We start from the raw sequence: 57,671 nt of genomic DNA, 5'->3' as shown, positions 1-57,671 counted from the left end.
AGATCCAGACCGGTGTGCCGGGCCACCATGGGAGCCAGCACCTCACGGGCCGTCATGCCGGGCACGTCGCCGAACGCTCCCAGGACGCCGAGCAGGATGAACCACACCAGGTCGAGCCCCCACAGCAGGTCCACGAGCGGCAGCGCCGCGATCGCCACGGCGGAGATGACATCCGAGACCACCGAGGCCGTGCGTCGGTTGATCCGGTCGATGATCACGCCGCTGAGGAGGCCGACCACGACGGAGGGGACCGCGGTCGCGGTGGCCAGGGCGGACATGCCCAGCGGGCTGCCGGTGGTCTGCAGAACGATCAGCGGGAGCGCCACGGAGGCGATGCCGTTGCCGAGCAGGCTGAGGAAGTGGGAGGCGTAATAGGCAAGTGCGACGAGTGGCATGTGGTCAGGGAAGACCCTGACGTCACGTCGGGGTCAAGCGCGACGAGGACCACTGGTGAGCCACCTCCCACGACCGTGCGCGCCGCCCGGAGCAGCTCACTTGCGGTCTCGCACAGGCAGGCCCCGCGAGTGCACCCGGGAGATCACTCGTTCGTCGGGTGGTCGGAGTTCGGGTCGGCGGCACGGGCAATGCCCCGGCGTCGCGCCCACAGCCAGACCCCCGCGGCAGTCAGCAGCATCAGGAGGGTGCCCGGCAGCATCACCTCGCCGTGCCCGGAGCTGCGGTCGATGGTGATCTCGCTGGAGAAGAAGGAGGCGACCATGAGCAGGATGGTGTTGTTCACTGCGTGCAGCACGACGGCCACCTCGATCCCTCCGGTGCGCCAGGTGATCACCGCACAAGCCAGCCCGACCGAGAAGGTGTAGAGGACCATCAACGGGTCTGCCAGTCCGTGCACCACTGTGAACATCAGGGTCGGTGCGAGCAGGGCCAGCAGCAAGGAGACCGTGCGCTGCGTGGTGAAGGAGCCGAAGCTGCGTGCCAAGAGGCCGCGCGCCGCGTACTCCTCGCCGGCCCCCTGCAGGGGGCTGGTCAGAAGCGCAATCAGGAACAGGACAACGATGCTGACCAGTGTGGCCGGCGACCCGCTCACACCGGCCGCCTCGGGATTCATCAACGTCCAGATGATGCCGTACACGATCCACACCGGCACCAGAACGCCGGCCAGGGTCAGCGCCAGCTTCCACCGGAAGCGACCGTGCACCGAGTGCATCCAGCGTCCGGGCTGCCCGAACAGCAGCCGTTGCAGGCCGAGGGAGACGGGGATCAGCAATCCGATGGCGAGGTTGCTCGCGAGCAGCCGGGCCGGGCTCATGATCACCACTCCGTCGCCCGGCGTCTCCGGTGGCACCAGGCCGAGGTTGAACGATTCTGAGACGGCGGTCAGTCCCCACGTGAGCGTGAAGGTGCTGACGACATAGGCGACGGGGATCAGCACGATCGCCAGTACGGCCTTCCACCACCGGTATCCAGGGGTGCGCAGGAACTGGTGGTAGTCGGTCGGCCCCGATGGCAGGACAGGATCTCTAGAGATGTTCGCGGGACGGTCGTGCAACTGCATACATTTCTCCTCGACTCGGACAGCAATCACCGTCCGAGATGGTCGGTAACTTTCCGTGCAGATCATGGAAACTTCGGAAACACAGAACCGTGACCGGTTGCGGCAGGGTTCAGGCGTCGATCCCCTCGGTCTCGGCGTCCAACAACCGGTGATGGCGGAAGGTGAGTGCCCGTTCGATCCCCGCGAGGCCGGCGGTGAGGGTGAGCGCCGCGTTCACCCCTGCCGGCAGATCGATGGGAGAGGCGAACGGGGCGAAGCGATCAGCCCAGAGCGGCAGGTGGGTGACCAGGTCGAGCAGCTGCGGAGCGAGCAGGACCAGATTGATCGTCAGCACGATGACGGCACCGACGGCCAGCGCGCGACCGAGGCCGGGGTGCCGGCGGGAGAGCTGGGCGCGCCAGTGCTCAGGCGTCCCCGGCGCGGGATCGAGACGTCGCTGGCTGCCGTCCGCGCGGACCAGGTGGATCCGCTGCATGCCGTACCTGCTCGCAGCGACCTCGATGCGGTCCGATCCGAGCGGGAACCGGGCCGGCATGTCGGAGGTCTGCACGTGCCCGTCGTCCCCGTAGAGCGACGCCTTGCCCGACAGGTGATCGACATCGACCGTCGCCGTCGACGCATCGCGAAGGTCGATCGCAAAGCGTGTCCGCTGCAGCGAGAGGGAAGGGCGGAACGGTGGCAGCGGCGATCCCGGCTCCGGAACGGGCGTCGACCACCCTCCTCCATCGCCGTCGAGACCATCGAAGTCATCGAAGTCATCGAAGTCATCGAAGTCATCGAAGTCATCGACGTCATCGATCCGACCGTGGCCGTGAGGACCCTTCCGCGTCGCGCCGCCCCAGGGGTCGTGCCAGTCGTTCATGGTCCCTGCCACTCACGGTCGTGACGGGGCGGAGCATCGCCACAGGGATTCTTTAGCATCATCATGCTACAGAAACGTAGCATGATGATGCTAGAAGCGCTAGGGTGGGGGCATGGCCCAGAGAGTCGACCCGGATGCCCGCCGGGAGCAGATCGCCGACGCAGTGATCGAGGAGATCGCCGCGCACGGACTGCGCTCGGTCACCCTTGCCCGGATCGCCGCGCGCACCGGTCTTGCCATCGGGAGCATCCGGCACTACTTCGGCGACACCCTCCGCGAGGTCATGCGCTTCACCTTGGGCACCCTGATCCAGCGCGTCGTGCACCGTGACGTGGGGCTGTCCGATGACCCGGCGACTCGGATCACGGACGCCATCACCTTCGCCGCACCCACCAGCGAGCAGGAGCGCAAGGAGAACATCGCGCTCGTCGAATACCGCGTCATGGCGCGCACCGACCAGGAGTTCGCGGCCGACATCGCCGCAACCTCCCTCGCAGGCGCAACGATGATCCGCTCCCTGCTGCGTGATGCGCTGGCCGACCGCACGATCGACGACGACGCACTGCACCGCGAAGCGATCCTGCTGTTCGCAGTGATCGAGGGCTTCTCGTTCAGTTCGGCGCTGTCCTCCGCCCCGCTGCGCGAGGCGGACGTCCGCGCCGTCGTGACGGCCACCCTGCACCGCCTACGCGACTCCTACCCCCTCCGAGAGAGTCGTCCAGCACACGGCCGCGGAGATCAACGCTCCCGATGAGTCACTGCGCCCCAGCGGGCGCATGTCACCGACGCGGTGCTCGCTTCGCACGGTCACGACGACGAGAGGCGCGCGGTAGCGCTGTCGATCACCGATGGCACCGCGCGTTCATTCCTCGTCAGTGCTCGCGGGGTGCTGGTGGGCAAGGAGGTACGCCTGGCGAAGTGCTTCGACCTGCGCCGGATTGTAGAGCTCGGTGACCGCTCGGGCGAGGTCGCGGAGCGAGTCTCCGGTACGGGCACGGAGCGGAGGGGTCCTCAAATCCGGGTGGTCTGCGTAGATCGTCTTGAGCACGGGCACCAGGCGCGCGGCGACACCGCGGATCTCGTCCGGACCCGCGTTGCCAGGGAGCTCGTCGAACTCATCATCCGCATCCTGGTGGGCGGCAACGATCGCCTTCATGTCCTGCACGCCTCGAGCGTGGAAGAACTGCGAGTTGATCATGACCATCGCCCGATCGGCGGGGGTGAGCGTGCCCGCGACCTCCGTGAATCCAGCGGGCGCATCCGGTGCGGTGCGGTGCCGGATGAGCTCGGCGATCTCGGCGCGCACCTGCTGCTGATGGGAGATCGACTCGGCGAGCTGGGCGTCGAGCTGGTGCAGCGTCTCGGTGAATGCCTCATCGGAGACCTCCAGCTCGGCGATCTGGGCGAGCCCCATCCCGAGGTCACGCAACCGAGCGATCTGCAGGACGCGCACGAGATGAGCTGTGCCGTACTGCTTGTAACCGTTCCCGGCGCGTTCCGGCTCGTCGAGCAGCCCGATCTCGTGGTAGTGGCGGATGGTCTTGACCGTGGTCCCCCCGAGCTGGGCGAGGCGCCGGGTGCTCCAGGCCATCAGTGCTCGGGGACATCGGTCGAGGTGCATCTGCGCATGACACCCATCTTCGAGCGTCGGACTCGGGAAGGGAAGCCGCACCAGAGGAGGGCGTGATCCCGAGCGGCATTGACCGTGCCCCCGGGGCAGTGTGTCGACTGGCAGTCACACACCGCTTCTCCCGGAAGGAACTGCGATGACCACCCTGGACCGTTCCGTCGATGCCTCCCGCCCGTTCGGTGCCCACCTCGCCATGCGCTGGTGGGCCCCGATTCTGCTGACCCTCCTCGTGGTGGGCGCGACGTACATTCTGCAATTCCTGTTCCTCGCGGCCGCCGCGATCGTCGAGGTCGGACTGTGGGGGAAAGATCCGAACGATCCCACCCTCACACCCCTCACCTATCTCGCCACCAACGTCGCGATCATCCTCATCGCGCCACTGTCGCTGCTCGCATTACGGGTGACCAGCAAGGCTCCGTGGCGCAGTGCCATGGCGCTGGGCCGGAGATTCTCCTGGCGCCGCCTCGGCAGCTACATGGCTCTGTTCGCCGGGCTGATGGTCGTCCTGAACCTGCTCATCCACCTGGTCGAGCCCTCACCGACCTCCGCCTTCGCCATCACCGGAACGACGGTCGCCCTTCTGGTCATCGTGCTCCTGACAACTCCTCTCCAGGCTGCCGCCGAGGAGATCGCCTTCCGCGGAGTGCTCACCGCGTCCTACGCCGCGTGGATCCGCGCGGCGCGCCCCGCGCTCGTCGTCGGGATCGGCCTGTCCACCGTGCTCTTCGCCCTGCTGCACACCAGCTCTGACCCGTGGATGCTCCTGAACTACCTCGGCCTCGGCGCGAGCACAGCACTCATCGCCCTGATCGGCCGCGGGCTCGAAGCCTCCATCGCCTTCCACGCCATGAACAACGTGTTCGCCATGGTGATCGGATCGCTCTTCGCCTACGGCGGAGGCATCAGCCAGGACCGGTCAGCGGGCGCGGCCGGGCCGTACATGCTGCTGTCGCTCCTCGCCCAAGCAGTCGCCGTCCTCCTGGTGTGGAGGATCGAGAAGCGGCGAGCAACGGCAGCGATGGAGGACAAGGGCTTTGCCGCGGGACGCGATTCCAGCACGTGAGAGGGAGGAGATGAGCTGCTGTCGGCGAAGCGCAGCTCTCTGCCGAACGCCTCAACCAGAGGGTTGGACGGCCCAGTCGGGCATCGGGGGGAAGGGGGCGAGCCGATAGCTCGGGGGTTCCGTGGCGTGCAGGTGCCGTACGAGGTAGTCCCAGGTGCGCCGCATGACGTAGTGGAATCTGCCCTGGAAGGTGTGCTCGACGCCCGGGACGACGAGCATGTCGACGTCGACATCAGCCTCGATGAGTGCGTCGACCAGGCGCATGCCCTGATGGGGCAGCACGTTGTCGTCGAGCTCGCCATCGATCAGCAGGAGCTTGCCGCGCAGCTTGCCGGCGTGCGGCGTGTTGAGCAGCGCGCTACGGCCCTCTTCGGTGATCTCTCCGTGGTAGTGCTCGACCCAGAATGGCAAGTACATCGAGAAGTCGTGAGGGCCGGCCTGGGAGACCCCCACCGAGAAGAAGTCGGGGCGGGTCAGGAGGGCCCGGGCGGTGAAGAACCCGCCACCGGAGTGGCCGGTGATGCCCACCCGGTCGGTGTCGAGCCACGAGTGGCGGCGTCCGAGCTCGCGGAGGGCGGCGACGTGGTCGTCCAGCGCTGCGGCCATGCCGAGATCGCCATAAGAGTGGTCGAGGAACGCCTTGCTGCGCACGGGGGTCCCGCGCCCGTCGAGCGCGACGACCGCGAACCCGAGTGCGGCCAGCGCCTCGGGTTCCCCGGTGAACAGATCGCCGAATCCCGGCGAGGCGCGGTGGATGTTGGGCCCGGGGTAGGTGTGGTCGACGACGGGGTAGCGCTGTGCCGGGTCGAAGCCGTGCGGGCGCCACAGCAGCCCGTAGATCGGGGTGTGCCCGTCCGCAGCCGTCGTGTGGAACCGCTCGGGTGGGCTCCAGCCGGCCGCCTCCAGCGAGGTGGTGTCCGGAGCCTCGAGTGCGACCAGCAGGTGGCCGTCGTCGCCGAGCACCCGCGCACGGGGCGGGCGGGCGAGGGTCGAGGCGCGGTCGAGGATGTAGTCGCCGCGGGGCGGACCCACCGCGTCGTGGTCGAGGTCGTCGTCCGTGATCCGCACGAACCCCCCGCCGTCGAGGTCCACCCGGCAGATCTGACGGATGTAGGGGTCCTCATGCAACCCGTTGGCCAGGAACCACACCTGGGCGCGTTCCTCGTCGACCCGCAGGACCCGGCGGACCAGCCACTGCCCCTCGGTGATCCGTCCGAGCAGTTCACCGCCGGAGGAGTAGCGGTACAGGTGGCCCCAGCCGTCGCGCTGGGACCACCACAGGATCTCCCCCGAACCCAGGATGCGCAGCACGGGCGGGGCATGGAGATACGGCGAGGGATCCACTCTCGTGCAGCCGGTCTCGGTGATCAGCGTCGTCATCGCGCCGGTGACCGGGTCGAGGCGACGCAGCTCGAGCGTGCGGCCATCCCGGGACTGGTGCAGGACGTGGACGGCATCCCCCTGCGCTCCCGACCACCACCGCCGATCCAGAGCGTAGGGGGAGGTCAAAACCTCCGGTTCACCGGACGCGGCCAGGTTCTGTCCGGTACGGATATCGAGGACGTGCCATGTCATGGTCGCCTGGGCCTCGTCGCCGGGCATCGGGTAGCGGATGCGGTGTGCCACCGGCGGCCCGCCGGCGGGCGGGGCGGCCTCGACCAGGACCTGCTCGGGCAGCCCGCGCTGATCGATCCGATGGGTGATCAGCCGGGTGGAGTCCGGCGACCAGGCCGCCACCAGAACGGAATCCAGCCCCAGCAGGGGCAGCTTCACCGTCGTGGCCGCGTCCAGCAGCCCGCCATAGTCCCAGTGCGGCTCGGCGTCGTCGGTGAGCGCGAATTCCTGCTGCCCGTCCCTGGAGCGCACCCACACGTTGCCGTCCCGCCGGAAAGCCACCCACGCCCGGTCAGGTGATTCGACCTCTCCGGGTCCTGCTGGAGGGCCGTCCTCCATCTGAGTGCAGGTCGCGGTGCGATCCGACCACTCCCACCGCGCGTCGAAGGCCGAGAAGCGGATCACCTCGGGATCCCGGTCGGGGATCTCGTACTCCACAGAGGTGAGCGGAAGGTCGTCGGCCTCCACCGCATGCCCGGACGCCTGCGACAGCGCGGCGGCGAGCCGCTCATGGTCGAAGGCATCGCGCCTGGTGCCCGCGGCCGGGTCGACCTGGACGTGCCGCGTCCCGGACCGGTACCGGAACGTGGCCCCCTCGTCGGACCACTGCGGGACCACCGCGGCCTGCGGGACCAATCGGTCCCGGTACGGCGCGAGCATCTGCTCCGCGCGTGCATAGTCGGAATCTGTGAGGTGAATGCGGTCGACGGGGTCGATCATGTCGGAGCCCTTCTCTAGATCGGATCAGACCGACCACGCGACACCATGACGCCGCGTCGTGGTCCATAGAAATGTGAAGCAGTTCACTTCTCCCGTTCCGAGGGTGGTTCATGGCCACGCTGCCTGCTCAGGCTGCGGGGCTGCGTTCTGGAGATCCGAGAGCCTGCGGCACGGGATGTGTGCCGCAGCAGTCCCGCACGCAGCTGGGCATCGTGGAGCGCGTCCAGCTGCGAAGCGCCTGGGCGCAGTGGCCGGCACGCGAGGTCGGCCTCGTGGGTCAGGATGCCGGGGCGCGATGCCCCTCCCGGGAGAGCGGGTCGTGAATCCGGTCCCGCTCGAGCTCCTCAGCGGGTCGCGGAATCCACGGGGGCAGAGGACTCGCGCTCGGCCGGCTCGGAGACCGTGCCGCGCAGCGTCCACGTGCGCTTGCCGAGGCTGCGGGTGACCAGCATGATCACGAAGTACGCCGCGGTCAGCGCCGCCATGATCCCCAGGGTCGGGAGCAGCCCGAGCTCCCCGGCGAAGGCGGCGGAGATGGAGAGCATCGCAGGGAGGTAGAGCAGTTCGGGCAGGTTCATCAGGCCCATCTCGGCCATGGTGGTGGTGCGCATGCGCGGGTCCAGGATCCGCACCAGCGCCAGGCCCGTCGGGGTGGTGCCGGACAGGGTGCCGTACATGCCCATGGTGCGCTCGAAGTCGTGGTCGCTGCCGTAGCGCTGACCGATCAGGAACACCAGGGTCACGGTGATCACGCTGACCACCACGACGGTGACCAGGATCGGCACCAGCCAGGCGGCGACCACCGCGGCCTGCACCGCCATGAAGGACGCGACCACCACGTAGTCGGTGGTGAAGCCGGTGAGCTTGGCCTGCATCGTGCGGTCCAGCAGGTGCTCGACCTTGACCCGGCGCAGCACCCACCGCAGGAAGTAGGCGGCGAACAGGCCGTTCATGAACATCATGCCGCTGATGGTCTCGCCCACGAAGCCGGGGATATGGCCGAAGATCCAGGCCAGGCCGTGGGCGAGCACGTAGGCCACACCGATCATCGCCATGTGGAAGGTGAGGGTGTCGATGTTGCCGGAGAAGGTGGTCTCCGAACCCAGCGGCTCGGTCTTCTCGTCCTTGCGGAAGTAGCCCTTGCCGACGGAATCGGAGATCCCCATCGAGTGGGTGGCCAGGCCCCGGTTCATGCCCCACTTGGCCAGCGGCACGCCCACCAGGAACGCGGCGGCGAATCCGGCGGAGGCGAAGGCGAGGCCGACGTCCACGGCGTCGGCCCAGCCCTGCTGCTCGAAGATCCGGGCGAAGGTGACGGCCTGCCCGGGGCCCTGGGCGAAGGCGAACGGCACCATGAACCCGTACATCGGATCCATGCCGCCGAAGCGGCCGGTGGCCGCGACCACCCCGACGCCCACGAGCGCCTGCACCGCGAACACCAGGGTCCACGTCAGGCCCATCGCCCAGGCGCCGCGCAGCAGGGTCCGCTGGGTCTTCCCGCCGTCGCCCGTGATCGCCGCAGGAGGCGGGGTGAGCCCGATGGAGATGAAGGACAGGGTGAACAGCTGCGCGGTGAGCATGGTGAACAGCTCGCTGTCGACGCCGTCGAGCACTCCGGACAGCCCCAGATTCATGGCGATCGCGCCGAGGAAACCGGCGATCACGAACGCCGGGACCAAGTTGCGACGGAAGGCGGGGATCCACCGTCGCACCGCCATCCCGAGCAGGCAGAAGGCGCCGATGAGGGACAGGCCGAACAGAGCGGACACAGGGAACTCCTCGCCGCGGCCCCGTCGGCACGCCGTGCGGTGCCGCACCGGGTAGCGCGTGCTGATCGTCGTAGGTGGGGAGGTTATCCGCTCCGCGGTGCTCGCCGGAGCCGGTGCCACGACCTGGAGGTGAACAGTCAGGTGACGATCAGGAACACGCCCAGGCCAGGCCGCACATCGGTGCCGGCTGTCGAGGAGATGACGAAGACTCATGCCTCCTGCCTGCATCGATGCGGTAGTGTCCTCCCAGCGAACCGGCGAGACGGGATGGAGCGGACGCGGCTCATGAGCGACGCAGCGAGTGCGACACCGACCGCCCCGGCGCCCTCCGGCACCGATCCGGACGGCGACAGCGCACATTCCCGGCGGGTGGCGAAGGCCGCCCGCCGAGGCAGGTCCCGCCGCCTGCGACGCAACCGCCTGCTGCAGGCCGGCGTGCTGGTGGTCATCCTCGCGCTGTGGTGGCTGATCACCGCGATCAAGCTCGTGGACCCGCTGTACCTGCCCAGCCCGCAGGCAGTGCTCGGCGCCTTCATCGATGCGAACCGCTGCTTGGTGGTGGACGAGTCGAGCGGGCGCTCGGTGTGCGGGGTCCAGAACTACTACCTGTGGGAGCACCTGCTGGCCTCCCTGCAGCGGATCGGCGTGGGTGTGTCCCTGGCCGCGATCGCCGGGGTCGGCCTCGGCGCTCTGATGAGCATGTGGGAACCGGCGAACACGGCGCTGGCGCCGTACCTGAATTTCCTGCGCGCCCTGCCCCCGCTGGGCTACATCGGCCTGATCATCGTGTGGGTGGGCATCGGTGACCTCTCGAAGTTCCTGCTGCTGTTCCTCGCGGCGTTCCCCCCGATCGTCATCGCCACCATCGACGGCGTGCGCGGGGTGCGGGAGGACTACGTCTCCGCCGCCCGCAGCATGGGCGCCGGGTCCCCGCAGATCGCCCGTTTCGTGGTGCTGCCGGCCGCGACCGCCTCGATCCTCTCCGGGGTGCGCCTGGCCATCGGCTTCGCCTGGACCACGGTGGTCGCCGCGGAGCTCAACAACGGCATCCCCGGCATCGGCGGCCTCGCCTACATCTCCGGCACGCAGCTCAAGACGCCTCTGACGATCGCGTGCATCATCGTGATCGGGCTCGTGGCGGTCGCCCTGGACGGCTGCATCCGGTGGGTGGGCAACCGCCTGGTGCCCTGGCACGGAAAGGTCTGAGCGCCATGACCCCCTCCCCGACCGGGCGCCGACGCACGCCGCTGCGGCTCGTCGCCGCGACGCTGGGCCTCGCGCTGGCGCTGAGCGGCTGCGTGCAATCCGGCCGCACCAACCACCCCGACAACTTCGAGGGCGAGACCGCCTGCCCCGTCGACCCGGACCCCAGCATCACCGCCTCCGCCCGTATCGGCTGGCAGGCGATCCCGAACGGGGATCTGGTGGTCAAGGACCTCGAGCTGCTCGAGGCCTGCATGCCGGAGGCGGACATCTCCTGGATCAAGATGAACTCCGGCGGCGACGCGATCCAGGCCTTCGGCTCCGAATCCTTGGACATCTCCCAGGTGGGCTCGAGCCCCGCGGTGAAGGCGGCCTCCCCGCCGCTGTCCAAGGACATCAAGGCGATCTGGATCAGCGACGTGATCGGCGATGCCGAGTCCCTCATCGTCAAGGACCCCGCCGTCGAGGAGCTCGCCGATCTGGCGGGCAAGACCATCGCCGTGCCCTTCGGCTCCACCGCGCACTACTCGCTGCTGACGGCGCTCAACGAGGGCGGGCTGTCCGGAGACGTCCGGGTCATCAACCTCGCCACCGACGCGATCCTCGCCGCCTGGCAGCGCGACGAGATCGACGCCGCCTGGGTGTGGGAGCCCACCCTGACCCAGCTGGTGGAATCCGGGCATCCGATCCTGTCCAGCGAGGACAGCGCGGGCCTGGGCGCCCCCACCTTCGACCTGATCGCCGGCACCAGCGATTTCATCGAGCAGAACCCTGAGTTCATGGCGATGTGGACCCTTGTGCAGGCCGAGGGCACCCGATTGCTGAACGAGGAGCCCGAGCTCGCCGCCGTCTCGATCAGCGTGCAGCTCGGCATCACCCCGGAAGAAGCGGAGAAGCTGCTGGTCGGCTACCTCTACCCGACCCTGGAGGAGCAGGCGGGCCCGGAGTACTTCGGCGGCGACGGCCTCGCGACGGCCTTCAGCGGCACCGCCGAGTTCCTGCTCGAACAGCGCGAGATCGAGGCGCTCGCCGAGGGGGACGTGTACCAGGAGATGCCCTACGCCGACGCGATCCAGGAGGCCGCGCAGTGACCGAGCGTGCCAACCACACCGACCGTCCTGACAGTGCTGACCCTGTTGACTCTGCTGACTCTGCTGAGACGGGGTCCGTGGTCACCCTCGAAGGCGTCTCCCAGCGCTACATCACCGACTCCGGCGACGTGGTCCACGCGCTCGCCGAGACCGACCTGGAGATCCCCGAAGGACAGTTCGTGTGCGTGGTGGGCCCCTCGGGCTGCGGGAAGACCACCCTGTTGAAGATCATCGCGGGCTTCCTCGATCCCACCGGCGGCGCCGCCCGTTACCGCGGCGCGACGATCAGCGGCCCGGGCGCGGAGCGCGGTGTGGTGTTCCAGCAGCCCAACCTCTACCCGTGGTTCACGGTGCGCGACAACGTGGCCCTGGGCATGCGGATGCGCAAGGTCGCGAAGAAGGAACGCACCCAGAAGGCGCAGGAGTACCTCGAGCTGGTGGGCCTGGCGGACTTCGGCGATGCCAAGCCCTACGAGCTCTCCGGCGGCATGCAGCAGCGCGCCCAGATCGCCCGCGTGCTCGCCAATGAGACCGACGTGATCCTCATGGACGAGCCCTTCGGCGCGCTGGACGCCATCACCCGGGCACGGCTGCAGGCCGACGTGCTGGCCCTGCAGCGCAAGCAGCACCGCACCGTCTTCTTCATCACCCACGACGTCGACGAGGCCGTGTTCCTCGGGGACCGGGTGCTGGTGATGAGCGCCCGCCCCGGCCGTGTGGTGCTCGACCAGGACGTCACCCTGTCGGCCCAGGCGGGCCGCTCCCTCGGCGAGGAGATGCGCCGCCTGCCGGAGTTCATCGAGCTGCGGGAGCGGATCGCGGGCGCGATCGAGCACTGAGACGCGAACCCGATAGCATCAGGCGAAATTTTCGATCATCTCCCGGCCTCTCGGGAGAAGTAGGGACGCAGCGCGGTGAACATCAACTTCTGTGTGGCAGCGATCTCGGAGAGGGGTCGTCAGCTCCTCCCGCGGATCTTCGACGCAGCACGTCGTCTCGGTGGCGAGGAGTACGACACGACCAACGCCGCGATCGAGCTGACCTCGAACAGGGCGCTGCTCAACGCCCGGGCCGTCGAGGGGACATGGAACGCACCGACCTGGATGGACGATTCCTACGGCCACCTGGCTCTGTCCCAGCCTCCGGTCTCGTACACGGAAGAGATCCAGCGCGCGGGCTGGGAGACCTGGGCGATGGGCAGCCTTCGGGAGGATTCCGGCCGACGGACGGTGCAGCCGGGATACTTCGGCATCTCGCTGTGGCGGGATGGCGGGCTCGAGGTCTGGAACGACGTCTTCGGCTTCGGGCGCGCCTATGTCGTGCAGAACGAGGATTTCGTCGCCGCCGGGAACCATATCGGGATGGTCTCCCTGTTCTCCTCGCGGCGCCTCGAGGTCGACACCTATGGGGCAGATCTGCTCGCGCAGGTCGGTTTCTGGCCGGAGGACCATTCATCGATCGTCGACGTCCGCCGGCTCGGGCCGGCCGAGGTCGTGTCCGTCGGGAGGCATGGGGAGGTTTCTCGTCGACGCTATGCGACCGATGAGGAGTTCTACTCCTTTCGGGAGAAAAGCCCGGACTTCGACGGCGTCGGGGCGTCGATGGCGATCCTCACCTCCAACATCGGCGAGATCGCCGTGCAGAGCCCGACGGTCCATCTCTCCGGCGGCCAGGACTCGAGGGTCACGGCAGCTGCCTGGCTGGCCGGCGGCAAGCCGGCGTCGATCCAGACGGTCGGGACCCTCCAGGGCGAGGTCGACGTGGCGAATGAGCTCATGGCGGCGCTCGGCACGACGGACGAGCTCGCGGAGCGCGGGCTGGCCCACCGGGTCACGTATCCCAACCCGGGGAGGACCTCGGCCTTCTCGATCGAGGATCGTCTGGCCAAGGCGCTGCGACTCTGGGACGGGGACTTCGCGCCGGCGAACCTGAAGTCCGCGGTCAATCGGCCGCCTGCACGCGCCCGCCTCACCATCGGCGGAGCCAATGGCGAGGTCATGCACGGTATCTATTACGCGACCCCGGCGATGCTCGAGATGGCACGGAAGCTCCAGCACCCGCTGGACCGGGTCGGCAAGGCGTTCGCCGGGAAGGTGAACACCGAGGAGTCCAGAGTCTCGACGCTGCAATTCATCGAGAACCAGAAGGCGTTCGCACGCTCCCTGGGCCACGAGGACGCCACGGCGCTCAACGTGTTCCAGATGCACTCGAAGTTCCGCCGGTGGATCAATGCGCAGCTGAGCTCAGCCTCGTTCGTCCTCCTGCTGAACCCCGTTTTCGTCCGTGCGGGCATCGATCTGACGCCCGAGCAGCGATTGGACAAGGTCATGCAGAAGGCGCTGTCCCGCGCGCTGATCCCGGCGTGGGAGGAAGTGCCCTACTTCAAGGCGACTCCCGCCGACTCGAAGGCGTCCGTCCGCGTGCAGGGGATGCGGACCTGGGAGACGTCGCCCGGTTCCATGGAACGGCTGATCCATGAGCGGACCGCATGGCAGAGGTGGTTCACCCCGGAGGCGATGGCGGACATCGAGAAGGCCGTGCATGCGGGGGAGGGGAACTCCATGCATGAGTCGAACCTGAACAAGGCGTACGTCCTAGACGCCCTGCCCGATCATGTCGCGCAGCTCGAGAGGACGCGCGACGAGCTCTGGCGATGACGTGGCTGAACTCTCCAGCGAGGAATCGGCTGGCCGCGGGGGGATTCCGACGCCCTGGCAACGAGAGGTGCGCGGGGCGGCTCTGGGTACCGTCCCCTGTACCCTCGACTCCGTGAATATCGGATCTCGGACGGACACGATCCCCGGCTCTGGGCGGCGCATCGTGCCGACAGGTGCTCGGAACGTCTCCGTCCTCGTGCAGGCGGCGTCTCAGCACCTCCTCGATGACCCTGCTCTGCTGGCGATCCAGGTGAGTCGGCGGCTGCCTTTCGGCGCACGGGTCCGCCTCGGCCGTCTCCTCGAGAAGGCCCGGCCGATATCGCCTGCTGCCAGTGCTCTGGGGTCGTTCATGGCCGGTCGAGATGCCGCTGCGGTGAGGACGCTCGAGTGCCTGAACACGGAGCCTCGTCGTCGTTCCTCCAGAGTGGCGGGGGAGGTGGCGATCCTGCTGGATCGCCTCGACCTGATCCCTGCCGATGCCTCGGCGACGACTCGTGCGCGAGCCTCGTGGTCCCGGGGGGATCTCGGTGAGGCGGTGCGCATCCTGGACGAGGCGGACGCCGGGAGGACGCGCTACTCACAACGCCTGCGCAGCGAGCTGCAGCTTCTGCAACCGGGATTCCGGCTGCCGACGAGCTCCCAGCGACAGCTGCACGGTCATGGATCCCGCTCGGCGGACGGCCCGGTGAGGGTGCTGCATCTGCTGACGAACTCGCTCCCGCACACCCAGTCCGGATACTCCCTGCGCAGTCATCGGATCCTCACGGCGCTCCGGGACCAGGGCGTCGAATCCGTGGCGCTGACCCGCACCGGTTATCCGGTCATGGTGGGCGTTCCGACGGCACGCGATGAGGACGTGGTGGACGGCATCCGTTATGTGCGGACGCTCCCGTCCCGATTGCCGCAGACCCAGCAGGAGCGGCTCCACGTGGAGGTCGAGCGTGCTCTGGAACTGGTCGAGGAGTTCCGACCGCAGGTCATCCACGCGACGACCAATTACCTCAATGCACTGGTCGCCCAGGCCGTCTCCGATGCGACCGGGATCCCCTGGGTGTTCGAGGTCCGGGGCCTCATGGAGAAGACCTGGGTCGCGTCGCACGCGAGCGACGAAGGGCGGGAAGCGGCCACCGCCTCGGAGAAGCACCGGCTCATCGTGGCCAAGGAGGGCGAGCAGGCCCGTGATGCGGGCGCCGTCGTCACGTTGTCGACGACGATGGCGGACGAGCTCGTCTCCCGAGGCGTGGATCGCGACATGATCACCTTGGTCCCCAACGGGGTCGATGAGTCCCTCTTCGAGGACCACGTCAGCACGTCCCGGGCGCGGGAGATGGTCGGGCTGGACGACGACACGGGCTGCGGGGCCGATGCCTTCCTCGTCGGCGCTGTCAGTGCGCTCGTGGACTACGAAGGGTTCGACGTGCTGCTCCGCGCTGTCGCGCACCTTCTGCAGGATCCGCGCACGCCCGACGGGCTGCGCCGGCGCCTCCACGTCGTCCTCGCCGGCGATGGTGTCTCGCGTCCCGTCCTCGCCGATCTCGCCGGTGAGCTGGGGATCGGCGACCGGGTGCATCTGCCGGGAAGGGTCCGGCGTGACCAGGCGCGCCGCTGGGTCGAGGCCTTGGACGTGGTGGTCGTTCCTCGCAAGGACGTGGCGGTGACCCGTTCCGTCACCCCGCAGAAGCCGATCGAGGCGCTGGCCCTGCGTCGACCGCTGATCGTGTCGGACCTCCCGGCACTGCGTGAGGTGATCCCAGAGACGGAGTCGGACGGTATCGCACAGTGCGTGCCTGCTGAGGATCCGCGTGCGCTGGCAGCAGCCATCGTGGCCTCGAGCGAGCGAGCGACGAGCACCGACCCCTGTGAGGTTTCGGCCTCATCCATGGTCCAGCGGCGCTCCTGGCCGGGACAAGTGGGACGATACGCCGTGGTGTACTCACGAGTGACGAGCGGAGCAGAGGAGGGCGATACCCATGGCATCTGACGTGAAGACTCCCCAGCAGATCGTCGGCGCCCTCGAATCCCGCGGTTATCAGGCGCAAGGGCTCACGCCAGTCGGTGTGCGGCCCCGCCTCGGTGAATACCTCGCCCAGCTCTGGGATCGCCGGCACTTCATCTGGATGGACGCCCGCCACCGCGTGGCGACACAGAACAGCCGCAACCGCCTGGGCAGCGCATGGCTGCTCCTGAAGCCGATGCTCGATGCGGCGATGTACTTCGTGATCTTCGCGCTCATCCTGAAGGTCACCCGCGGGATGGAGAACTTCCCGGGATTCATCATCATCGGCGTGCTGATGTTCCGGTCCACCATGCGGGCGATCAGCCAGGGGCCCAGTCAGCTGGTGTCCGGGAAGGCGATGATCCGGGCCTTCACCTTCCCCCGGGCCTCCCTGCCCATCTCCGCAGAGATCCGCGAGTCCCTGCAGATGGTGTACACCGTGGCGATCATGGTCGTGATGATCATGGTGGTGCCGAACCATGAGCAGCCCGAGGTGACGTGGCTCCTGGTGCCGGTGATCTTCGTCTTCCAGTTCTTCCTGAACCTCGGGATCTCCCTGGTCATGGCGCGGGTCGGGTTCATCTTCCCGGACATGACTCAGTTCATGTCCTTCGTCGGGCGGTTCCTGATGTACGGATCGGGCGTGATCTTCCCGATCGAACGCTTCCTCACGAACCCCATCGCCTCGGCACTGATCGCCGTGAACCCGATCTACCACATGCTGGTCCTGTATCGAGCAGTGCTCATGGACGGCACGGTTCCCGCCGCTGAGCACTGGCTGATCCTCGGCGCCTGGTCAGTAGGGCTGACGGTGTTCGGGTTCCTCTTCTTCTGGCGAGGTGAGGCCACGTATGGCAACGAGCAGTGACGTGACGCAGGGCGACGGGACCAACGGCGAGAGCCCGGCGGATGAACGCTGGCACGCGCCGGAGTCTTCTCCGGTGACGGTCGTCGCGCACAACGTCCGGATGCGGTACCGGGCTCTGCGGACCGACAGGACCCCACGGACCGGTCTGCTCGGGAAGTTCACGCGCAAGCAGATGGTGAACGTGGCAGCTCTCCGAGGCGTGTCCTTCACGGCCCGTTCCGGGGAGTTCGTGGGGATCATCGGGCGCAACGGGTCGGGGAAGTCCACCTTGCTGCGCGCGCTCGCCGGGCTCGAGGCGCCGAGCACCGGCACCGTGCTGACCTCCGATCGTCCGGTCCTGCTGGGAGTCAGCGCGGCACTCATCCCCGAGCTCACCGGCGCGCAGAACGTCAAGCTCGGTGCGCTGGCCATGGGGCTCACCCCGGCGCGAGCGGAGGAGATCTTCGAGCAGGTCGTGGAACTCTCCGCGCTGGGAGAGGCGATCGATCTCCCCATGAAGACCTATTCGTCCGGCATGGGATCGCGCCTGAAGTTCGCGATCTCCCTGGCGGCGGACCCGTCGATCCTGATGATCGACGAGGCGCTGGCCACCGGAGATGCGACGTTCGCCGAGCGGTCCAAGAACGCGATGGACAAGCTGCTGGAGAACGCGGGCACTGTCTTCCTGGTGAACCATGCAGCGCAGACCATCGAGAACATGTGCTCGCGCGCCATCTGGATGGAGCGAGGGCGGGTGGTGCTGGACGGTGACGCCGTGGAGGTGGCCCGCAAGTACCGCTGGTTCGCTCACAATCTGGCTCAGGGCGACGAGGACAAGGCGGCGGGCCTGCTCCGAGACGCCGTGCTGGAGGGGGAGTCGCAGCGACGTGCTGAGCAGCTGTTCCCCGTGGGTGATGCGGAGCCGGCAGGAGGGGACCGCACTCGCGACGTCGCCCCGGAGTTCGAGCCCGACCCCTTCACGAAGGCCTACGACCGGAACACTCCGTCTCTGAAGAAGCCCTTCCCCGCAACGATCTTCCCTCACGACGACAACTGATACATCCCGATCCCCGAATCATCCCGATCCCCAAGGAGAACATTGTGACTCTGCGCATCATGACTATCTACGGCACGCGTCCCGAGGCGATCAAGGTCGCCCCGATCATCAAGGCGATCGAGAAGGACGACGAGCTCGAGAACGTCCTTGTCGTCACCGGACAGCACCGCGAGATGCTGGACCAGGTGAACACGATGTTCGACATCGTTCCCGACCATGATCTGAACATCATGGCTGCCGGACAGAGCCTGAACGGGATCGTGGCCAAGGTGATCAGCGGGGTCGACGCGATCCTGGAGGAAGAGACGCCTGACGCCGTGATCGTGCAGGGCGACACCTCGACGGTCATGGGCGCCGCCGTCGCGTCGTTCAACCGTCAGATCCCGGTCCTCCATCTCGAGGCGGGCCTGCGCTCGGGAGACATCAACTCCCCGTTCCCCGAGGAAGCGAACCGCAAGCTCACCAGCCAGATCGCGGCGCTGCACCTCGCGCCGACCTCGACCAGCAAAGCGAACCTCACTCGTGAGGATGTCAGCGAGAACGACATCGTCGTCACGGGGAACAGCGTGATCGACACCCTGCTCCACGCCACCGCGACGCTCGAGGTGCGCTTCGATGACGAGCGCCTGGAAGAGCTGCAGAGGAGCCTGGGCAGCGACGGGCAGGAGCGCATCCTGCTGGTCACCGCTCACCGCCGCGAGAACCTGGGATCGGCCATGGAGGACATCGGCGGCGCGGTGGCAGACCTTGCGCGCACGTACCCGGACCTGACGATCGTGTTCCCGATCCACAAGAATCCGAAGGTTCGCGCTTCGATCCGACCGGCGGTCGAGGGCCTCGACAACGTGCTCCTGATCGAGCCGTTGCCGTACGCCCAGTTCACGCGTGCGCTGAGCCTCGCGAACATCGTCCTGACCGACTCCGGCGGTGTCCAGGAGGAGGCCCCGAGCCTCGGCAAGCCCGTGCTGGTGATGCGGGAGAACACGGAGCGACCGGAGGCTGTCGTCTCGGGAACGGTGAAGCTGATCGGCACGCACCGCCAGCGGCTCGTCGACGAGGTCTCTCACCTGATGGATTCCCCCGAGGCCTATGAGGCGATGGCGAATGCCGTGAACCCCTACGGTGATGGCCAGGCGGCGGCGCGTACCGTGGCCGCGATCAAGTGGAAGTTCCTGGGCAACGAGCGCCCGGTCGACTTCGGAACCCCTTCCGCCTGAGAGCACTGCAGCCTCAGCATCTGGTAGGACGAGCAGGAACGAGATGACGACTATGCGTGAGCGACTTCGAACAGCGATCCTGGCGGCTGGAGCGGGGTGGGCGATCTTCGTGATCGTCCTGGCCATCGCAGCGGCGATGGGATCCTGGGTCCTGGCGATCATCGCCGCGGTGCTCGGGCTCGTTCTCGTGCTGTCCTCGTGCTTCGTGGCGATGCGTCTCGCCGCGCGGTTGAGTGGAACCACCGACCGCCTGGCGACCCGGGCGAAGAACCTCGAGCAGCGTGCCGGCGTCGTCGAGCAGAATGCGGAAGCTCTCGAGCAGGGAGTGGACAGGGTCGGATCCCGCGTCGGCGACGTGGAGGCCTCGTCCGCCGATCATGGTCGCCGGATCGATCGCGCGGAGACGTCGTCCGCTGATCACGATCGTCGGATTCGTGGCGCGGAGGCGTCGTCGGCTGATCACGGTCGCCGGCTCGACGAGACGGTCTCCTCGGTCGCGGGGCTCGATGCGGGCCTGGCAACGACCACGCGATCGCTCAGTGAGCTCGACGAGCGCGGCGCCCGCCAGGACGCGACGCAGAAGGAGCTCGTGGAGAGCCTCGACGCCCGATTCGTCGCCGGTGACGAGGTGGCTGCGTCGCTGCGTCGCTCGGTGGTGAATGCGCGCAACGCGCAGAAGCGGTCCGCGGAGCGCCTCGAGACGGTCCGCAAGGACCTGCGAGTTCTGCGGAGCCGCGTGCCCAGCGGCTTCCTCGACCCGCTGGAAGGGGAGGTGTCCACCCTGCAGGAGAGGTCCAGGGAGCAGGCGCGCACGTCCTTCGAGACGGCGATACAACTGGGGCGCAGCCCTCGAGCCGTTCTCACGCCGGGCAGCGCGAGGAAGCTCTTCGAGGATTACACCTCCCGGGGCGATTACCTGCGCGTTCGTCCCCTGCTCGACAGCTTCGACCTGCTCGCGGAACTGAACCTCACCACCTCGCGGGCGGTCTACCGGTACTTCCGCGCCACGGGATACTGGGAACTCGCCGCGCAGGCTGTCGCACGCGTCCATGAGAAGTCCGGTCGAGAGAACGACGCGAAGGCCGTGGCGAAGATCGAGCACGAGATCTCGCTGTTCTCCCAGCCCTTGCTCGTGAACCCCGAGCTGCCGGACGGGGATGCCCACGACCCCTCCGGTCCGATCCTGCACATGGTCGGGCGGGTGCTGCCCGAGACACAGACCGGCTACACCCTGCGCACCCAGTACACGGCCCTCGCCCAGATCCGGAAGGGTCTGCCGGTCGCGATCGTCGGCCAGTCCGGGATCACGGAGCATGACATCGAGCAGACCGAGCACTATGTGCACGGCGGGGTCGACTACTACCTGCTGCCGGGCGCACCCCGGAACGAGCTGCTGCTGGACGAGTGGCTTGCCGAGAACATCCGCGGCTTGGCCCAGCTGGTGCTCGAGGTCCGCCCCAGCGTCCTGCACGCCCAGTCGGATTTCTTCAATGCGCTCATCGTCCACGCCGTGGGCACCAAGTACTCGATCCCGACCGTGTACGAGTCGCGGGGCTTCTGGGAGGAGTCGTGGCTCTCGCGCACCATCGACGCGAACGGTTGGGGAGACGGCGCAGACATCCTCTTCTCGATGTACGGGCTGCCTGATGCGTACACCCTGAGGAAGCGTGCTGAGGAGATCGCCCGGCAGCTCCCCGATCATGTTTTCACCCTCGCCGAGGTCATGCGGGACCACATCATCGAGTCCGCGCAGGGCCGGATCGCGGGGGACTCCGTCTCGATCGTCCCCAATGCCGTCGAGGCCACGAACTTCCCCGTGCAGGAGAGCGACCGCGACCTGGCCGAGGAGATCGGACTCCCAGCGGATTCCCTCGTGGTCGGCTACATCTCGTCGATCGTCGAGTACGAAGGCATCGACACTCTGATCGACGGATACCACCTCGCCGCCGCCACCTCCGATCGCCCGCTGTGCCTGCTGCTGGTCGGGGACGGGGCGTACCTGCCCACCCTGCGCGAGCGCGTCGCCTCCGCAGGGATCGAGAACGTCTTCTTCACCGGGCGCGTCCCCCACGAGGACGTGCTGCGGTACTACGGACTGATCGACCTGTTCGTGGTGCCCCGCAAGGCATCAGCCGTCGCGGATCTCGTGACGCCCCTGAAACCGTTCGAGGCGTTCTCGACGGGGCGCACCGTGATCCTGTCCGATGTCGGCGCCCTGCAGGAGATCGCCCGGCAGTCCGGTGCCGTCGAGACGTTCCGGGCCGGGGACAGCACCGATCTCTCCCGGAAGCTCCTCGAGCTCATCCAGGATCCGGAGCGCCGCCAGGAGCTCGGCCAGATCGCCTCCCGCTGGGTCCGCAACTACCGGACCTGGGACAACAACGTCAGCGAGTACTACCGGGTCTACAAGAAGCTGGGCTACACCGGTCCGTCCTCGCTGAATCTCGAGTCGGAGGTCCGGCTCCGCGAGCGCGGTGTGAACGCGGGCGACCTCCTGGATGCTTTCGAGCTGCTCCCCGAACCCCCGCTGACCGGATGGTTCTCCCTCAGCGAGATGAAGCAGGACGCGCACGACATCGTCTCGACCGGCTGGGCCTTCGAGGAGTTCGAACCCGTCCGCGTCACGGAGTGCCCGGATTGGGCTGCCGTCGGCGAAGCGAATCGCACCTGGGGATTCAATCTCCATACGTGGAAGTTCATGGAGCCGCTCCTGCGGGAGCACTCGCGGACCGGGGACCGTTACTGGCTCGAGACGAGCCTGGACATCGCCCTGGACTGGATCGGGACCTACGTCGCCCCCGATGCCCCTGAAGATCCGATGGCCTGGTACGACATGGCCCTCGCCCTGCGGGCTCCGATGCTGCTGAATCTGCTCATCCGCACGGCACGCCATGACGATCTGCACCCGCAGGCCACCGTTCTCATCGACGCGATCCTGCGGCATGTCGACGAGCTCCACGAGGATCGGGCGTTCAACCCGAACAACAACCACGGGTTCTACACCGCGGCCTCGCAGCTGCACCTGGCCAAGCACGGCTCGCCGCTGCCGGGCGTCGAAGCCCTGCACGACGACGGCGCGGCGCGACTGCGCACGATGGCCGACCGCCAGTTCGCTCCGGACGGCGCGCATCTCGAGCATTCGCCGGAATACCACCGGATGCTTCTCGGCTCGTTCGAGCGCGCAGTGCAGGACGGGCTCGTCGGCGACGAGGACATCCGCGAACGGATCCGGCGCGCCGCCGAGGTGCTCGGCTGGATGGTGCAGCCCGATGGATACCTGGTGCAGTTCGGAGATACCCCCGCGACCTACATGACGGTCGAGGACGCGCCCTCCCTGGATCCGCACACGCAGTTCATCCTGAGCGATGGACGTCGCGGAGAGGCACCGAGCAAGGAGCTCGCAGTGTTCCGGGACGGCGGGTACGCCTTCGTGCGCTCGCCTGCTCCGCAAGGCCCCGGGGAGCTCGCCGCGAGCGGCTATCTCGCCGTCAGCGCAGCGTTCCATTCCCGCGCGCACAAGCACGCCGATGATCTCAACATCGTCTGGTACGACCGGGGCACCGAGATCCTCGTGGACTCGGGCCGCTACGGCTACGGCGACCTGCTCCCTGCCGATTCGCCCCTGCGCAAGAAGGGGTTCTACTACGGGTCGCCGGAGCGCCAGTACGTGGAGGGCACCCGTGCTCACAACACGGTCGAGATGGACGGCGAGGACCAGGATCGTCGAGATCGTGCGCCCTACGGCAGCGGCATCGCCGAAGCCGTCCAGGCGGACGGAGTGTTCGATCTGTCCGCCCGCGTCCACCACGCCGACTACATCCATCGCCGACGCGTCGTGTACACGCCGGGGCGACAACTGCTCGTGAAGGATGCGATCTTCTCGCAGTCACCGGACAGTCGCAGCGCCGTGGTCTGGTACAACATCGATGGCGCATTCGAACTCGTCGAACGCGACGAGGCGCTGGTCTTCGAGCGTCTGGTCGACGGCGAACTGCTGCGGCTCGAGGTGACGGGGCCGGGTACCCTCGTCGATCCGGTGCGAGGAGGCCAGAACCCTCTGCGCGGGTGGCGCTCGCGGCGGGACCGATCCCTGGAACCGGTCTGGTCGGTCGGATTCAACGTGCCGGTTGAGACCCGGGCCGCGGTGGACACGCTCTTCCGGCTCTCGTGATCGCCCTCCCCGCAAGGTTCCCCGCATTTTAAGGACACCATGACAGAGAACGATGACCTGGCCGCAGACGGTGACCTCTTCACCTCCTCGGACCTGGCTCTGCGTCGACGCGACGTCGAGATCGAGCAACTGCTGACCGCTCTGGGTACGGCGCAGCTCCCGGATCTCACCGGATGGTTCTCGATACAGAAGATCAAGCAGAGTGCCTCCTCCGTCTTCGAGGACGGGTGGAAGTTCTCCCGCTTCGATCCGGTCCTGATCGCCGAACTCTCCGACTGGGCGCAGTACGGAGTCGCCCACCGCTCGTGGGGTTTCCACCTGCATGCCTGGGAGTTCATGGACCCGCTGCTCCGCGCTGCGGATGACGAGGACGGCGACCTCTGGTTGCGCCGGATCGTGCAGATCGCGGTGGGCTGGATCCGGATCCACCGTGGAGCCGACGACGAGGCCGACCCGATGGCCTGGTACGACATGTCCCAGTCGTTGCGCATGCCCCGGCTGATCGCGATCACCCTGCGCGCCGCCCGGCACGGAGGCATGCGGGAGCAGACGGTGATCCTCGCGGAGGCGCTCGCCTGGCACCTCGACGAGCTCCATCAGGACCGCGCGTTCAACCCGCGCAACAACCACGGCTTCTACACGGCGGTCTCGCAGGTCCACGCCGGCCGGCACCTTGCCATGTTGCCGGATGCACCTCGGACCGCGGAGGAGGGCGCTGAGCGCCTCGCGCTCATGGCACGTTCGCAGTTCGCCGCCGACGGCGTCCATCTGGAGCATTCCCCCGACTATCACCGCATGCTGTTGAACTCCTTCGAGCTCGCCGTGCGGGACGATCTCATCGCCGACGAGGAGATCCGGCAACGGATCCAGCGCGCTGCTCACGTTCTGGGGTGGATGATCCAGCCCGACGGGGCGATAGTGCAGATGGGGGACTCCCCGGAGACGAACGTCCTGGAGAAGGTCCCGGATTCGATCGATCCCCATACCCGGTTCCTCCTCACCGACGGCGCATCGGGCGAACCCATGTCGGAGGAGCTCGCAGCCTTCGCCGAGGGGGGATACGCCTTCGTGCGTTCGCCGCAGCCGACCGCACCGGGAGAGTTCGCGCGCAGCGGGTACCTCGCGTTCAGCGCGGCCTACCATTCGCGGGCACACAAGCACGCCGACGATCTGAACGTCGTCTGGTACGACCGCGGCCAGCAGATCCTCACGGATGCCGGGCGCTTCGGCTACGGCGAGCTGCTGGATCGGGAGTCACCGCTCCGGGCAGAGGGCTATTACTACGCCGCACCGGAGCGTCAGTACGTCGAGAGCACGATGGCGCACAACACGCTGATGGTCGATGGCCGCAACCAGCGCCGCCAGGGACGGAAGCCCTACGGGAGCGCGCTCACCGACTGCGTCCGCAAGGGCGATCGCTTCGACCTGTCCGCGCGGGTCCGGCACCCCGACTACGTCCACCGCCGCCGTGTCGTGTACACGCCCGGGAAGGAGCTGCGTCTGCTCGACGCCATCCATTCCCGCCTGCCGGAGCCCCGTGAGGCCGTGGTGTGGCTGAACATCGATGGCAGCTTCGAGCTGGAGTCCGTGGGGGAGGAGATCGTCCTGCGCGCAGAAACCGTGAACGGCCCGCTGCGCCTCGGCGTGAGCGGCCCCGGCCGTGCACTGGAACCGGTGCGCGGCCAGCACGAGCCGTTGCGGGGATGGCGGTCACGCACGGACGGTGCCCTCGACCCCACGTGGTCCCTCGGCTTCACCTTCCCCCTCGAGACCCGAGCATCCGTCGAGACGCGCCTGCACTTTCTCTGATCCCACCCCGATCCGCCCCGAACCCCACGACACGACCGGACGCTCTCCTCGTTCCCCTGGAAGCAGGTACACACCGTGAACATCAATTTCGTCTGCGTTGCGCGCACTCCCGCGGCCCGCGACGTCCTGCCGACGCTCCTGAACGGGGTCGTCGAGGATGCCCGCCGAATCTTCGGCGAGGCCGTGGACCACGTGCACCTCGATGACCGCACTGCACTGTTCAATGCCGACCGGATGGAGGGCGCTTGGCAGGTCCCCACCTGGTACGAGGACTCCGGCGAGATCATCGCGGTGTCCCAGCCCCCGATCCCGGTCGACCACGATGCGACCCCGTCGGACTACTGGACGGGCCTGGCATCCCTGGTCCGCTCGGGCGCGCTCGGGCGGCTGCTCCCCAACCACTTCGGCATCCACCGCCGGGCCGACGGCTCCGTGCGGATCTGGGCGGACACGCTGGGGATCGGCCGCTGCTACTACGTCGTGACCGACGACTTCGTGGCGGCCTCGAACCACATCGGTGTGCTCGCACACTTCGTCGATGGCCCTCTGGAAGCAGATACCGAAGCGATCGCCCGGTATGTGCACGCCGGCTGGTTCACGCAGGACGACTCGCCGATCCGTGGCATCCGTCGGCTGCGCGAGGCCGGAGTTCTCGACGTCTCGCCGACCGGCGAGGTCGCATTCGGGGAGCACACCGACCTCACCGACCTCGTCGGGGAGCGCGAGGCGCGCCCTGATTACGAAGGGGTCATCGCGCAGACTCGCACGATCGCCCGGAATCTCGATGCCCTGAGCGTGCGCAACTCGACCCTCTATCTCAGCGGCGGGCGCGATTCCCGGATGACGGCCTCGATCTGGTTGAGCGGCGGGGGCAGCGCCCGAGTCATCACATTGGGCACTCTGGAGGCCGAGGCCGACATCGCCAAGGAGCTCATGGCGGACTATGCCGGTCAGGAGCAGGAGGGCCAGGAGGTCCGCCATGACCTCACCTACCCGAGCCCGTCGACCATCACGATGCCTCTGAGCGAGCGCTTCGCCAACGCCTTCGACATGTGGGACGGGGACGCGGCACCGACCAATATTCGATCGAACGTGCGCATCCCGGGCGGGCGCGCAGGCCTCAGCATCGGCGGGGTCGGCGGCGAGATCATGCACGGCTACTACTACCACCGTCCCGGGGACCTCGAGAAGATCGCGAAGCTCGATCACCCTGTGGCCTACGCGGCGAAGAGCTTCCGCGGCGGGCTCCTCACCCCGGAGGCCCAGTCATCCATGGATGGGTTCTTCGATCGCAGCTACGAGCGCGCAGCACGTCACGGACTGCCGGGCCTGGTCTCGCTCGACTACCTGTACCTCACCGAGAAGTTCCGCAGGTGGGGCAACCAGGCGCTCGGATCGATGTCAGCGATCATGCTGTCCGGCCCGGCGTACGTGCGGGCATGCTTCGACCTCGACCCGCAGGAGAAGATCGACAAGATCTTCCCCGACGAGATCGTGCGCCGCGCCATCCCCGGCTGGGCCGACGTGCAGTACTACAAGGCCCAGGTCTCGGATTCGAAGAAGTCGATGAAGAAGAAGCTCTCGACCTATGACACGGACTCCGACTATTTCCACGAGATCTTCCGAAACCCTCGGCTGTGGCCGCAGTTCTTGGAGCGCGAGAAGATCGACGGCTATCTCGAGACGATCCAGGGCGACGACGCCCTGCCGGTGCACGAGTCGTGGCTGAACCGAGCGATGTGGATCGACCACATCGATGAGCACATCGCCGCTCTGAACCGACGCGTGCGGGAGGTTCGCACCCGATGACCACGCACCCGCTCCTGGCTCGGTTGGAGACCGGGTATTTCGCGCCCCGCCCCCACGACGTGCGCACCGCAGAGAACCTCATCCAGGGGCGGGTGCGTTTGGGGGACACCACGGTGGGTGTCCGTTCCACGTCGTCGTTCGACGAGACCGGCGAGCTGAAGCGGGTCCAGGTATTGGCCCTGCAGTCGTTGCGCTGGATCGATCCGCTGCGTCGTGCACCGGAGGCGGTGCCCGATGCCGCGGCGGCCTGGACACGGATCGTGATGACCTGGGCCGCCTCCGCTGGAGCACAGGATCCCGCCTCCGATGCGTGGCGCTCGATCCCGCTCGAGCAGCGGTCGACGGCGCTCGCGCTCGGCGCTCCTGAGGGGAGCGAGGCGATGTCGCTGATCCCGCTCCACATCGAGCGACTCACCCGCCTGGACGAAGAGGCCGGCTCCGCGGAGCGCCGTCTCCAGCTGCTGCAGATCCGTCTCGCCCTCCAGGTTCGTCAGGGCGACGATCCGGAAGCGCTTCGCGAGAGCGCGATCGCGGCTGCCGCAGGTGCGTTCACCGAGGACGGATACGCGGTGGCGAAGGACCTCTCCGAGGTCGCGACTGCTGCGGCCGCCTGGCGAGAGGCGCTGTCCGAGCTGGGGGTCCCCGAGCAGCACGACATCTTCGGCCGGATCGGCGCCACGGGCTTCTGGCGTCAGGCGCTGGCCCCGGACGGGACACTGATCCCAGTCGGCGGAGCAGTCCCGGACCAGATCCCCGGGGCCGACGACCCCCGTACCCGATATGTCGTCACCGGGGGAGCTGAAGGGTCGGCTCCGGCCGAGATCTCCCACGTCGACCCGTCGGGCTTGGTGAGCCTTCGCAGCGGGTGGGGGGAGACCGAACGCGATGCTCGGGACGAGACCCTCGTGACCATGCTCCTCGGCCCGGTCCGTGGCCGGGAGGCGCATCATGATCCGGGCCGGGTGACCTACAACTCCCAGGGCCGAGCGTGGCTCGTGGATCCCCTGGATCCTGCCGCCGCTGAGGCCGCGACGCACTCCGTGGTCGACGTCGAGGACGTGCGCTATCGCGTGAACGGGGGCGCCGAGCTGATCCGGCACTACGTGGATGACAGCGTCGAGGGACTCGTCGCCAAGGTGAACGTGCACCTCCAGGTGCAGTGGTCGAGGCACCTGGTCTACGCGCGCACCGGGAACTACATGATCGTCGAGGACACGGTCCGATCCTCGAAGGAGTACGCCGGCCACCTGCAATGGATCGCCGCCCCGGATGTCGAGGTCGAACCGACTCCCCGCGGTTTCCTCCTGCACGCAGACGGCCGCTCGGTGGCGATCCAGGTCTCCGGGCTTCCCCTCAAGGACCACGAGATCGCCGAGGTCAGCGATGAGACCGGCCGGCGCATCGCGTGGCGGATCAGGGTCCCGATGATCGGGACCAGCAACCGCGTGGTGTCGATCGTCGCGGACGTCGTGGATTCCTCCGTGTTCGATGCCCACCGGGTTGCGCGCGGGGGCAAGGAGTTCACCGTGAACATGCGCGACAAGCACCTGGACGAGACCTTGGTGGTGACCCCGGAGCTCTCGATGGTGGTGCCGTCGGGGCTCGACCCGGACGAGGCCGTCGCGCGGACCATCGCTATCGGGGCCGCCGGGAACCTCACGCCCCAGGAGTCTCTCGACCAGCGCGTCGACGTGCGCCGCGCCATCGAGGCGGTGAAGGACGAGGTGCGCGCCGAGGGCGGTGACGTGCCGGCTCGTCTGCGAGGCATCGACCGGCTCGTGGCCGCCGGCGAGGAACTGCGCGTCAATGGCCTGCGCGACCACGGTTTCGGTGCGGCCCTCATCGATCTCGCCGGGACAGATCTCGCCGAGCGCGTTGCCCCGCACCCGCAGGTGGGGAGCCTGCGCCGAGGGCCGCTGGTGCGATTCGGGCAGGAGGAGCTGATCCAGCCCGGTTACGACGTGCCCGTGCGCACCACTCTGGACGCGGCGGCGGTTCCTGACGGGGTCACCGAGCCATTCGTCTGGAGTGTCGATCTGGGTCAATTGGTGCCCTCGGCGTACCTGCGTGATGGGGAGGGCGACGTCCTGACCGTGTACTTCCACGGTGCCACGGATCGCACGAAGTTCACCATGCCCCGGTACGAACGTCTGCGGTCCATGCCGAAGCTGGGACTGGGGCCCGTCATGTTCTTCTCCGATCCGTGCTTGGATCTCGACTCCCGCATGCTCCTGTCCTGGTACGTCGGCACCGAGGACCAGGACCTCCACCGGGAGATCGCGCGGATGATCGAGGCGTACGCCCGCCGTCGCGGTATCGAGAAGGTGCTCCTGGTCGGCAATTCGGGAGGGGGCTTCGCCGCGCTCCAGCTCGGCGCCTACCTCGAAGGAACCCGCGTGGTCTCCTTCAACCCTCAGGTCCAGGTCGACAGGTACGTCCCGCGGATCGCGGAATCGGCGCACTGGGCACTGTTCGGTCGGGACACGGTGAGTGACGACCCGCAGAACGCGCCGCGCATGGACCTCATCGAGCGCTACCGCCGCATCGGGTTCGACCAGGACGTCCTGCTGATCCAGAATCCGGGGGACGACCACCATCATCAGGAGCACTTCCTGCCGTTCACCGAGGCGTTCGCCGCCTCCGAGCGCTCCGAGCGCCTGCGCACGCTGACCCCGTACCTGGGACCGGGACATCGCGTGCCGGGTTCCGAGGAGTACCTGCAGATCGTCCGCGAGGAGGCCGGCGCGCAGTCGGATCAGCCCTGGAGGCTGCGAGGATTGCGGGACCTGGGCGCATGACCACCTCGAGCGACGTTCCCACGGCGGCCGATGCCTGGATCCAGCATCAGATCCGGCGCACCATGTTCGAGCACGCGATGGGCGGCTCCGTGGACACCGGCGGTCTCGGGGCGGTCGCCCTGCGATTCGATCATGGGCTGGTCAACCTGTCCCAGCACATCCTGCCGCTGACCATCCCGCGACGCTTGGTGGTGTCCCTGGCGCACAACCCGCGCACGGGTGACCTCCGGGAGAATCGCGGTGTGGGGATGGACGAGGTCGATGGCTGGGTGCGCGCACGGCACGTCGAGGTCTGGAATCATTCCGCCTCGCATCGCGGCGTCGCCACCACCGAGGACCTGATGGACGAGGTCGTCGCGTCGATCGGCGAGATCGAGGAGCAGCTCCCTTCGTCCCAGGGCAAGGTGTGGGGATTCAACCCGCCGGGGATCCCGGGGGAGGACTACGCCGGCTTCGCGAAGGGCTCGCGCCCGCAGGAGTGGGCCACCGAAGCCGGACGGATCATCCTGGCCCATCACGCCGTGGCCTCCGGGCACGTGCCCGGCACCGCGCAGCGACTGCTCGATGGCCAGGTCAGGGACGGCCTGGCCCACGTGACCATCGATGCGAGGCCCGTCGAGGAGATCATCGCCCGCATCGATGCTGCGGCCAGCAAGAAGAGAGGGCTGCAGTTGATGCTGCATCCCTCGCGGCTCGGCATGGACGGAAAGCTCAGCCTCGAAGGATTCACCGCGGTGCTCGACCATCTCGTGGATCTGAGGGATCGCCGAGAGCTCGTGACGCTGTCTCCCTACCAGCTGCTGCTCGCGGATGCGCGAGGTCCGGCAGCAGCTCGCTGAGTCCTGTTCAGCGGCATTGCCGCAGGCGTGCGACCGTCTCCTCGAGCTTGGCGATGCGCGCGTAGGCCGTCTCGAGCCGGCGCGGGGACGGGTCGCTGGCCCAGTCCGGGTGCGGGCGAGCCCCGCGGGACACGGGCCGGGTGTACAGCTCTTCGAGGAGCTTCGCCGTCACCGTTGCAGAGTGCTCCGCCTCGACGTATCGTCGCCCGGCCTCGCCGAGCTCGGCGCGGCGTCGGGCATCGCCCAGCAGGTCGGCCATGACGGCGCCGAAGGATTCGGGATCCGCGCTCACCACGGGCATCGACGGGTGGCGGGCGCGTACTTCGTCTCGGATCCGGGCCACGGCGACCCGCCCCATCGCCATCGTCTCCAGGGAGAGCACGCCGGCGTCGCCGCCCAGCAGCTTCTCCACGACGATGTCCGCCTGGCCGATCTGCCGGAGGAGTTCGTCGTGGGAGGCACCCTCGACGATCCGTACTTCGATGTCGAAACGGCTCTGGAGCTGTTGGAGCTCTGCCTCGATGATGTCGGTGCCCTTGGTGGCGCGGCGACGCGTCGCGTGCAACACGACGGGACGGGCACGAAGGGGCGCCGGGGTGGCGTCATAGGCGGTGAGATCAAGGCTCTTGGGAAGGTACGTCGCCTCCGGGACGTACACCTGGTCGAGCACTGAGGACACGGTCATCGCATGTGCGTAGGTGCGGATCAGCGCCAATCGCGTGTCGATCTTCTCTTCATCGCAGGGGATGTCCGCGAAGCGGTAGAAGCTCCACGGGTCGTCATCGATGTGGTGGCTCTTCTTCCGGATGTCGGAGCCGTGGAAGGAGACCACGATCCTCTTACCCAGCGCGCGCAGCAGGGGCAGATCCCACATCTGCGGCAGTCCGTCACGCGCCGGCATGAGAGACCGGGCGGTGTGGAGATGGAAGACGTCGAACCCGTTCTCCAGCGCGGCAGTCAGTACGGCGAAGTAGTCCGCTGCCGTCTCGGGATCCAGTTGCCGGTCCACGCGGAATTCGTTCGGGCTCGCGCCGTAGTTCCAGATCTGCGCCTCGTGGCCGAGCGCGGTGAGCCCCACCGCCGCGGAGGTCGACTGGTCAGCCACGTTGCTCGGTGCCAGAAGGATCTTCATGCGGGCCTCGGTTGCCATGGGGGACGGGGGCAGCGCAGGAGAGACGCGCTGAGAACAGAATATGCCCGCAACCACAGCTGGTTGCGGGCACATCGTGGGGAGACGCGAGGCTGGCTCTAGTATTCCGCGTCTATGTCGTACAGGTCGAGGCCACCGTCATGAACCTCGTCCAGATCGTCCGGTGGCGGAGCGATGCCAGCGGTAGTCCCGTCCATCCCGCTCTCGTCGGCACCACCCGTGATTGGCGCAGTGTCGTTCGTAAACATCCGTCAAAGATAGCCACCAGAGCGGCGCAACGCGACAAATCTGGGCGTTACGGACGCATCGTCATCGAACCGTGATCGGTCAGGTGCTCGATGAAGTCCAGCCACCCATGTGGACTTGGTGGTCGCGCACGAATGGGCGCGGAGGCACTGCCGCACGGCCCCTGATCTGCGAAGCCCCCGAACTCGACAGTGCTCTTCGCGATCGATGCCTTCTGGTGGATGCCCTGCTCTACGACCGGAAAATCTTCAACGAGGTCAAAGGCCAGGGAGGAGCGGATGCTCCCTGTGGTGCCAGAGATCTGCAACCTGAGGATGCGCCGCCGGCGAGCACATCGCATACTGGTCGAGGATCCGTTCATTCGACCCCCAGGAGGCCACGTGAACTATCTCGTCTACGTCTCCTCTTCGGCTCTGCACGCAGCGACGGCCGTCCTGTTCCGCGCCCCCTCGTGGTTGTAGGGCCGGGCCGATGAGGGAGCAGGCGTGGCGTAGACCCGGACTCTTGGTCGGTGTAGGGGCTGCGCTCCTCGTGATCTTCCTGATTGTTCTAGGTGGAGTCCTAAGGGGCGACAAACTCCCCCCGGGGCCGCCGCCGGAGTCGACCGGGACCCCTATAGAGCGAGTCGACGTCGAAGTCCGGGACGACGCCACACTGACGGTGCCCGGAACCGGGCGTGCGGCCGTCGGATCGTTCGAAGCAGCGCCGGGGGAGTCGTATCTGATGCAGTTCGAGGTGGTTACGACAAAGCCTGAAGGGAGTCCCGGTACGGCGATGTACTTGGGGGTGTCCTTGAACTGCTCAGGAACGGGAGGAGCAGGAAGTGGATCAATCGGTGGGACTCAGAACCTCCTCACGGGGGAAGCCACGACGCTGCGCAACCAGTTCGTCCTCGGCTCCACCGAGGGCGGCCCGCAGTCCTGCAATATCTCTGTGAGCGCACCGAATCCTGAAGTCGCCGCGCAGGGCACGACGATCGAGCTGGATGTGCGCTGGACCGCCCAGCAGGTCGATGGGCAGCTGGTCGAGGAGGAGTCGGAGAAGCGGCTGCCGACCACCGTGCCAGTCGACGGTCGGGAGATCGTATTTGCCCATACCCTCGACCTCGAAGATTCTCGTGGCCGACCGTTGAATATTCTCAGTTCACTCCACCTGACGGCATGCACAGGCGTCAATGGCTCGCGAGAGAACGGCCGAGATTGGTGCGACGCCGCCGACGTCGACGCCGGGGGGAGCGAGGTTGATCTGATCCTGCGCGCCGATCTTCTCGACGATGACGGGCAGGTCTGCGGGCAGATCGACGTGTTCTCAGCAACTGTGCATATCGACCGCCACACCCATCATCTGCTTATGACAATTGACGAGACTGTTGACGTTGGACAGTCTGCCTGCGGAGTTGCGCTTCGGCTCACAGTGACGGTTGCTGATCGAGGACCGGCGCCAGTCGTTGTCCACGGCGGCGCGTCGTCATTCGTCGTGGTGGACGCCGACAACACCGGAGGAGGATCCTCTGACGGCTGATCTATCGTCCACTACGATGCGACGGTGACTAGGCGTATTCTTCCCCCGGGCGATCATCACGAGTATCGCTCATTGGACCACTTCCTCGACCAGGACTCCTATGGCCCTGGGCTGATCACGGTTCATCATGAGGGGTTGCCCATTGACATTCGGCACGATCCTCGCGGCTTCCCGACGACGACAGTCTTCTTCAACGCGGCGATCACGAACCCGAAGCTTCGTTATCCCTTCTTCTCCGGAGTAGGCATCTCGGAGCTTCTGCCGACCGATCGCATTCATGTACACGACCCGTCGCTGTATCTGGACGACGATCTGAAACTCGCCTGGTATGCGGGGAGCCGGAAGCAGAATCTCTTGCAGGAAGTGCTCCCACAGATCCTGCTGGCTCTCCTCCCAGCAGGGCAGCGCGTCGTAACCTCCGGCTCATCAGGTGGAGGCTTCGCAGCCCTCTACTACGGGACAAAGCTGCCCCACGCCACGGCCGTGCCGGTGAATCCCCAGACGAGCATCGCCCGATACAACCCACGGATCGTGGCTCGCTACGCGGAATTGGCGTGGGGGGTGACGGGGGGCGATCCCGTATCGAGAATCCCCGCGCAGCTGGACCTGGTCGAGATCTACCGAGGTCCTGTACAAAACCGGACCTGGTACATCCAGAACACGGGGGATGCCTCGCATGTGGACGAGCACATGCGTCCGTTTCTGGAGAGCGCGCACGCTGACAACGACGTCGAGGCGATTTTCGTCGACGCAGGGACAGGGCACGTTCCTCCGCCGAAGGAGTTCGTCACCAAGGTGCTCGCGGCCGCCGTGGATGGCTCCCTGACCCCGCCTCGAGCATGATAATCACGCCCGAGCACGCTTCCGTTGGTGCATGCTTTGAAGGCGCACTTGATCTGTTGTCCGCTCAGGCCCCGCCGAGTGCTATGCCGTGGTTGCGAGTGGTGTAATCTATCACGAAACGAAAGTTGCCCCCATGCTGAATGAGAAGATGTATCGTCGCGGTTTTCTCTGCGCCCCGGTGGGGCACTCGAAAGAGCGGCTCGATGTTTTGTGCGCGTGGAATAAATTAGTACTTGGAGAATGGGAGTTCTTTCTCCATCCGGAAACGCCGATTGTCACTACTGCGAAAGTCGGCGGTCGCCTCGCCCTCGCGGTCGGCGACCTGTTCGTGGCCCACGGCGGTTCGTCCCTCGAGGAGAGTCTCGTGCGCTTGCGAGACGGGGATCGCATTCCTCTTGAGGATCTCAGCGGGCGATTTGCCGTCTTTCTGGTGGAGGGGGAGGAGGTCTCGGTCGTCCATGACCCGTTGGGTTCTCAGACGGTGTTCTACAGTGCCGCAGGCCAGATTATCGGCTCGCATGCGGCACTTGTCGCCGACGCCCTCTCCCTCAAGCGATCGACGCAGGTCCAGTCGTTCATGGCGATGCCGGAGCAGCGGGCGAAGTCGACACGTTTTCTGCCCGGAGACCTGTCAATCTTCGAGGGAGTCCGGCTACTCCTTCCCAATAATGAGTTTGCCGCGAAGTCGGGCAAGACTCGCCGCTACTGGCCATCCAGCCCGATAGTCGCGTCCAAGCCGGAGGATGCCTTCCAGGTCTGGGACGAGTACTTCACGAACTATGCGAATTTCCTCCGCCCCCGGCACCGAGTGGTCGCTGGGTTGACCGGTGGTATCGACTCTCGCTCGATCATTGCCACTCTGCGCAGCAAGGACGTGCCGCTGCGCTACGAAACCTGGGATGCGATGAAAGAAGAGGAGCGTGCGCGAATCCCGGCCATGGTGGAACACCTGGGCGGGAACCATCGGTGGATTGATCGGTCAGAGCGGGACGACTCCGAGACCTTCCAGCGGACCGTCGATGCCGCTCAGCACGCTGCCGGTTTCACACGAGGAAGACCCGTCCTTCCCGCTCAGGTGGAGAGGCATGCTCACCCATCCGACCTCTTCGTGTACGGCCACGGCAGCGGTGTTATGCGAGGCTCATACAGCCGCATCGCGAAGCCCTGGCTCCCCGAGGATCCATTGACGCTGGCCTACCATCTCCATGCCGCGTCGTCCCGGAAGGGGGCCTCGTCGGCGTTCCGTGATTTTACGGTGCGGGCGTTCCGCGGCTATCTTGCGCGCGGAAACTATGCCTCGGACCTTCGGGGTGCTGACATCGGTGATCTTCTGTATCTGGAGAGTCGAATGGCGAACTGGGCGGCGCTGCAGATCGCCGTTCATGCAGTCGGCGTGAACGCACATGCGGGGCTGAATAGCAGGAGGCTGTTCCATTCATTCTGGGGCATCCCCGGTGACTACCGATACAGCAAAGCGCTCAACCTCGACATCATGCGCCACTACGATCCGGTGCTCGCGGACCTCTAGGTGTCTCAGAAGGACATTGAGACGCCGAATGAGGAGGCCACGGCTCAGGCCTGGTAGTTCTGCTCCCAGGTTACCTTGAAGGACGGGGCGCGGAATGGTCGGGAGTACTCGTTGAGGTTCGTGTAGCTGCTGGGCGAGCGCTCGATGGCATAGGCGAGCGCATTCTGATCGAGCATCCAACTGCTGCGGGACCGCAGACCGACGGCGAGGTATCGCTGCACGTCGTCAAGCACAGGGGTGTCCAGCACCTTGCGGTGAAGGGGGATATTGCCAGCCATGTACCGGCGCCATGGGGAGAGCGCCGCTTCGCCACCGGTCCGGGGTGCCGCGAATGGCAGTTCGGACACCGAGGCAAGGAAGGCTTTGGGGTGAGTGTCGACGGTGAGGTCCGCATCCATGAGATACAGGTTCTCGTATTTCTCCAGGAGGCGTGGCGCCGCCAGGAATCGGGCGCAGGCGTAGAATGTCTTGGCCTCGGCAACAAAGCGTGGGACTGGAAGAACGTAATGGTGAACGTTCGTCATCCGCCCGCTGCGGTTGAGGGTCCGCAATGCATTCATGTACCGACGTCCATCGGTGATGAGCTCCTTGGCCCGTCCGCGATCAGCGCAGATAAGGATCGAGAAATCCAAGTCCGGCAGCTGTTGCGCGTAGAAGTACAGGAGCGGCGCATAGATGCGGTAGAAGCGCGGGTCGACAGAGATGACGAGCGAGGTTCTCGCGCCAGGCTCCGCGGCATCATACGGTCGTAGCGAGTCGTGCACGGATGCGATGTCAGCCGTGGCGTCCGTTGACGAGATCGTCGCGTCGGAGAAGTAGGTCATCGCGCCCATGTCGACATAGAAATGACGGATGACGCGGGCATGATCAAGTTCGCGGGCGCGCGAGAACTCCAGATCGGCGGCGTCTCGATCATGAAGACTATGGATCTTCCCTAGGGTGACCGCTGCGGCGACTTGCGCCGCGGGAGTGTCATACCGGTTTGGAACGGTGGCGACAGCATTCTGGGTCGCGTTGAGGAGGGGCCGGGTGTCTCCGGCCTTCACCGCGGCCCCGACCCCAACCTCTGTGAGCGCGACGAATTGGTCTGCACTAGCCCGCAGGTAGTCGAGCTCTGGGCTCGGAGTAGACAGCTGGTGGGAGATATCGTCAAGAACTCCGAGGAGCCGCGAAGCGTTGTGCGGCTTGGTGCCGACGCCGGGAGTGACGAAGCGAGTCAAGGATCGCAGGGCGCGGGTGAATCCGACGGGGTTGGCATTTGCCGCTCGAACGACGTCTGGCACGACGACCGACTCGGCGCCGCTTACGCCAGCCCGTCGGAGCGTCGAGAATACGGCAGTCTGCTCTGCTGGGCTCTGTGGTGTCTCGGTTGACATGACGCTGACCTTAGCTGACGCGCCGGGTGCAACGACGAACTGCCCTTGACCGAATCTCAGAACTCCGCGTACACATTGGCGAGAAGATTGCTGTAGAGCTCGTTGTCCGGCGCGCGGTGGCCAGGGCCAAGGTCAACCTCCACTTTCTGGAGCAAACTGGCGTGTCCGGCCTTCGCGTACGCCGCTTGGAGTGGCTTTTCGTGCCTCGTCGTGTGATGGACGTCCCCTCGGTTGGAGACGAGATAGGTCCGTGGATACGAACGGGTCCGGCGCATTCGCTCGACAGCGCTGATCCGTCGGACTGCTGAACCGGTGACCGGGACTTGCCTGAGACCAAGAGCGGTCTGCATCGCGGCCCTGGTCAGTCGAGGAGAGTATTCGCGGAGGTCGACCTGCGGGCTGAACGCCACCACCACAGAGTCTTCAAGCAAGGCGCCGACGTGGAGCGCCGTGAACCCTCCTCCGGATCCTCCGGCCAGCACCACATTGTGAACCCCCAGCGCATCCGCCGCGTCCCGGATCGTGTCGACGATGATCGGGACGAGGTCCGTGCTCTCAGTCCCCAGGTGCCAGCCGAGCCCCAGCGAGGTCGAAAGGTCCAACGTAGGGTCTGAGAATGCAATTGTCGGCCCGGCAGCCATGGCGATCTGGTGGCGCCAACGCTGAAATATCGGGAGCCGTATGCGGGCGCGATCGATGGCGCCCTGGAAAAGGACCGTGAGGGTCTCGCCCTCCGAAGGATCGAGCGCGAAAGGCAGAATCAGCGGGCCAGCCGCAACTGTATGTATGGCGGTCTGCTCCGGTCGGCGAGGGAGGGTGAAACCCTGATGATGGCTGACCACGGGGAGCGGATAGGAGGTGGGTCGCCAGGACTCGTCCCCGCTCCAGTTCACGAGAGCCGTACGTTGCTGTCGCGTGCCGGAGGCCCCGCGATGATTGGTGGTCTCCGGGAGGAGGTCGGTGATCCCTGCAGCGATACCCAGATCTATGTCATCGTCAAAACCTCGCGCTGCAGCCTGTTCGTGCAACTCCTGGGCTTTGGCCGACCTCGCCTCGGCTGTGGCGTCGACTCCGAGGCAGCGGGCGCTCTCGAGCAGGTCGAACACCTCAGAGCGGCTGGTTCGGTCGAGGTGGTGGGGACGCCCAGTTTTGGTCGGCCGGATGGCAGCGGCCTTGGGCGTGAGCCCGGGTGCGCCGCCGTGATTCGGCGGCGCGCTCGGGAAGGACACTTCGTTGCGGCCGACGAGCACGAACTCCCGAGTTCTTCCGGTCTCCACCTCAAGGCAGAACTGTCCAGGCTCGATCCCGCGGTGAGAGGTGATTGTTGGGTGGACGCCTCGCCCGGTAGCGAGCACGGTGATGAACCGGAACTTCCTGCCGGTCTTGCTCGCCGTGATCGCCGTCGCCCGCTCCTTCTTCTTCCAACCGGTGGAGACCCAGCCGTCGAAAGGGTCATCCTGCCCGGTCACCTCCTCGAGTGCAGATCGAGTGCCGCTGAAGCAGAGAGCCGCTCGATGGTCGCCTGCCGCCAGCTCCACCCGATTCCCGCTGAGCGAAGCCGTCACTCCAGAGCCGAGCTGCCAGCGTTGCGTACCGGTGCACTCCTCTTGGGAGGTGACGTGGTCGACGACCACGAGGTATTCGCCGCTCACCGAGTAGACGATCCGTCGGGAGAGCTTGATTCCCTCGAAGCTGTCGTCGTCGAAAAGGAAGTCGTGGTGTCGGGCGCTGCTGAGATGGTGGCGCAGCGAGACGTTGGCTTCCTTGCGAGGCTCGCGGCCGGCGATAGAGAGCAGGGAGTGCGCGCCGCGCGAGAAGAAATGGTCCCGTGCCGTGCTACGCCCGTACTGGTGTTTTCCAGGGTCCACCACCCAGTTCACCGAGTCGGCAGAATAGGTGAGGGAACCGCCGTCGGCGTGGCCGTGCACTCTCCGTGAGTCGCCGAAGCTGACGGAGAAGTAGGTTTCTTCGTCGTATGCGCGTTCAGTCTCTCCCCAGCCGCTACGACCAAAGATGTAGCCAGCGTCGTAGACCTTCACAACCTCATCCGGCGGCGTCCCCTTTTCGCCATTTGAGGAGACGTAGTCAGTTTGTGGGGTGCGGGCTGCCTTGGGAGTGCCGCCGTCGGTGTCTCCGATGGAGACCATCTGGCCGTCCGGCCGGGTAGCGTGGGCAATCTGTTCCGGGGCCGACAAGTGCCGTTCGGCTCCCACTGGTCGAGGGACCCGCTCGAGATCGAGGCGCTTTAGCGCCCGCTCCCACCAGATGTAGTTGTTGTAGTGGTAGGCAATTGCCCCCTCGGCGTTGACGCCTTGAGTGTCGTACTGCTCTTGGAGCAATGAGCTCATTCGGTCGATGGCTAGTTGCCAGAAGGTTGAGTCCTTCAGGACGCGTCCGCACACGAAAAGTGCCTCCTGCTGGTGGAGTGCATGGTTCGCGATCCCCATGTGTGCTGGATCGGCAAGGTGCTCTGCGTGGGTGCGGATCGTCGCCTCTAGCCAGTCGAGCTTTTCTGGGGATCGATCGCGGACCAGAGGAGCGGCGAGACAGAACTGCTGGACGCGGATTCCGTCTGCCATGTCCTTCCAAGCCCAGCCGGACATCGGCTTCTCCGGAGGGTTCGCCTCGACCCACTGCTCGACGTAATCGATCCACATCGCATACGCGCGGTCGTCTCCCTTGCTCGCAGCTCGTCGTAGCGGGTCGAGCCAGCGCAACATGTGGAGTTGGAGACGCCAGTTCCTGTCCTTGAAAGGGTCGGAGCGCCAATTGATCTGAGCAGGGAGGATCCATTGCGGATGCGGCGGGATTGTCAGCGTGCCTGATAGGAGTGCCTCCACGTCCGCTGCACGGAAGGAGTTACTCAGGGTCTGCCGCTGCGACACGGAGAAATCAAGACTCATAGGAGTCGGGCCTCTCGAAAGTTGCGACGATGCGCCCGCTGCACTGCGGGCACATCGTCCTTGAAGTTCAGTTGCTCAGTTCCGCATAGGTCTCAGAGATGAGCTGTGCGAGCTGTTTCCAGTCCCGATTCTCTACGACCCAGTCTCGAGCTTGGGTGCCGATCTGGCTGGTGTGCAGGGGATCGTCGAGCAGGTTCACGAGCTGTTCGATGAGGGACTCGGTGCTGCCCTTCTCATGAAGATAGCCGTTCACGCCGGGCGTGACGATCTCCTTGAGTGCGGCGACGTCGGAGGCGACTACGGCCTTGCCCATCGCCATCGCCTCGAAGGGCTTGAGCGGGGACACCATCTCGCACACCGGCAGGGGGAGGCGCGGGAACGGCGTGATGTCGATCAGCGAGTAGTAGCGCTCGACCTCTTCGTGGGGCACGCGCCCGGTGAAGGTGACGACATGCTCGAGCTCGCGCTCCAGCACATGGTTCTGGAATCGCTCCAGCTCCGCCCCGTCGCCGACGATCAGCACATGGAAGTCCTCGCGGGTCCGGTTGAGGACCTCAGCCGCCTCGAGGATCAGTTCGATGCCCTCGTAGTCCAGCACCGAACCCACATAGCCGATCACGGTCTTGCCGGCGACGCCGAGCTGCGAGGCGAGCTCCTCATCGCGGGGGATGGGGTTGAACCTCGAGGTGTCCACTCCGTTGGGCACGATCTGGATCTTGTCGCCATCCACGCCGCGCTTGACCATCTCCTCGCGGAGAGCCTCGGTGATGGCGAAGACGCGGGTCGCGCCCTTCGCGGCGTCGGCCTCCATGCGGGCGATGTACTTGAACATGTTGCTCTCGGCCCATTCCGGGTTGCGGGAGCCACGGGTGACCTCCCACAAGCCGCGCACCTCGTAGATCGAGGGGATGCCGAGCTGACGGGCGGTCTTGACCGCCGTGAGGCCGTTCCAATGGTTGGACGCCGCATGGATGATCGTTGGGCGCTGTTCCTTGGCCAGGTCGAGCAGGGCGCTCGAGTACCGCTCGGTGTAATGGAACAGAGGGTTCTTCTTCTCGATCTCCCGGCTCTTCAGCAGGCGCCGGTAGTCGACGTTGCCCACCACGTCGTGCAGCGGGACATCGGGCACTTCGGCCTTGCCGGGCATGTCATAGGGGTAACCCAAGCGGGTGACCCCGTCGACATCCCATCCGATGCGGTTCAGCTCGGAGAGCAGGCCGTGGGTGCGCGTCGCATAGCCGGCCGAATTGTGCGGCAAGGAGTTGTGCAGCAGGTAGAAGACCTTGTGCGGCTCCGCCTCGTACGCCGGCGTCGGGCGCATCTTCGGGAACGGGAAGCCCGTCTTGCCCAGCTGGTAGTTGCTGACTGCGTTGCGCTGCGTCTCGTTCTGCAGCTTCTTGGCCCAGCCGTCCTCCGGGAGGATCCGGCGGTATGCCTCGAGGTACTCGATGAGCTGCTTCTGCTTGCCGGCGGAGCGTGCGCGACGGATCGCGCGCCGCAGGGCGTTCACCGGCACGGCCTTGGGATCGGCCTCCGTCAGCAGGACCGCTGCGACCTTGCGGTTGCCCCGCGCGAGGGCGACCGTCAGGTGTGCTCGGACAAGGTCGTTCGCGCCGATCTCCGCGCCGATCGCCTGGAGCGTCTCCGGGGAGAAGGTGTCGCTCTTGTACGCGTGGTTGATCTGCACGATCGCGCGGCTGACCGGATCTCCCGAGGCGCCGATCGCCTGCAGTGCACCGTCCAAGCGGTGGGGGATCGCGTAATCGAGGGCCGCGCGCTGGGCTTCCGGGACGCCGGGGACGTCCTCCGCCAGGCGGTTCAGTGCCCAGGCAGCACGGTTGGGCGCGAGCTCGAGCTCCCGCACCAGCTCGAGGTACAGCTCCACGGCATCGACCTGTGCGCCATTGCTGGCCAGCGACAGGGCGAGTACCTCTTCCGCCGTGCTGCCGCGCGAATTGCTGATCAAGAAGCGTGCGTATTCCAGGAGCACCGTCACGTCGAAACCGGAGGCGGCGGTGGCGTCGCGGAACGAGGCCAGGGACTCCTCGAAGCCCTCTGCGCGCTGCGCGGCCTGTCGTGCTTCACCGAGCAGCTCGGTCACGCGTTCAGTGCGCTGCTGATGGAGCGCACGATCCGCTTCCACGACATCAGCGCGGCCGTTGCCGCGGCGCCACCGGAATCCAGAGGTCGAACCGTTGGATTCGGTCACCGCCACAGTCCCTTGGTGTCGATGACGATCTTCTCCTGCAGGAGCGTGCGATCGATCTCCTTGAAGGGGTCGTGGTCGACCATCAGCAGCACGATGTCGGCTCGCTCGAGGGCGACGTCGAGCTCGGCGAGCTCGACATTGTCCCGCGCGGCGAGCTCCTGGGGCAGCTCATCGACGTTGGGCTCCACGACGAGCACGGTGCCGTCGGTGAGCCTCTCGGCGAGAGAGCCGGCGATGTTGCGGCTGGGGGACTCGCGCAGGTCATCGATGTTGGCCTTGAACGCGATGCCGAGGGCGGCGACGGTCGGGTGCTTGAACTTGTCGGCCTTCTCGAGGACCTTCTCGATCACGAGCTCGGGCTTGGAGTCGTTGACCTCGCGCGCCGTGCGGATCAGGTTCGAGAACTGACGGTCCGCCGAGACGATGAACCACGGGTCCACCGCGATGCAGTGGCCGCCCACGCCCGGGCCGGGTTGGAGGATGTTCACACGCGGGTGGTGGTTGGCGAGCTCGATGAGCTCCCATACGTCGATGCCCTGGCGGTCGGCGATGATCGACAGCTCGTTGGCGAAGGCGATGTTCACGTCGCGGAAGGCGTTCTCGGTCAGCTTCGCCATCTCTGCGGTCTTCGCGTCGGTGACCAGCAGTTCGCCGCGGCAGAAGCTCGCGTAGAGATCGCGGTTCAGTTCTGCGGCCTCCGGCGTCATGCCGCCGATGATGCGGTCGTTGTCGACCATCTCGATCATGATGCGGCCGGGGAGCACCCGCTCCGGAGCGTGGGAGAAGTACAGCGAGTTGGGGAGGTTCGGCTCGCCGGTGAACTCGGGGCGTGCTTCGAGGATCACCTCGGCCATGCGCTCCGTGGCTCCGGGAGGAGCGGTGGACTCCAGGACGATCAGCTCCCCGCCGGTGAGCTTGGGGGCGATCCCGCTGGCGGCGGACTCGATGTAGGAGAGGTCCGCGTCGTGGTCACCCTTGAACGGGGTGGGGACGGAGACGATGTAGGCATCGGCCTTGGGAGTCTCCAGCTGGGCGGAGAGCTTGCCCTGGGCGACGACGCCCGCGACGACGGACTCGAGCCCCTCCTCGACGAACGGAACGGTCCCGGCGTTGATCGCATCAACATTCGTCTGCTTGACGTCGACACCGATGACGGTCTTCCCCGCTTGGGCGAGAACTGCCGCCGTGGGTAGGCCGATGTAGCCGAGACCGATCACGCTGACGGTATCGAGGGGGACGTTCGGACTCATCGAAGGCTCCTGGCAGGGTCGGGGATGGAGGAGGTGAAGTCTGCGGCAACGGTATCGCCTCGCAGTGCGCCGAGGAACTGATGGGGGTCAGTTGTCACCGAGACAACAGTAATTCTGCCGTCTGTGCAGAAAGTGACCGTTGAGTATGGGTTACGGCCCCCTCAGGTACACCCGGAGTTCACCGGATCTGCGCCCGAATGCGGTGGGACAGAGCCCACGGAGACATCGCCGGAGAACAGGCGGGGAGGGGGCTGCTGCCGAGCTGTCAGCCGGCGGAGCCGCCGTCATCGGACGGCGCCGGGCTGCTGGCCCTGTCGAAGTGCAGTGTCGTGACCGTCCCGGGCTCACTCGTGATGGTCAGCGGATGCGCCTGTGCGAGGGGCGCGCCGGCGAAGTCTCCGGTCACCGGGACGAGGCCGTCCAGAGCGGTCGTCGTCGCTTCGAGGGAGTCCCCGGACAGGCGCGATCCGAGCGTGAGTTCCCAGCCGTCCGGGGCAACCGCCTCGGCGCCCTCCGGTGCACTGATCTCGACCGGCCTCGTGGTGTACATCTCCTCGGAGGGATCGCGCATGTCGACCATCATGATCGCCAGGCCTCCGTCGTTCCCCAGCACGGCGTGGACGGAGACCGACCCGTCCCCGCTCACGGTCGGCGTGAGTACTTTCCCGTCCGGGAGCGAACCCAGCATCATCAGCGCCAGGTAGCTGGAGCGGCCTTCGACGATCTGCCCGGGTTCCTCGAGCGTGCCGCGGGCGCAGATCGGGCTCATCGGGGCGCCCCCCTGACAGGCCTGCAGCGTCGAGTGGAACGCGGTGCGCTCCACACCGAGCTCGGCGGCGGTCATCGCAAAGTCCACGGTCCACAGCGCCTGGGCGTGGGTGCGAGAGGTCTCGTTGGTGCCGGGGCAGGACGTCGGGCCGGTCTCCTCGAGCCACAGGGGCAGATCGTGCTCCGCAGCGACCTCGGCGCCCATCCCGATGATGTGCTGGGCGCGTTCGCGGATCGCCGGGGAGGTCAGGTCATCGACCGTGGGATTCGCGATCGAGGACGCCGGTCCCTCGCAGTCCCACAGGGGGTACCAGTGCATGGACATGGCCCGCTGGTTCGGGATCCCGGACTCCGTGAAGGCCCGCCACCACGGGGCGTCGTAGGCGCCGGGGCCGGATACCGGCAGGCCGGGTGCGGCATCCTCGAGCGCGGCGGAGTACTCGGTGAGCGAGGCCTGGTAGGCCTCCGGGCCCCAGGTCGCATCGCGCACCGCGAGCTGCGGCTGATTCGCGTGGAAGAACCCGTTGGGCTCGTTGCCGATCGCGACGGCGAGCAGGCGGTCACCGAAAGCCTGCTGCGCATGGGAGGCCATGTCCGCTGCGCGCGCCGGGTCATCGTGGCCGAGGTCCAGGTCGATGGTCACCTGCGCGTCGACCTCCTCGGCGACGGCGGCGACACGCTCGAGGTCTTCGGGGGTGACGGTGGCTTCGGCCCAGTCCGGAGCGGGCTCGCCGCTGGAGGTCCACCACATGTGACGGTCCACGCCGTTGCCGCCGAAGCGCAGCGCCGGCCGATCGAGCTCGCTGAGCGTCAGCGTGAGGTTCGAATCCTGCGAACCCCACATCGGGGAGGCGAGTTCCCGGGCATCGAAGCTGAGGCCGATGGTGCCGCCGGTGCCGATGGCGTCGTCCTCGAGGGCCAGGCGGGCAGAGACGGACTTGCCGGCGGCGTCGGCCGGCGGCGTCATCTCGAACCCTCCGGCGGAGGCGTTGTAGCCGGGCAGGAACAAGGTCTCGGAATCCGGGACCGGTGGTGGGGCGGCAGCCTTGCCCCCGTCACCTCCCGGCTCTGTGCCCGGCGACCGGAGTGACAGGGCCCCGATGACGACGAGGAGAATGAGTGCGAGGCACCCAGCTCCTAGCATCAGCCCACGACGGCGGGTCATCACCTGCTCGGACCTCCTGTGCTGTGCGGACCGGTCGAGGATCGCACAGATTGGGCCCGGGGGCTCCAGGCCGACTCCCGCCGGACACCTGGCGAGAGCGCCGAAGGCAACTGTCGAAGTGTCGGCACAGAACCGGTGATCGCGACGGCACCGGGCCTCACGCGGCAATCCAGTGTCGGGGATCCGCGACGGTCCCGAGCGGTCGACGGCACTCCCCGGATCAGCCGCCGAAGCGATCTGGGGAGAAGGCTTCCAGCAGCGGGTGCCGAATTCCTGTCATGACCTCGTGAGTTATCAGTTCCCCGGCGACCAGAGCGAGTGTCGCTCCGGAGTGAGTGAAGGCGACGTAACAGCCGGGCAGCTGCCCGACCGTCCCGAGCACGGGTTCGCCGTCGGCGGGGATGGGCTTGCGTCCACAGGCCCAGTGCGCGGCTGTGAGCGTGGTGTCGCCCGAGAGGAGGTGGGAGGCTTCCGCGAGCAGCTCCGTGACCACCGACTCATCGATCGTGCAGCGGCCGTCCTCGTGCTCGACGATCTGGTCGACGTACCAGTCGTGGTCCACACAGAAGGTGCCGCCGGGGTTCGGACGCACTGCGGCGCGCGGTGTGTTCAGCACGGGAGCCTCAACGGCGGCCGGCTCCGTGGTGACCAGCATCGCCAGCGGCGAGCCGTCGGGGATGTCGACCCCGGCCTCTCCCATGACAGCGGACGTGCCGGCGCCGCAGGCGACGACCACGGCGTCGGCTCGGTGCTCGGCGCCGGAGGCGTCGCGGATCCCGACCGCGCGGCCGTTCTTCACCAAGAGCGAGCAGGCCCCAAGCTTCGTCTCGATCACGCCGCCGCGCTCACGCAGCTCGGCAGCCAGGTGCTCGATGAGGTGAGGGAGCGAGACCCAGCCCTCCCCGGGATTGTGGATCGACTCCTCGGCGGCCGCCTCGGGGGCCAGCCCTGGGAAGGTGTGAGCCACGTCCTCGCGAGTGAGCAGCTGGGAATCGTAGCCGCGAGCCACCTCTCCTGCATGCCGGGCGTGGGTCGCTTCCTCGGCGTCCCACCACAGGCCTCCGGTGAATCGCAGCCAGTCTCGGGACGGGTCGGCCGCGAACAGGGTGCGGTAACGGTCCACGCCCAGCACCCGCAGCGCGTGGTAGGCGGGAGTGCGGTCCCCTGCCGAGTTCAGCCAGGACAGCGAACGGCCGGAGGCGCCGTCACACAGGTCGCCGGAGGTGGCGAGGGTGACCTTCGCGCCGGAGCGGGCGAGGTGAGTGGCGATCGAGACGCCCAGCGCACCACCGCCGAGCACCAGGGCGGTGGCGGGAGCGGCGGAGCCTGACGGGGAGGCGGTACGGGCGGGGCGGGTATCGGCGGTCATGATGTCCAATCTCGTGCGGAGTGAAGGGGATCAGTCGTGGTGGGGGTGGGAGGTGCAGTGGGCGGCCTCGATGAGTCGCAGGACGTCGACCGAGTCCTGCGGGTCCACTGGGACCGGCCCGCCGCTGCGCAGAGCCTGGGCGAGCTCGCGGTAGAACTGGCCGTAGTCGCCAGTGCTGGGAGCCGTGCGAGAGACCTCGCCCCCGGTGCTTAGCTCCCCGGCCTGCTCCTCGCTCTCACGGCCGAATCCAGGAGCGCCGGGCAAGGTGCCCGCGCGCAGAGCCGACTCCTGGGGGTCCTTGCCGTGGCTGCGCCAGGCGCCTGCGGTGCCGGAGACGTGGAAGCGGGGCCCCTCGAGAGCGGCGAGGCTCGACATGACCAGCCGCGACTCCACGCCGACGGCGTGGGTGAGCACCACGTGCGCGACGTTCTCCGGAGTGCCTTCGCCGTCGGCCGGGGCCGTGCCATCGGGCCGGACGGACCGCAAGGAGGCCGTCAGCGCGGTGACCGGCCCGAACATTTGCACTGACTGGTCGATGAGGTGCGGCCCGAGGTCGAAAAGGATGCCACCGCCCTCGGCGACCGTCGTGCTCGCCTTCCAGCTGCGCGCGCCGGTGGGCTTCCACCACTCGAAACGGGACTCGAAAGTATGGACGTTCCCCAGAGTGCCTTCCTCGAGAAGGCCCTGGAGGGTGAGGAAGTCCGCGTCGTACCGACGGTTCTGGAAGACCGTCAGGCGCCGGCCCAGCGACTCCGCCTCTGCGATCAACTCGGCGCCCTCGGCGCTGCTGGGAGAGAGGGGCTTGTCGACCACCACATCCAGCCCTGCGCGCAGCGCGATCTGCGCGAGCTCCACGTGGCTCGCGGGCGGGGTGCACACCACCACGAGGTCGAGGTCGTCCGCGTGCTCGGCGACCGTGCGCGGGTCCTCGACGATGATTGCGCCGGGATGGTCCGAGCGGGCCTGCGCGGCGCGCTCGGGGTTCGAGGTGGAGATCAGGGCGACCTCGTAGGCCGGATCCACGGCGAGGAAAGCCCCGTGGAAGTACCGACCGGCGACGCCGTAGCCGAGGACCGCGGTGCGCAGCGGCCGCACCTTCTCGCGCGCGGCGGGGGTAGTGGGTGTCATGGGGTGCTCCTTGTCAGCGAGGGGAACATCGCGGTGTCGGGGGAGGGTCATTTGCCCATCCCGTCGGCCAGACCGCGCACGAAGGTGCGCTGAGCGGCGACGAACAGGACGATCATGGGCAAGGCGGCGAGGGTCAGGCCGGCGAAGAGGACCGACCAGTCCGTCTGCAGGGCGCTCTTGAAGTCGAGCAGCCCGACCGGGAGCGTCTTCAGCGAGGGGTCGTTGAGCAGCACCAGCGCGAAGGGGAACTCGTTCCAGGCGAACAGAACGTACACAAGCCCGGCGCTGACCAGCACGGGCCGGCACAACGGGATGACGATGCGCCAGAAGGTCTGCAGCAGGGAGGCTCCGTCGATCATCGACGCCTCGATGACCTCGTCGGGAAGCGTAATCATGTAGGCGCGGATCAGGAAGATCGTGAACGGCAGTCGGTAGGCGGTGTACACCAGGACCATCCCGAGCAGCGTGTCGTGCAGGTGCAAGGCGATCATCAACTGGAACACCGGCACCAGGATCATCGTCGGCGAGATCATGAGACCGCCGAGGATCAGCAGGGTGATCGGTGTGGCGAAGGGCAGGTTCAGCTTGGTCAGGGCGAAGGCTGCTGCCGTGCCCAGGGCCAGCACCAGCACCAGGGAACCGATGGTGATGAGCACCGAGTTCACGAAGTACTGGAACACACCCCGCTCCCAGGCGGTCACGAAACTCTCCGGCGAGAGCGAGCTCGGCAGTGCCCACGGGCTGGCGAAGATCTCGGTGCTCGTCTTGAAGGAAGACGAGACCATCCAGAACAGCGGGTACAGCACGCCGATCGCCATCAGCGCGAGCAGCGCCCACACGGCGATCCGCACGACGCGTGCCGACAGGGTCGAGGGGCGCCCGGCGCCGCGGCGGGCGCGAGCGGTGGGCTGCTGGGGACGGGCGGAGGAGTTGGTGGTGGAGGCGGTAGTGGTCACAGCGAAACCCTCTTTCGACGGGTCCAGAGCAACTGGGCGATCCCCAGGCCCATGGTGAGTGCGAGTACCAGGGTCGACATGGTGGCCGCGTAGCCCATGCGGTCGTTGACGAAGGCGTTCTGGTACACGATCGTGCCCAGCACTTGGGTGGAGTTGTTCGGGCCACCGTTCGTCATGACGATGACCTCGTTGAACAGCAGCAGCGCGTTGGAGACGGTCACCAGCGAGAGGATCGCGACCATCTCGCGGGTCAGTGGCACGGTGATCGCGAAAAACTGGTGCACGGGACCCGCCCCGTCGAGGGAGGCCGCCTCGTACATCTCGGTGGGGATGCGCTGGATGGCCACCAGCAGCAGCGCCGTGATGTACCCAGTCCATTGCCACTGACTCATCGCGATGATCGAGCCCATAGCGGTGCTCGGCTCGGCCAGCCAAGCCCGAGTCAGTGAGTCCAGCCCGATGGCCTCCAGTGCTGCGTTGAGGATCCCGGCATTGGGGTCGTACACGAAGGTGAACAGCACACCGGTGACGGTCATCGAGATGGTGGCAGGCAGGAAGTAGACGCTGCGAAGGAACCCCTGCAGGCGACCGGTGGCGAAGCGGTCCAGCAGGCTTGCCAGCACCAGGCCAAAGCCCACCTGGACCACGACCGAGACGAGGGCGTAGGCGATGTTGTTGCGCAGCGCGGTCCCCAGGAACGGATCCGCGAGCGCCTGGCGGTAGTTCTTCAACCCGACGAAGTTCATCTCCTGGTCGAAGATCGACCAGTTGTAGAAGCTCAGGCGAATGTTCTGCAGCAGCGGCACATACATCAGGGCGAGTACGAGCAGTAGGGCCGGAGCGATCCACAGCAGGGCGCGGCGTCGCGAGGTGGTGGTCATCGTCGAGTCCCCCTTCCGGTGACAAGGCGGGGTCGGTCAGCGGAGTGCATCGGAGATCTCCTTCAGGTCCTGGACGATCAGCTCGGGGCTGCGGGAGCCGGCGATCGCGGCCTGTCCTGCGGTCAGCCACGCCTGGGCGACCTGTGGCTCGGCCTCCATATCCAGCCAGATGTTGAATTTCTCGATGCTGTCGAGATGCTCGAGGGCTCGGGTGAGCTGCGGCTGGACGTCGTCGACGCGGTCCTCGGCGCCGATCACCACGGAGGGCCGATCGCGCATCTCGAGCATCGCCGCCGCCATCTCAGGGGAAGTGATCATGCGCAGGAAGTCGATCGCGAGCTCCACCTTGGAGCTGTCAGGGTTGATGGCGAAGCCGTCAGGGGCCCCGGTAAGGGACTCGTCGTCCCCGGCCCCATCGGGGATCGAAGGGAAGGGAAAGAAATCCCAGCTCTCCGCGATCTCCGGGGGAGCACCGTTCTTCTCCTGGAAGGTGGAGAACTGATTGGACTCGCTGAACATCATCGGCGACTGGCTGTTGAGGAAGGCGGCCTTTGCGCTGTCGCTGCTGATGCCATTGGCCGACGGGGTGAATCCGCGCGCGGCGAGCTCGCCGAGGTCGGCGAAGGCCTGTGCGTATCCGGGATGCGAGAACGTCGCGGTCGACGGCTCCACATCGCGGGTGAACTCCTCCTCCGGGACGTGCTTGGCCACCAGGGAGGTCAGGTAGTGAACCCCGGGCCACATGGGTTGGTTGCCCATGGCGATCGGCGCCTCCACGCCCGCCTCGCGCAGGGTGTCGCACACGGTGAGCAGGTCCTCGAAGGTCCCGGGAATCTCGACGCCGTGCTCGGCGAACATGGCCGTGTTGGCGACCATGTACTTGCCGGACATGCTGATCGGCACCGCATAGCGGCGGCCCTCATAGGTGTAGGCGTCAACCGCGATCGAAGAGACGGAGTCCTCCCACTCGCCGGCCATGGCATCGGTGAGGTCGTCGGTGAGACCCGCTCTGGCGAACTTCTCGCCGTAACTGCCTGGCCAGAGGAAATAGATGTCGGGCAGGGTGCGCGAGGCGGTCAACACCTGGATCCGCTGCTTGTAGGGGTCATCTTGTACGGCAGTCATCTCGACGGTGATGCCGGGATGGCGCTCCTCGAAGGTGGCGCGGACGTGGTCGAAGTACTTCTTGTGGTCACCCTCGGGCCATTTGTGCAGGACCGTGAGCGTGGAGTCATCGCCGGCACTAGCCCCGCAGGAGGGCAGGGCCAGCGCCGCGGCGCCGGCGGTGAGTGCGGCGAGGACATCGCGTCGTGTCGCCATAGGGGATCGGCCTTTCCTCGGGAGATCGGAGATCGGAGAGCGGGCGGGGCCCGGGCCACGATGCCCGGAGGGGGAACCTCGCACTGAGAGAGATCTGTCGGAGTCGATCTATTGGTAGAGACCGGTCTCAATCGGCCTTGATGAGACCGGTCTCTACTGTGGTGTGTCAGGTACTGTAGGGCGATCCAGAGCGGCCGTCAAGGAAGGTTCAGACGCAGATGTCCTCAGCGCGACGCGATGTCACGATCGGCGATGTCGCCTCCCGCGCCGGGGTGTCTCGGGCGCAGACAGCGCGGGCGCTGGGCGGGTACGGCGCGGTCAGCGAGGCGGTGCTCTCCCGTGTGCTGGTGGCGGCCGAGGAGCTGGGGTACCGCGCGAACAGCCTGGCCAGGAGTGTGTCCACCGGCCGTTCGCAGTCCGTCGGCGTGGTGGTCGGTGACATAGAGAACCCCTTCTTCGCGCTCAGTGTGCGCGGGATCTCCGACACCCTGCGTGCGGCGGGCTACGACGTGGTCCTCATGAACACGGGAGAGTCCCATGAACTGGAGGTCGACGCCGTGCGCGCCCTGGACGGCAAACGGGTGGACGGATTCCTCGTCGCGCCCGCGCTGGCGTCGGAGTTCGCGCACCTGCAGGCCCTGGTCGACGCCGGGCGCCCGCTGGTTCTGTTCGATCGCGACGTGCCGGGACTCGCCGCCCCGTCGGTCGTGGTCGACGTGGAGGCCGCGGCTCGCGAGCTGACCGATGCCCTGGTGGCAGCCGGACACCGGAGGATCGGCTTCGTCTCCACCCTGACCAGTTCCGCGGCGCGCTGGAACGAGGACCCGCAGGTCGCGCACACCCCGGTGGGGCGGCGCCTGCTCGGCATCACCGGGGCGCTGCGCGTGCACGGTCTCGAGATGCGCGCGGAGGACGTCCGGGTGGGGGCCCGCGGCGCCGAGGACATCCGTCGGCATGTCCGCGAGCTCGTCACGGGCGATGCGCCGGTGACTGCGCTGCTCGCCTCGGACGCGGTCATCGCCGTCGCCGGCCTCGAGGAACTGCGCTGCTTGGGGTTGTCCGTGCCCGGCGACGTCTCCGTCGCCGTGTTCGACGACCCGCCCTGGGCGGGGCTGATCTCACCGCCTCTGACTGTGGTCTCGCAGCCCGTGCTCGAGACCGGGGTCGCGGCGGCCCGGCTGCTGCTCGAGGCGATGGCTGGCCGCGCGAGCGCGGAGCCGCCCTCGCTGTTCGCGCACTTCATCCACCGCAACTCGATCGGCCCGGCGCGCGAGGTGGAGTGAGGGTTTCTGCGGCGCGTCGTCTCTCCCACGGGGGAATCCCCGCCACGTGCACGGGGGGCGCGGAGGATTGTCAGACCATCACGTGCTGCTCGTTGAGTCCGAACCACGCCACGTCCCCAGTCGCGAGGATCTCGCGATCGCTCGCGGACCACGCGTGGCCGCCCGCCTCGCCGCGGCGCATCTGGGTGAAGTTGAAGCGGTCCGCAGAGTAGATGCGGCCACCGGCCGCGGTCACGGATTCGAGGAACCCGGTGTCTTCCCCGCGGGAGACGTCCGCGAAGGGATGGGCGGTGAACACGTCGCGGCCACCGGTGATGGTGGGCCCCATGATGCGGTCGGTGAAGCGGTGCTCCATCCAGGGGAAGCGCAGCAGTGTCGCGTCGGCCCCCGCGAGGTGCATGTAGTGGGCGTGCTTGCCCACCACGTCCGCAGCGGAGAACTCGCGGGCCCGCAGCAGGTCGTGGAGATAGAACTCGCCGTAGAGATCGTCATCGTCCATCTTGGACAACACCTCCCCGTCGGCCCGCTGGACCGCGGCGTTCAGGCACGCACCGAGGCTCCAGCTGTTCGGCGCCTCGAGCACCACCACGTTCTCGATGCCCTGCTCCCGGGCGCGCAGTGCGGTCTCGGTCGATGATTCGAAACCGTGGGTGATCAGCAGCAGCTGCCGCTCCACCCCGGCCTGCTGCGCCACCTGGCTCACGAGGTGGTCGAGCTGCTCGGGCCGGTTGGTGGCGGCCATGATGCTGACCGTCGGCAGGCCGGCACCGCCGGGCAGGCCCGCCTTCCCGGCCTTGCCGCCCAGATCCACGGCGTCCAGGACCTGGCGGGCGCGATGGGTGTAGGTGTGCTCATGCCAGATGCGACGCTGGGCCAGGTGCACCGTGCGGTCCCGCAGCTCGGGGGAGCGCACCAGCGCCCGCACCACGTGCGCCGCGTCCTCCCGCTCGGCGACGACCGGGACCTCGTCCTCGCTGAAGAACTCGCCGATCGCCGGTGAGGGAGCGGTGACCACCGGCGTGCCCGACGCCGAGATCTCGAAGATCCGTCGCGCACACATGGAGGGGCTCGTGGTCACGGAGTTCACGTTGAGGAACACCTTGTACGCCTTGTAGGCCGTGAGCATCCGGTCGTAACTCAGGGAGCCGACCACCCGATCGGCCAGCGCCCCGGGGAACTGGTACCGCTCGTCGTCACCCAGGAAGCGGGAGAAGATCTCCAGGCCCTTGTCCATCTTCGGCGAGACGTCCAGCGCCCCGCCCAGCAGCATGTCCATCTGCTCGCGGCGCTCAGGGAACTTGTGCGCGAAGTACATGCCCGCGAAGGCCACGTCCCGCGCCTGGTGGCCGTGCTTGGGGCGGATCGGGTTGTGCACCGCGGACTGCGCCGCGAAGGGCAGCACCTCGATCCGGTCGTGCCCGAGCTCCTCGCGGTACCGGGGCAGCAGTGTCACGTCCGTGGTGAAGACCTGGTCGAACAGCTTCGCCGTGGGCAGGAAGTCCTCGAAGTGCGGCGGATCCTCCTTGTTCCAGAACACGGTGGGGATGCCGGCCTCCCGGCAGTGCGCCACCAGGTCCCGCAGGGGCTCGGTAGGGGCCTTCGAGCCGGTCAGCTGGTACTGCCAGGCATCCTTGTTGCCGTGCCAGGCGGATTCCACCAGCAGCAGGTCCACCGGTGCCTCGGCGAGCTGCTCCCGCCACCGCTGCGGGGTGACCGCGACCGTCTCGAACTCGTGGCTCCAGGCCAGCATCGAGAAGTCGTCCAGGATCACCGCGACGCGCACTCCCGGCATATGCGGGGCGCGGTCGGGCAGCTTCGCAGGCGGGAAGGAGAGCTGGCCCGTCGAGTCGACGCTGCCCAGCCCGTCGCCCACCCCATAGGTGACCGTGCGCCGACGGCGCCGCCACGTGCGCAGCTGGGACGGGCCACCGGTGCGCAGATGCCACAGTCCCGTGCGGAGAGTCTGCAGGCGGGACGAGGAGAACTGCGCGGGCATGGGCACCTCTGGTCGGGGGAGAGAAGGATCGGGCGCCTCATGATCCCACGGTGACCTGCCTCGCAGGGAGCGGTCACCAGGGAGCGCTGGCTGGGTGGCGGAGGGTGTCGCGAGCGCCACAGGGTGGGGGCAACTCGGGGACCGACGGTATCGGCGCGGGTAGTCTGTCGCCCGACCCGGACCGCTCGGGTCACCCATCGTCGGCAAGAAGAAGGAGCGCTGTGACCGACCAGCCTGCCACGACGACGCCTGCACGCGTCACGATCTATGGCAGCTGCGTGGCCCGCGACTCCGTGGACCTCGCCGGCGGTTCACAGCTCACTGTCGCGGACTACATCGCGCGCCAGTCACTGATCTCTGCCGGACAGGACGCCGCTGCTCGGTTCCCGGCAGACCCGCAGGTCTCCTCCCGCTTCCAACGACGCATGATGGAAGCCGACTTCTCCGGAGACCTCGAGACGCGCCTCGACGCGATCGCGGCCCGCACCGACCTCCTGCTCTGGGACCTCACCGATGAGCGACATGGCGTGCACGTCTTCGACGACGGCACCGTCGTCACCCGCAGCATCGACCTGACCGCCGTGCCCGAGGTGCTGGCCGTGGTCGACGAAGCGCACCACGTCGCCTTCGGCACCGACGAGCATTTCGCCCTCTGGTCCCCGCGCGCAGAGCAGTTCCGCGACCACCTGCGCCAGCTCGACCTCGTCGACAAGACCGTCGTGCTGCAGGTGCCGTGGGCACTGGTGACCACCGACGGCCGCGAGACCCCGGTCAGCATGGGCACCAGCGCCATCGAAGCCAACGAGGCGTACCGCCGCTACTACGAGCGCCTGCGCGAGCTCGGATTCACGCTCCTGGAGATGCAGCCGCTGGGCGTGCTCGCGGACCCCGAGCACCGTTGGGGCCTCGCCCCGTTCCACTACACGCAGGATGTGTACGAGGAGATCATCCAGCGAGTACTTGCGGAGCTGCGCTCCGAGGAGGCCTGAGAGGGCGAGCAGCCCTCGGTGCCCGCCCCTGTCCCGTCTCACCGGCTCGGCGACTGCGCATCCTCACCCTGCTCGGCGATGAACGCCGCGATGATCTCCGAGCGCAGCGCGTCGATCCTCTTCTTCAGTGCCTTGCGCTCCTTGCGCGGAGCGCCCGGCGCCTTCAGCAGCAGGGCTGCCTGCTCGCAGCGGTCGAGCCGCTTGGCCCAGTCCTGGGCCAGGTGGGTCTCGCGCTCGTCGTCGGCGGAGTTCGCGAGGTAGTCGACGTTCCCCCGCAGCACGGAGATCGTCTCGAGCACCCCGTCGGCCGTGCTGGTGCGCGCCGTCGTCAACTGCGCGATCTGGTCCTTCACCCTGGCGAGGATCTCAGGGTTCGCGGAGACCCAGCGCCCTGCCGCGAGCAGAAGGGGAAGGGCCCACTTCGCGGTGTCCATCGCGCCCTTGCCTTTCGGGCCGAGCGTCGTGAGCTTCTTGGTGGCCATCATTCGCCTCGTTCCGACCTGTCGGGTGCGGGTCTGCGTCGCGAGCATATCCACAGCGGCGCCTGCGGGCTGCGGTGCAGCTGTCCGGGCGGTAGGGCGGGTCGGCGGTGAGCATCACGAACGCGCAGGGGCCCTGCCATCGGGACCGCGGCACGAGCGCGAAGCCGGCGGTGCCTGGACGGACGCGCTGTGGACGGCCACCAAGCCTGCCGACGGCGCCTTCACGGCGCTGCAGCTCGGCACGGTGCGGAACCTGAGGTGCACCTCCGGTCTGCTGACCACGGCGACCGTCAACTGGGAGCGGCCGACGGGGACCCCGAGTGCAGGCGTCGGCTACCAGCTCACCATCCAGCGAGGTGCGAGCACCCAGACCCTCACGCAGACGACCACGACGTACGTCTACCGGCGGCCCACTGGCAACTTCGAGGACGTGACCGTCACCGTTCGGCCCACTCTCGGGCAGTGGACCGGGCCCGCGCAGTCGGTATTCCTGGACGCGGTTCTGGTCGTCGGCATGCGCTGCCCCTGACCCTGCCCCGCCACGGAGCGTTCTGCACCACAGAACCTGACGCGCTTCGCCCGAGATGCATGAGGTCATGACCTTGTCGACGCGTTCGCGGACTCGAGTGGCGGGGGCTGATCAGCGCGGGCGGTGTGTGGGCGCTGAGACGGCCCTCGTCTCGACGGGTTCGATCAGGCGGAGTCTGCCGGCGGAGGTCAGCGGCGAATAACGGTAGGTGATGGAACGGGTTCTTCCCGGGCGGCAGAGGTCTAGACACTGCCTATCGTGCCGGTCAGAGGCCTGTTCCTTCCTTCCGACCCCGGGACGACACAGTCATGACCTCATACACCTAGGAGAGTCGGTCGTAGATATCCGCGGTGACCTCGTAATGCATCGGCTCTTCGCTCAAGAAAGCGACGATCTCATCGGTCACCCCGGCACCCTGCGCGAAGCGCGCCTCGATGGTGCCACCGGCAACGTGCGGTGTGATCAGTACGTTGTCGAGCCCGTACAGCGGTGAGTCCGCTGCCAGCGGCTCGACGTCGAACACGTCCAGCCCCGCGCTCAGGCGCCCGGAGACCAGTTGTTCGCTCAGCGCCTCCATGTCGATCACTGCCGAGCGGGCGGTGTTGACCACGATGGCACCGTCACGCAGTCGGCCGATCATGTCCTGGTCGAGCATGTGACGGCTCTGCTCGGTGACTGGGGCGTGGATGGCGAGCACATCGCTGGTGGCGCACAGCTCGGCCAGGTCCACCAGCTCCACACCCAGGGCTGCGGCGTCGTCCGGGCCGACGTACGGGTCGAAGGCTCGCACCGTCTGCACTCCGAGCCCGGTGACCATGGAGGCGTACTCGCGCCCGGTGCGGGACAGGCCTACGATTCCGATCGATTGTTCCCGGATTCCGTGAGTGAGCCGGCCGAGGCCGCTCTTCGACCAGTCTCGCGTGGCCTGCAGGCGCCGGTCCATCCAGTGGAGGTTCCGCAGCAGGGCGAGGGTCAGTGTCAGGGACAGCTCGGCGACCGGGACGGCCATCGGGGCCGAACCGCCCTGGGCCAGGCGCAGTCCCTGCTCAAGCACCGAGCGCGGGAACAGCCCGCGGATGGTGCCGGCGGTGTGCACGGCCAGGCGCAGGCG

Annotated in this window: 41 protein-coding genes (2 of these 41 cut by a window edge); 21 read left to right on the top strand and 20 right to left on the bottom strand. The window is 67.2% G+C overall.

The genetic code is table 11. From position 1 onward, the window contains the following. From INT51_RS13860 to INT51_RS13850, 3 genes are all read right to left on the bottom strand, one after another. Positions 1-395, bottom strand: the start of a protein-coding gene (locus tag INT51_RS13860; protein WP_193105917.1) for an MFS transporter. It extends 826 nt beyond the left edge of the window; the window shows 395 of its 1,221 coding nt (coding positions 1-395); the start codon lies at positions 393-395; its stop codon lies off the left edge, out of view. 143 nt (positions 396-538) lie between these two features. After that, positions 539-1,516: a CPBP family intramembrane glutamic endopeptidase gene (locus INT51_RS13855; RefSeq protein WP_193105916.1), complete on the bottom strand. Its 978-nt coding sequence runs from the start codon at positions 1,514-1,516 to the stop codon at positions 539-541. A gap of 109 nt (positions 1,517-1,625) precedes the next feature. Further along, positions 1,626-2,378, bottom strand: a complete 753-nt coding sequence (locus tag INT51_RS13850) for a hypothetical protein (RefSeq protein WP_193105915.1) — start codon at positions 2,376-2,378, stop codon at positions 1,626-1,628. Between the two features lie 112 nt (positions 2,379-2,490). On the opposite strand from INT51_RS13850, the gene INT51_RS13845 reads away from it, so the two are divergent. After that, a complete protein-coding gene (locus INT51_RS13845; RefSeq protein WP_193105914.1) occupies positions 2,491-3,132 on the top strand; it encodes a TetR/AcrR family transcriptional regulator in 642 nt (213 codons plus the stop codon). Between the two features lie 108 nt (positions 3,133-3,240). Here the strand turns inward: INT51_RS13845 and INT51_RS13840 are convergent, their stop codons facing one another. Continuing rightward, positions 3,241-3,969 carry a MerR family transcriptional regulator gene (locus INT51_RS13840; protein ID WP_226832427.1) on the bottom strand — a complete coding sequence of 243 codons (729 nt, stop codon included), beginning with the start codon at positions 3,967-3,969 and terminating at the stop codon, positions 3,241-3,243. 175 nt (positions 3,970-4,144) lie between these two features. On the opposite strand from INT51_RS13840, the gene INT51_RS13835 reads away from it, so the two are divergent. Next, positions 4,145-5,071, top strand: a complete 927-nt coding sequence (locus INT51_RS13835; RefSeq protein ID WP_193105912.1) for a CPBP family intramembrane glutamic endopeptidase — start codon at positions 4,145-4,147, stop codon at positions 5,069-5,071. A gap of 51 nt (positions 5,072-5,122) precedes the next feature. Here the strand turns inward: INT51_RS13835 and INT51_RS13830 are convergent, their stop codons facing one another. Both INT51_RS13830 and INT51_RS13825 read right to left on the bottom strand, forming a co-directional pair. Then, positions 5,123-7,405 (bottom strand): DPP IV N-terminal domain-containing protein, encoded by a 2,283-nt coding sequence (locus INT51_RS13830; RefSeq protein WP_193105911.1) that lies wholly within the window; start codon positions 7,403-7,405, stop codon positions 5,123-5,125. Between the two features lie 344 nt (positions 7,406-7,749). Then, positions 7,750-9,174, bottom strand: coding sequence for a sodium/glutamate symporter (locus INT51_RS13825; protein ID WP_193105910.1), 1,425 nt, complete (start codon positions 9,172-9,174; stop codon positions 7,750-7,752). Between the two features lie 285 nt (positions 9,175-9,459). Here INT51_RS13825 and INT51_RS13820 point away from each other — a divergent pair, with 285 nt between their 5' ends. From INT51_RS13820 to INT51_RS13760, 13 genes are all read left to right on the top strand, one after another. Next, complete coding sequence (locus INT51_RS13820; RefSeq protein ID WP_193105909.1) at positions 9,460-10,380, top strand: ABC transporter permease; 921 nt, start codon at positions 9,460-9,462, stop codon at positions 10,378-10,380. Positions 10,381-10,385: 5 nt separating this feature from the next. Then, positions 10,386-11,468, top strand: a complete 1,083-nt coding sequence (locus INT51_RS13815; RefSeq protein ID WP_193105908.1) for an ABC transporter substrate-binding protein — start codon at positions 10,386-10,388, stop codon at positions 11,466-11,468. A gap of 77 nt (positions 11,469-11,545) precedes the next feature. After that, on the top strand, positions 11,546-12,307 hold the full coding sequence (locus INT51_RS13810) for an ABC transporter ATP-binding protein (protein ID WP_193105907.1): 762 nt from the start codon (positions 11,546-11,548) through the stop codon (positions 12,305-12,307). A gap of 75 nt (positions 12,308-12,382) precedes the next feature. Next, positions 12,383-14,125, top strand: coding sequence for a hypothetical protein (locus INT51_RS13805; RefSeq protein WP_193105906.1), 1,743 nt, complete (start codon positions 12,383-12,385; stop codon positions 14,123-14,125). Positions 14,126-14,237: 112 nt separating this feature from the next. Beyond that, on the top strand, positions 14,238-16,106 hold the full coding sequence (locus INT51_RS13800) for a glycosyltransferase (RefSeq protein ID WP_193105905.1): 1,869 nt from the start codon (positions 14,238-14,240) through the stop codon (positions 16,104-16,106). After that, positions 16,096-16,989 carry an ABC transporter permease gene (locus INT51_RS13795; protein WP_193105904.1) on the top strand — a complete coding sequence of 298 codons (894 nt, stop codon included), beginning with the start codon at positions 16,096-16,098 and terminating at the stop codon, positions 16,987-16,989. Before INT51_RS13800 ends, INT51_RS13795 begins: the two co-directional genes overlap by 11 nt. Continuing rightward, on the top strand, positions 16,973-18,025 hold the full coding sequence (locus INT51_RS13790) for an ABC transporter ATP-binding protein (RefSeq protein WP_193105903.1): 1,053 nt from the start codon (positions 16,973-16,975) through the stop codon (positions 18,023-18,025). The genes INT51_RS13795 and INT51_RS13790 overlap by 17 nt, the downstream gene beginning before the upstream one ends. Before the next feature lie 44 nt (positions 18,026-18,069). Beyond that, positions 18,070-19,242 carry a non-hydrolyzing UDP-N-acetylglucosamine 2-epimerase gene (gene wecB, locus INT51_RS13785; protein ID WP_304502194.1) on the top strand — a complete coding sequence of 391 codons (1,173 nt, stop codon included), beginning with the start codon at positions 18,070-18,072 and terminating at the stop codon, positions 19,240-19,242. 43 nt (positions 19,243-19,285) lie between these two features. Further along, the gene (locus INT51_RS13780) at positions 19,286-23,413 is read left to right on the top strand and encodes a heparinase II/III family protein (protein ID WP_193105902.1); all 4,128 of its coding nucleotides are present in this window, start codon (positions 19,286-19,288) and stop codon (positions 23,411-23,413) included. A 39-nt stretch (positions 23,414-23,452) separates the two neighbouring features. Continuing rightward, on the top strand, positions 23,453-25,222 hold the full coding sequence (locus tag INT51_RS13775) for a heparinase II/III family protein (RefSeq protein ID WP_193105901.1): 1,770 nt from the start codon (positions 23,453-23,455) through the stop codon (positions 25,220-25,222). A 75-nt stretch (positions 25,223-25,297) separates the two neighbouring features. Beyond that, complete coding sequence (locus tag INT51_RS13770) at positions 25,298-27,031, top strand: hypothetical protein (RefSeq protein WP_193105900.1); 1,734 nt, start codon at positions 25,298-25,300, stop codon at positions 27,029-27,031. Further along, positions 27,028-29,829, top strand: coding sequence for an alpha/beta fold hydrolase (locus tag INT51_RS13765; RefSeq protein ID WP_193105899.1), 2,802 nt, complete (start codon positions 27,028-27,030; stop codon positions 29,827-29,829). Before INT51_RS13770 ends, INT51_RS13765 begins: the two co-directional genes overlap by 4 nt. Then, positions 29,826-30,668 carry a hypothetical protein gene (locus INT51_RS13760; protein WP_193105898.1) on the top strand — a complete coding sequence of 281 codons (843 nt, stop codon included), beginning with the start codon at positions 29,826-29,828 and terminating at the stop codon, positions 30,666-30,668. The genes INT51_RS13765 and INT51_RS13760 overlap by 4 nt, the downstream gene beginning before the upstream one ends. A gap of 7 nt (positions 30,669-30,675) precedes the next feature. On the opposite strand, the gene INT51_RS13755 is transcribed toward INT51_RS13760, so the two are convergent. Beyond that, positions 30,676-31,800, bottom strand: a complete 1,125-nt coding sequence (locus INT51_RS13755) for a hypothetical protein (RefSeq protein WP_193105897.1) — start codon at positions 31,798-31,800, stop codon at positions 30,676-30,678. Positions 31,801-32,535: 735 nt separating this feature from the next. Between INT51_RS13755 and INT51_RS13750 the strand changes: the two genes are divergently transcribed. The 3 genes from INT51_RS13750 (at position 32,536) to INT51_RS13740 (ending at position 35,956) form a co-directional block, all read left to right on the top strand. After that, on the top strand, positions 32,536-33,585 hold the full coding sequence (locus tag INT51_RS13750; protein ID WP_193105896.1) for a hypothetical protein: 1,050 nt from the start codon (positions 32,536-32,538) through the stop codon (positions 33,583-33,585). A gap of 24 nt (positions 33,586-33,609) precedes the next feature. Beyond that, positions 33,610-34,428, top strand: a complete 819-nt coding sequence (locus INT51_RS13745; RefSeq protein WP_193105895.1) for a hypothetical protein — start codon at positions 33,610-33,612, stop codon at positions 34,426-34,428. A 133-nt stretch (positions 34,429-34,561) separates the two neighbouring features. Continuing rightward, positions 34,562-35,956, top strand: a complete 1,395-nt coding sequence (locus INT51_RS13740) for an asparagine synthase-related protein (RefSeq protein ID WP_193105894.1) — start codon at positions 34,562-34,564, stop codon at positions 35,954-35,956. A gap of 44 nt (positions 35,957-36,000) precedes the next feature. Here the strand turns inward: INT51_RS13740 and INT51_RS13735 are convergent, their stop codons facing one another. From INT51_RS13735 to INT51_RS13690, 10 genes are all read right to left on the bottom strand, one after another. Continuing rightward, positions 36,001-37,332, bottom strand: a complete 1,332-nt coding sequence (locus INT51_RS13735; RefSeq protein WP_193105893.1) for a hypothetical protein — start codon at positions 37,330-37,332, stop codon at positions 36,001-36,003. Positions 37,333-37,388: 56 nt separating this feature from the next. Continuing rightward, on the bottom strand, positions 37,389-40,235 hold the full coding sequence (locus INT51_RS13730) for a heparinase II/III family protein (protein WP_193105892.1): 2,847 nt from the start codon (positions 40,233-40,235) through the stop codon (positions 37,389-37,391). Positions 40,236-40,302: 67 nt separating this feature from the next. Continuing rightward, positions 40,303-42,444: a glycosyltransferase gene (locus INT51_RS22720; RefSeq protein WP_193105891.1), complete on the bottom strand. Its 2,142-nt coding sequence runs from the start codon at positions 42,442-42,444 to the stop codon at positions 40,303-40,305. Continuing rightward, a complete protein-coding gene (gene wecC, locus INT51_RS13720; protein ID WP_193105890.1) occupies positions 42,441-43,694 on the bottom strand; it encodes a UDP-N-acetyl-D-mannosamine dehydrogenase in 1,254 nt (417 codons plus the stop codon). The genes INT51_RS22720 and wecC overlap by 4 nt, the downstream gene beginning before the upstream one ends. Before the next feature lie 265 nt (positions 43,695-43,959). After that, on the bottom strand, positions 43,960-45,627 hold the full coding sequence (locus tag INT51_RS13715) for a hypothetical protein (protein ID WP_193105889.1): 1,668 nt from the start codon (positions 45,625-45,627) through the stop codon (positions 43,960-43,962). Positions 45,628-45,847: 220 nt separating this feature from the next. Continuing rightward, positions 45,848-46,996, bottom strand: coding sequence for an FAD-binding oxidoreductase (locus INT51_RS13710; protein WP_193105888.1), 1,149 nt, complete (start codon positions 46,994-46,996; stop codon positions 45,848-45,850). Positions 46,997-47,026: 30 nt separating this feature from the next. Next, positions 47,027-48,124, bottom strand: a complete 1,098-nt coding sequence (locus tag INT51_RS13705; protein ID WP_193105887.1) for a Gfo/Idh/MocA family oxidoreductase — start codon at positions 48,122-48,124, stop codon at positions 47,027-47,029. A gap of 47 nt (positions 48,125-48,171) precedes the next feature. Beyond that, positions 48,172-49,080, bottom strand: coding sequence for a carbohydrate ABC transporter permease (locus INT51_RS13700; protein ID WP_304502193.1), 909 nt, complete (start codon positions 49,078-49,080; stop codon positions 48,172-48,174). Beyond that, positions 49,077-49,961: a carbohydrate ABC transporter permease gene (locus INT51_RS13695; RefSeq protein WP_193105886.1), complete on the bottom strand. Its 885-nt coding sequence runs from the start codon at positions 49,959-49,961 to the stop codon at positions 49,077-49,079. The genes INT51_RS13700 and INT51_RS13695 overlap by 4 nt, the downstream gene beginning before the upstream one ends. 36 nt (positions 49,962-49,997) lie before the next feature. Next, positions 49,998-51,281, bottom strand: coding sequence for an ABC transporter substrate-binding protein (locus INT51_RS13690; RefSeq protein WP_193105885.1), 1,284 nt, complete (start codon positions 51,279-51,281; stop codon positions 49,998-50,000). 218 nt (positions 51,282-51,499) lie between these two features. Between INT51_RS13690 and INT51_RS13685 the strand changes: the two genes are divergently transcribed. Next, complete coding sequence (locus INT51_RS13685) at positions 51,500-52,564, top strand: LacI family DNA-binding transcriptional regulator (protein ID WP_193105884.1); 1,065 nt, start codon at positions 51,500-51,502, stop codon at positions 52,562-52,564. Positions 52,565-52,634: 70 nt separating this feature from the next. Here the strand turns inward: INT51_RS13685 and INT51_RS13680 are convergent, their stop codons facing one another. Further along, positions 52,635-54,560, bottom strand: coding sequence for a glycosyltransferase (locus INT51_RS13680; RefSeq protein WP_193105883.1), 1,926 nt, complete (start codon positions 54,558-54,560; stop codon positions 52,635-52,637). Between the two features lie 221 nt (positions 54,561-54,781). On the opposite strand from INT51_RS13680, the gene INT51_RS13675 reads away from it, so the two are divergent. Further along, positions 54,782-55,549 (top strand): DUF6270 domain-containing protein, encoded by a 768-nt coding sequence (locus INT51_RS13675; protein WP_193105882.1) that lies wholly within the window; start codon positions 54,782-54,784, stop codon positions 55,547-55,549. Positions 55,550-55,587: 38 nt separating this feature from the next. On the opposite strand, the gene INT51_RS13670 is transcribed toward INT51_RS13675, so the two are convergent. Continuing rightward, positions 55,588-56,031 carry a hypothetical protein gene (locus INT51_RS13670; protein WP_193105881.1) on the bottom strand — a complete coding sequence of 148 codons (444 nt, stop codon included), beginning with the start codon at positions 56,029-56,031 and terminating at the stop codon, positions 55,588-55,590. Between the two features lie 244 nt (positions 56,032-56,275). On the opposite strand from INT51_RS13670, the gene INT51_RS13665 reads away from it, so the two are divergent. Then, complete coding sequence (locus INT51_RS13665) at positions 56,276-56,560, top strand: hypothetical protein (protein ID WP_193105880.1); 285 nt, start codon at positions 56,276-56,278, stop codon at positions 56,558-56,560. A gap of 322 nt (positions 56,561-56,882) precedes the next feature. Here INT51_RS13665 and INT51_RS13660 read toward each other — a convergent pair whose 3' ends face one another. Continuing rightward, on the bottom strand, positions 56,883-57,671 hold the 3' portion of the coding sequence (locus tag INT51_RS13660) for a hydroxyacid dehydrogenase (RefSeq protein WP_193105879.1). 219 nt of this gene lie beyond the right edge of the window; 789 of the gene's 1,008 nt are visible here — the last part of the coding sequence; its start codon lies beyond the right edge, outside the window; its stop codon occupies positions 56,883-56,885.

Source organism: Brachybacterium sp. FME24, assembly GCF_014897705.1.
Lineage (GTDB): Bacteria > Actinomycetota > Actinomycetes > Actinomycetales > Dermabacteraceae > Brachybacterium.
The sequence above is the reverse complement of the archived record's forward strand: the minus strand, read 5'-3'. Positions and strand labels throughout refer to the sequence as shown.

What these genes read in the sequence shown, in the direction of transcription:
- INT51_RS13855 (WP_193105916.1), bottom strand. Translation starts at nt 1,516, where the DNA reads ATGCAGTTGCACGACCGTCCCGCGAACATCTCTAGAGATCCTGTCCTG.
- INT51_RS13850 (WP_193105915.1), bottom strand. Translation starts at nt 2,378, where the DNA reads ATGAACGACTGGCACGACCCCTGGGGCGGCGCGACGCGGAAGGGTCCT.
- INT51_RS13845 (WP_193105914.1), top strand. Translation starts at nt 2,491, where the DNA reads ATGGCCCAGAGAGTCGACCCGGATGCCCGCCGGGAGCAGATCGCCGAC.
- INT51_RS13840 (WP_226832427.1), bottom strand. Translation starts at nt 3,969, where the DNA reads ATGGCCTGGAGCACCCGGCGCCTCGCCCAGCTCGGGGGGACCACGGTC.
- INT51_RS13835 (WP_193105912.1), top strand. Translation starts at nt 4,145, where the DNA reads ATGACCACCCTGGACCGTTCCGTCGATGCCTCCCGCCCGTTCGGTGCC.
- INT51_RS13830 (WP_193105911.1), bottom strand. Translation starts at nt 7,405, where the DNA reads ATGATCGACCCCGTCGACCGCATTCACCTCACAGATTCCGACTATGCA.
- INT51_RS13820 (WP_193105909.1), top strand. Translation starts at nt 9,460, where the DNA reads ATGAGCGACGCAGCGAGTGCGACACCGACCGCCCCGGCGCCCTCCGGC.
- INT51_RS13815 (WP_193105908.1), top strand. Translation starts at nt 10,386, where the DNA reads ATGACCCCCTCCCCGACCGGGCGCCGACGCACGCCGCTGCGGCTCGTC.
- INT51_RS13795 (WP_193105904.1), top strand. Translation starts at nt 16,096, where the DNA reads ATGGCATCTGACGTGAAGACTCCCCAGCAGATCGTCGGCGCCCTCGAA.
- INT51_RS13790 (WP_193105903.1), top strand. Translation starts at nt 16,973, where the DNA reads ATGGCAACGAGCAGTGACGTGACGCAGGGCGACGGGACCAACGGCGAG.
- INT51_RS13780 (WP_193105902.1), top strand. Translation starts at nt 19,286, where the DNA reads ATGACGACTATGCGTGAGCGACTTCGAACAGCGATCCTGGCGGCTGGA.
- INT51_RS13775 (WP_193105901.1), top strand. Translation starts at nt 23,453, where the DNA reads ATGACAGAGAACGATGACCTGGCCGCAGACGGTGACCTCTTCACCTCC.
- INT51_RS13765 (WP_193105899.1), top strand. Translation starts at nt 27,028, where the DNA reads ATGACCACGCACCCGCTCCTGGCTCGGTTGGAGACCGGGTATTTCGCG.
- INT51_RS13760 (WP_193105898.1), top strand. Translation starts at nt 29,826, where the DNA reads ATGACCACCTCGAGCGACGTTCCCACGGCGGCCGATGCCTGGATCCAG.
- INT51_RS13755 (WP_193105897.1), bottom strand. Translation starts at nt 31,800, where the DNA reads ATGAAGATCCTTCTGGCACCGAGCAACGTGGCTGACCAGTCGACCTCC.
- INT51_RS13750 (WP_193105896.1), top strand. Translation starts at nt 32,536, where the DNA reads ATGAGGGAGCAGGCGTGGCGTAGACCCGGACTCTTGGTCGGTGTAGGG.
- INT51_RS13740 (WP_193105894.1), top strand. Translation starts at nt 34,562, where the DNA reads ATGCTGAATGAGAAGATGTATCGTCGCGGTTTTCTCTGCGCCCCGGTG.
- INT51_RS13735 (WP_193105893.1), bottom strand. Translation starts at nt 37,332, where the DNA reads ATGTCAACCGAGACACCACAGAGCCCAGCAGAGCAGACTGCCGTATTC.
- INT51_RS13730 (WP_193105892.1), bottom strand. Translation starts at nt 40,235, where the DNA reads ATGAGTCTTGATTTCTCCGTGTCGCAGCGGCAGACCCTGAGTAACTCC.
- wecC (WP_193105890.1), bottom strand. Translation starts at nt 43,694, where the DNA reads ATGAGTCCGAACGTCCCCCTCGATACCGTCAGCGTGATCGGTCTCGGC.
- INT51_RS13715 (WP_193105889.1), bottom strand. Translation starts at nt 45,627, where the DNA reads ATGACCCGCCGTCGTGGGCTGATGCTAGGAGCTGGGTGCCTCGCACTC.
- INT51_RS13710 (WP_193105888.1), bottom strand. Translation starts at nt 46,996, where the DNA reads ATGACCGCCGATACCCGCCCCGCCCGTACCGCCTCCCCGTCAGGCTCC.
- INT51_RS13705 (WP_193105887.1), bottom strand. Translation starts at nt 48,124, where the DNA reads ATGACACCCACTACCCCCGCCGCGCGCGAGAAGGTGCGGCCGCTGCGC.
- INT51_RS13695 (WP_193105886.1), bottom strand. Translation starts at nt 49,961, where the DNA reads ATGACCACCACCTCGCGACGCCGCGCCCTGCTGTGGATCGCTCCGGCC.
- INT51_RS13690 (WP_193105885.1), bottom strand. Translation starts at nt 51,281, where the DNA reads ATGGCGACACGACGCGATGTCCTCGCCGCACTCACCGCCGGCGCCGCG.
- INT51_RS13685 (WP_193105884.1), top strand. Translation starts at nt 51,500, where the DNA reads ATGTCCTCAGCGCGACGCGATGTCACGATCGGCGATGTCGCCTCCCGC.
- INT51_RS13680 (WP_193105883.1), bottom strand. Translation starts at nt 54,560, where the DNA reads ATGCCCGCGCAGTTCTCCTCGTCCCGCCTGCAGACTCTCCGCACGGGA.
- INT51_RS13670 (WP_193105881.1), bottom strand. Translation starts at nt 56,031, where the DNA reads ATGGCCACCAAGAAGCTCACGACGCTCGGCCCGAAAGGCAAGGGCGCG.